The sequence below is a fragment of the Pedobacter paludis genome, assembly GCF_003173575.1.
Classification (GTDB): domain Bacteria; phylum Bacteroidota; class Bacteroidia; order Sphingobacteriales; family Sphingobacteriaceae; genus Pedobacter; species Pedobacter paludis.
This window is the reverse complement of sequence record NZ_QGNY01000003.1, coordinates 115,344-171,265: the sequence shown is the minus strand read 5'-3', so window position 1 is coordinate 171,265 and position 55,922 is coordinate 115,344. Positions and strand designations below refer to the sequence as shown.

Annotated in this window: 70 protein-coding genes (2 of these 70 cut by a window edge); 55 read left to right on the top strand and 15 right to left on the bottom strand. The window is 36.1% G+C overall.

Annotated features, from left to right (window positions below; translation table 11 throughout):
- The 3 genes from DF947_RS08890 to DF947_RS08880 all read right to left on the bottom strand — a co-directional run.
- Window positions 1–94, bottom strand: the 5' portion of a protein-coding gene (locus tag DF947_RS08890; protein WP_109929358.1) for a short-chain dehydrogenase. 1,208 nt of this gene lie to the left of the window's left edge; the window shows 94 of its 1,302 coding nt (coding positions 1–94); its start codon is at window positions 92–94; its stop codon lies beyond the left edge, outside the window.
- Window positions 95–216: 122 nt separating this feature from the next.
- A complete protein-coding gene (locus DF947_RS08885) occupies window positions 217–573 on the bottom strand; it encodes a nuclear transport factor 2 family protein (protein ID WP_109929357.1) in 357 nt (118 codons plus the stop codon).
- Between the two features lie 3 nt (window positions 574–576).
- A complete protein-coding gene (locus DF947_RS08880; protein ID WP_109929356.1) occupies window positions 577–1,005 on the bottom strand; it encodes a GNAT family N-acetyltransferase in 429 nt (142 codons plus the stop codon).
- 299 nt (window positions 1,006–1,304) lie between these two features.
- Between DF947_RS08880 and DF947_RS08875 the strand changes: the two genes are divergently transcribed.
- Window positions 1,305–2,813: a malate:quinone oxidoreductase gene (locus DF947_RS08875; RefSeq protein ID WP_109929355.1), complete on the top strand. Its 1,509-nt coding sequence runs from the start codon at window positions 1,305–1,307 to the stop codon at window positions 2,811–2,813.
- 158 nt (window positions 2,814–2,971) lie between these two features.
- On the opposite strand, the gene ytxJ is transcribed toward DF947_RS08875, so the two are convergent.
- The 3 genes from ytxJ to ribH form a co-directional block, all read right to left on the bottom strand.
- Window positions 2,972–3,304: a bacillithiol system redox-active protein YtxJ gene (gene ytxJ, locus DF947_RS08870; protein WP_109929354.1), complete on the bottom strand. Its 333-nt coding sequence runs from the start codon at window positions 3,302–3,304 to the stop codon at window positions 2,972–2,974.
- 94 nt (window positions 3,305–3,398) lie between these two features.
- Entirely contained in the window at window positions 3,399–3,521 is a 123-nt protein-coding gene (locus DF947_RS22600; RefSeq protein ID WP_262503181.1) for a hypothetical protein, read from the bottom strand.
- A 51-nt stretch (window positions 3,522–3,572) separates the two neighbouring features.
- Window positions 3,573–4,064 (bottom strand): 6,7-dimethyl-8-ribityllumazine synthase, encoded by a 492-nt coding sequence (gene ribH / locus DF947_RS08865; RefSeq protein WP_109929353.1) that lies wholly within the window; start codon window positions 4,062–4,064, stop codon window positions 3,573–3,575.
- A gap of 169 nt (window positions 4,065–4,233) precedes the next feature.
- Between ribH and DF947_RS08860 the strand changes: the two genes are divergently transcribed.
- A complete protein-coding gene (locus DF947_RS08860; RefSeq protein ID WP_109929352.1) occupies window positions 4,234–10,698 on the top strand; it encodes an alpha-2-macroglobulin family protein in 6,465 nt (2,154 codons plus the stop codon).
- Window positions 10,699–10,705: 7 nt separating this feature from the next.
- On the opposite strand, the gene DF947_RS08855 is transcribed toward DF947_RS08860, so the two are convergent.
- Window positions 10,706–11,383: a LytR/AlgR family response regulator transcription factor gene (locus tag DF947_RS08855; RefSeq protein ID WP_109929351.1), complete on the bottom strand. Its 678-nt coding sequence runs from the start codon at window positions 11,381–11,383 to the stop codon at window positions 10,706–10,708.
- A 49-nt stretch (window positions 11,384–11,432) separates the two neighbouring features.
- Entirely contained in the window at window positions 11,433–12,941 is a 1,509-nt protein-coding gene (locus DF947_RS08850) for a sensor histidine kinase (protein WP_205940764.1), read from the bottom strand.
- A gap of 187 nt (window positions 12,942–13,128) precedes the next feature.
- Between DF947_RS08850 and DF947_RS08845 the strand changes: the two genes are divergently transcribed.
- From DF947_RS08845 to DF947_RS08825, 5 genes are all read left to right on the top strand, one after another.
- Entirely contained in the window at window positions 13,129–13,476 is a 348-nt protein-coding gene (locus DF947_RS08845; protein WP_109929350.1) for a Spx/MgsR family RNA polymerase-binding regulatory protein, read from the top strand.
- A 67-nt stretch (window positions 13,477–13,543) separates the two neighbouring features.
- Entirely contained in the window at window positions 13,544–14,284 is a 741-nt protein-coding gene (locus DF947_RS08840; protein ID WP_109929349.1) for a peptidase associated/transthyretin-like domain-containing protein, read from the top strand.
- 85 nt (window positions 14,285–14,369) lie between these two features.
- The gene (locus DF947_RS08835; RefSeq protein ID WP_158526251.1) at window positions 14,370–16,631 is read left to right on the top strand and encodes a M1 family metallopeptidase; all 2,262 of its coding nucleotides are present in this window, start codon (window positions 14,370–14,372) and stop codon (window positions 16,629–16,631) included.
- Between the two features lie 64 nt (window positions 16,632–16,695).
- Window positions 16,696–17,307, top strand: a complete 612-nt coding sequence (locus DF947_RS08830; protein WP_109929348.1) for a class I SAM-dependent methyltransferase — start codon at window positions 16,696–16,698, stop codon at window positions 17,305–17,307.
- Between the two features lie 27 nt (window positions 17,308–17,334).
- Window positions 17,335–17,556, top strand: a complete 222-nt coding sequence (locus DF947_RS08825; RefSeq protein ID WP_109929347.1) for a VF530 family protein — start codon at window positions 17,335–17,337, stop codon at window positions 17,554–17,556.
- Window positions 17,557–17,574: 18 nt separating this feature from the next.
- On the opposite strand, the gene DF947_RS08820 is transcribed toward DF947_RS08825, so the two are convergent.
- Window positions 17,575–18,138 (bottom strand): hypothetical protein, encoded by a 564-nt coding sequence (locus tag DF947_RS08820; RefSeq protein ID WP_109929346.1) that lies wholly within the window; start codon window positions 18,136–18,138, stop codon window positions 17,575–17,577.
- A 172-nt stretch (window positions 18,139–18,310) separates the two neighbouring features.
- Here DF947_RS08820 and DF947_RS08815 point away from each other — a divergent pair, with 172 nt between their 5' ends.
- Together DF947_RS08815 and DF947_RS08810 are read left to right on the top strand one after the other, a co-directional pair.
- Window positions 18,311–21,127, top strand: coding sequence for an outer membrane beta-barrel protein (locus DF947_RS08815; protein ID WP_109929345.1), 2,817 nt, complete (start codon window positions 18,311–18,313; stop codon window positions 21,125–21,127).
- 101 nt (window positions 21,128–21,228) lie between these two features.
- Window positions 21,229–21,687, top strand: coding sequence for a hypothetical protein (locus tag DF947_RS08810; RefSeq protein WP_109929344.1), 459 nt, complete (start codon window positions 21,229–21,231; stop codon window positions 21,685–21,687).
- A gap of 1 nt (window position 21,688) precedes the next feature.
- Here the strand turns inward: DF947_RS08810 and DF947_RS08805 are convergent, their stop codons facing one another.
- Entirely contained in the window at window positions 21,689–22,591 is a 903-nt protein-coding gene (locus tag DF947_RS08805; protein WP_109929343.1) for a prohibitin family protein, read from the bottom strand.
- A gap of 481 nt (window positions 22,592–23,072) precedes the next feature.
- Between DF947_RS08805 and rpsL the strand changes: the two genes are divergently transcribed.
- The 5 genes from rpsL (at window position 23,073) to DF947_RS08775 (ending at window position 27,016) form a co-directional block, all read left to right on the top strand.
- Window positions 23,073–23,486, top strand: coding sequence for a 30S ribosomal protein S12 (gene rpsL / locus DF947_RS08795; RefSeq protein ID WP_008244597.1), 414 nt, complete (start codon window positions 23,073–23,075; stop codon window positions 23,484–23,486).
- 17 nt (window positions 23,487–23,503) lie between these two features.
- Window positions 23,504–23,971 carry a 30S ribosomal protein S7 gene (rpsG, locus tag DF947_RS08790; protein ID WP_109929341.1) on the top strand — a complete coding sequence of 156 codons (468 nt, stop codon included), beginning with the start codon at window positions 23,504–23,506 and terminating at the stop codon, window positions 23,969–23,971.
- A 103-nt stretch (window positions 23,972–24,074) separates the two neighbouring features.
- Entirely contained in the window at window positions 24,075–26,189 is a 2,115-nt protein-coding gene (gene fusA, locus DF947_RS08785; protein ID WP_109929340.1) for an elongation factor G, read from the top strand.
- Between the two features lie 147 nt (window positions 26,190–26,336).
- The gene (gene rpsJ / locus DF947_RS08780) at window positions 26,337–26,642 is read left to right on the top strand and encodes a 30S ribosomal protein S10 (protein ID WP_008244591.1); all 306 of its coding nucleotides are present in this window, start codon (window positions 26,337–26,339) and stop codon (window positions 26,640–26,642) included.
- A 122-nt stretch (window positions 26,643–26,764) separates the two neighbouring features.
- Window positions 26,765–27,016 (top strand): hypothetical protein, encoded by a 252-nt coding sequence (locus DF947_RS08775; protein ID WP_109929339.1) that lies wholly within the window; start codon window positions 26,765–26,767, stop codon window positions 27,014–27,016.
- A 1-nt stretch (window position 27,017) separates the two neighbouring features.
- On the opposite strand, the gene DF947_RS08770 is transcribed toward DF947_RS08775, so the two are convergent.
- The gene (locus tag DF947_RS08770) at window positions 27,018–27,680 is read right to left on the bottom strand and encodes a response regulator (protein ID WP_109929338.1); all 663 of its coding nucleotides are present in this window, start codon (window positions 27,678–27,680) and stop codon (window positions 27,018–27,020) included.
- A 400-nt stretch (window positions 27,681–28,080) separates the two neighbouring features.
- Here DF947_RS08770 and DF947_RS08765 point away from each other — a divergent pair, with 400 nt between their 5' ends.
- Window positions 28,081–28,365 carry a hypothetical protein gene (locus DF947_RS08765; protein ID WP_109929337.1) on the top strand — a complete coding sequence of 95 codons (285 nt, stop codon included), beginning with the start codon at window positions 28,081–28,083 and terminating at the stop codon, window positions 28,363–28,365.
- A 269-nt stretch (window positions 28,366–28,634) separates the two neighbouring features.
- Here DF947_RS08765 and DF947_RS08760 read toward each other — a convergent pair whose 3' ends face one another.
- From DF947_RS08760 to DF947_RS08750, 3 genes are all read right to left on the bottom strand, one after another.
- Window positions 28,635–28,829 (bottom strand): hypothetical protein, encoded by a 195-nt coding sequence (locus DF947_RS08760; protein ID WP_109929336.1) that lies wholly within the window; start codon window positions 28,827–28,829, stop codon window positions 28,635–28,637.
- A 19-nt stretch (window positions 28,830–28,848) separates the two neighbouring features.
- Window positions 28,849–29,232, bottom strand: a complete 384-nt coding sequence (locus DF947_RS08755; RefSeq protein ID WP_109929335.1) for a hypothetical protein — start codon at window positions 29,230–29,232, stop codon at window positions 28,849–28,851.
- 122 nt (window positions 29,233–29,354) lie between these two features.
- Window positions 29,355–30,002: a hypothetical protein gene (locus DF947_RS08750; protein WP_109929334.1), complete on the bottom strand. Its 648-nt coding sequence runs from the start codon at window positions 30,000–30,002 to the stop codon at window positions 29,355–29,357.
- Between the two features lie 128 nt (window positions 30,003–30,130).
- On the opposite strand from DF947_RS08750, the gene DF947_RS08745 reads away from it, so the two are divergent.
- The 4 genes from DF947_RS08745 (at window position 30,131) to DF947_RS08730 (ending at window position 35,570) form a co-directional block, all read left to right on the top strand.
- Window positions 30,131–31,474 carry a deoxyguanosinetriphosphate triphosphohydrolase gene (locus DF947_RS08745; RefSeq protein ID WP_109929333.1) on the top strand — a complete coding sequence of 448 codons (1,344 nt, stop codon included), beginning with the start codon at window positions 30,131–30,133 and terminating at the stop codon, window positions 31,472–31,474.
- A gap of 279 nt (window positions 31,475–31,753) precedes the next feature.
- Entirely contained in the window at window positions 31,754–34,156 is a 2,403-nt protein-coding gene (locus tag DF947_RS22635; RefSeq protein ID WP_109929332.1) for a hypothetical protein, read from the top strand.
- Window positions 34,157–34,163: 7 nt separating this feature from the next.
- Window positions 34,164–34,673 carry a gliding motility-associated C-terminal domain-containing protein gene (locus tag DF947_RS08735; RefSeq protein WP_109929331.1) on the top strand — a complete coding sequence of 170 codons (510 nt, stop codon included), beginning with the start codon at window positions 34,164–34,166 and terminating at the stop codon, window positions 34,671–34,673.
- A gap of 6 nt (window positions 34,674–34,679) precedes the next feature.
- Window positions 34,680–35,570, top strand: coding sequence for a PorP/SprF family type IX secretion system membrane protein (locus tag DF947_RS08730; RefSeq protein WP_240615347.1), 891 nt, complete (start codon window positions 34,680–34,682; stop codon window positions 35,568–35,570).
- 71 nt (window positions 35,571–35,641) lie between these two features.
- On the opposite strand, the gene DF947_RS08725 is transcribed toward DF947_RS08730, so the two are convergent.
- Entirely contained in the window at window positions 35,642–36,253 is a 612-nt protein-coding gene (locus DF947_RS08725; protein WP_109929330.1) for a hypothetical protein, read from the bottom strand.
- Window positions 36,254–36,424: 171 nt separating this feature from the next.
- Between DF947_RS08725 and DF947_RS08720 the strand changes: the two genes are divergently transcribed.
- From DF947_RS08720 to DF947_RS08545, 36 genes are all read left to right on the top strand, one after another.
- A complete protein-coding gene (locus DF947_RS08720; RefSeq protein WP_109929329.1) occupies window positions 36,425–37,681 on the top strand; it encodes a prephenate dehydrogenase in 1,257 nt (418 codons plus the stop codon).
- A gap of 93 nt (window positions 37,682–37,774) precedes the next feature.
- Window positions 37,775–38,026, top strand: a complete 252-nt coding sequence (locus tag DF947_RS08715; RefSeq protein ID WP_109929328.1) for a hypothetical protein — start codon at window positions 37,775–37,777, stop codon at window positions 38,024–38,026.
- Entirely contained in the window at window positions 38,016–38,348 is a 333-nt protein-coding gene (locus tag DF947_RS08710) for a hypothetical protein (RefSeq protein ID WP_109929327.1), read from the top strand. The genes DF947_RS08715 and DF947_RS08710 overlap by 11 nt, the downstream gene beginning before the upstream one ends.
- A 64-nt stretch (window positions 38,349–38,412) precedes the next feature.
- Complete coding sequence (locus DF947_RS08705) at window positions 38,413–39,006, top strand: hypothetical protein (protein WP_109929326.1); 594 nt, start codon at window positions 38,413–38,415, stop codon at window positions 39,004–39,006.
- 95 nt (window positions 39,007–39,101) lie between these two features.
- A complete protein-coding gene (locus tag DF947_RS08700) occupies window positions 39,102–39,935 on the top strand; it encodes a sulfite exporter TauE/SafE family protein (protein ID WP_109929325.1) in 834 nt (277 codons plus the stop codon).
- Window positions 39,935–40,330 (top strand): DUF1634 domain-containing protein, encoded by a 396-nt coding sequence (locus DF947_RS08695; RefSeq protein WP_109929324.1) that lies wholly within the window; start codon window positions 39,935–39,937, stop codon window positions 40,328–40,330. Before DF947_RS08700 ends, DF947_RS08695 begins: the two co-directional genes overlap by 1 nt.
- 172 nt (window positions 40,331–40,502) lie before the next feature.
- Window positions 40,503–41,120, top strand: coding sequence for a 50S ribosomal protein L3 (rplC, locus tag DF947_RS08690; RefSeq protein WP_029278646.1), 618 nt, complete (start codon window positions 40,503–40,505; stop codon window positions 41,118–41,120).
- A 4-nt stretch (window positions 41,121–41,124) separates the two neighbouring features.
- Window positions 41,125–41,754: a 50S ribosomal protein L4 gene (gene rplD / locus DF947_RS08685; RefSeq protein ID WP_109929323.1), complete on the top strand. Its 630-nt coding sequence runs from the start codon at window positions 41,125–41,127 to the stop codon at window positions 41,752–41,754.
- A gap of 1 nt (window position 41,755) precedes the next feature.
- Window positions 41,756–42,046: a 50S ribosomal protein L23 gene (rplW, locus tag DF947_RS08680; RefSeq protein ID WP_109926344.1), complete on the top strand. Its 291-nt coding sequence runs from the start codon at window positions 41,756–41,758 to the stop codon at window positions 42,044–42,046.
- A 21-nt stretch (window positions 42,047–42,067) separates the two neighbouring features.
- Window positions 42,068–42,892, top strand: coding sequence for a 50S ribosomal protein L2 (rplB, locus tag DF947_RS08675; protein WP_109929322.1), 825 nt, complete (start codon window positions 42,068–42,070; stop codon window positions 42,890–42,892).
- Window positions 42,892–43,158 (top strand): 30S ribosomal protein S19, encoded by a 267-nt coding sequence (rpsS, locus tag DF947_RS08670; RefSeq protein ID WP_010599906.1) that lies wholly within the window; start codon window positions 42,892–42,894, stop codon window positions 43,156–43,158. Before rplB ends, rpsS begins: the two co-directional genes overlap by 1 nt.
- Window positions 43,159–43,165: 7 nt before the next feature.
- The gene (rplV, locus tag DF947_RS08665; RefSeq protein ID WP_109929321.1) at window positions 43,166–43,528 is read left to right on the top strand and encodes a 50S ribosomal protein L22; all 363 of its coding nucleotides are present in this window, start codon (window positions 43,166–43,168) and stop codon (window positions 43,526–43,528) included.
- A 7-nt stretch (window positions 43,529–43,535) separates the two neighbouring features.
- A complete protein-coding gene (gene rpsC / locus DF947_RS08660; RefSeq protein WP_109929320.1) occupies window positions 43,536–44,387 on the top strand; it encodes a 30S ribosomal protein S3 in 852 nt (283 codons plus the stop codon).
- Window positions 44,388–44,427: 40 nt separating this feature from the next.
- Window positions 44,428–44,850: a 50S ribosomal protein L16 gene (gene rplP / locus DF947_RS08655; RefSeq protein ID WP_010599903.1), complete on the top strand. Its 423-nt coding sequence runs from the start codon at window positions 44,428–44,430 to the stop codon at window positions 44,848–44,850.
- Window positions 44,851–44,924: 74 nt separating this feature from the next.
- Window positions 44,925–45,137 carry a 50S ribosomal protein L29 gene (gene rpmC / locus DF947_RS08650; protein WP_109926341.1) on the top strand — a complete coding sequence of 71 codons (213 nt, stop codon included), beginning with the start codon at window positions 44,925–44,927 and terminating at the stop codon, window positions 45,135–45,137.
- 13 nt (window positions 45,138–45,150) lie between these two features.
- Window positions 45,151–45,405, top strand: coding sequence for a 30S ribosomal protein S17 (rpsQ, locus tag DF947_RS08645; RefSeq protein ID WP_010599901.1), 255 nt, complete (start codon window positions 45,151–45,153; stop codon window positions 45,403–45,405).
- 1 nt (window position 45,406) lies between these two features.
- Complete coding sequence (gene rplN / locus DF947_RS08640; protein WP_010599900.1) at window positions 45,407–45,775, top strand: 50S ribosomal protein L14; 369 nt, start codon at window positions 45,407–45,409, stop codon at window positions 45,773–45,775.
- 1 nt (window position 45,776) lies between these two features.
- Window positions 45,777–46,118, top strand: a complete 342-nt coding sequence (gene rplX / locus DF947_RS08635) for a 50S ribosomal protein L24 (RefSeq protein ID WP_109929319.1) — start codon at window positions 45,777–45,779, stop codon at window positions 46,116–46,118.
- Entirely contained in the window at window positions 46,115–46,681 is a 567-nt protein-coding gene (gene rplE / locus DF947_RS08630; protein ID WP_109926340.1) for a 50S ribosomal protein L5, read from the top strand. Before rplX ends, rplE begins: the two co-directional genes overlap by 4 nt.
- On the top strand, window positions 46,681–46,950 hold the full coding sequence (gene rpsN, locus DF947_RS08625; protein ID WP_025145214.1) for a 30S ribosomal protein S14: 270 nt from the start codon (window positions 46,681–46,683) through the stop codon (window positions 46,948–46,950). Before rplE ends, rpsN begins: the two co-directional genes overlap by 1 nt.
- 143 nt (window positions 46,951–47,093) lie before the next feature.
- Window positions 47,094–47,492: a 30S ribosomal protein S8 gene (gene rpsH / locus DF947_RS08620; RefSeq protein ID WP_056869756.1), complete on the top strand. Its 399-nt coding sequence runs from the start codon at window positions 47,094–47,096 to the stop codon at window positions 47,490–47,492.
- A gap of 19 nt (window positions 47,493–47,511) precedes the next feature.
- Entirely contained in the window at window positions 47,512–48,069 is a 558-nt protein-coding gene (gene rplF, locus DF947_RS08615; protein WP_109929318.1) for a 50S ribosomal protein L6, read from the top strand.
- A gap of 5 nt (window positions 48,070–48,074) precedes the next feature.
- Window positions 48,075–48,428: a 50S ribosomal protein L18 gene (rplR, locus tag DF947_RS08610; RefSeq protein ID WP_109926338.1), complete on the top strand. Its 354-nt coding sequence runs from the start codon at window positions 48,075–48,077 to the stop codon at window positions 48,426–48,428.
- Window positions 48,429–48,445: 17 nt separating this feature from the next.
- The gene (rpsE, locus tag DF947_RS08605) at window positions 48,446–48,964 is read left to right on the top strand and encodes a 30S ribosomal protein S5 (protein ID WP_010599893.1); all 519 of its coding nucleotides are present in this window, start codon (window positions 48,446–48,448) and stop codon (window positions 48,962–48,964) included.
- A gap of 4 nt (window positions 48,965–48,968) precedes the next feature.
- A complete protein-coding gene (gene rpmD / locus DF947_RS08600; RefSeq protein WP_109929317.1) occupies window positions 48,969–49,148 on the top strand; it encodes a 50S ribosomal protein L30 in 180 nt (59 codons plus the stop codon).
- A gap of 103 nt (window positions 49,149–49,251) precedes the next feature.
- The gene (gene rplO, locus DF947_RS08595; protein ID WP_109929316.1) at window positions 49,252–49,698 is read left to right on the top strand and encodes a 50S ribosomal protein L15; all 447 of its coding nucleotides are present in this window, start codon (window positions 49,252–49,254) and stop codon (window positions 49,696–49,698) included.
- 8 nt (window positions 49,699–49,706) lie between these two features.
- Window positions 49,707–51,047: a preprotein translocase subunit SecY gene (gene secY / locus DF947_RS08590; protein ID WP_029278656.1), complete on the top strand. Its 1,341-nt coding sequence runs from the start codon at window positions 49,707–49,709 to the stop codon at window positions 51,045–51,047.
- A 93-nt stretch (window positions 51,048–51,140) separates the two neighbouring features.
- On the top strand, window positions 51,141–51,926 hold the full coding sequence (map, locus tag DF947_RS08585) for a type I methionyl aminopeptidase (protein ID WP_109929315.1): 786 nt from the start codon (window positions 51,141–51,143) through the stop codon (window positions 51,924–51,926).
- A 71-nt stretch (window positions 51,927–51,997) separates the two neighbouring features.
- Window positions 51,998–52,216 (top strand): translation initiation factor IF-1, encoded by a 219-nt coding sequence (gene infA, locus DF947_RS08580; RefSeq protein WP_010599888.1) that lies wholly within the window; start codon window positions 51,998–52,000, stop codon window positions 52,214–52,216.
- A gap of 1 nt (window position 52,217) precedes the next feature.
- Complete coding sequence (gene rpmJ / locus DF947_RS08575) at window positions 52,218–52,334, top strand: 50S ribosomal protein L36 (RefSeq protein ID WP_010599887.1); 117 nt, start codon at window positions 52,218–52,220, stop codon at window positions 52,332–52,334.
- A gap of 69 nt (window positions 52,335–52,403) precedes the next feature.
- The gene (rpsM, locus tag DF947_RS08570) at window positions 52,404–52,781 is read left to right on the top strand and encodes a 30S ribosomal protein S13 (RefSeq protein WP_109929314.1); all 378 of its coding nucleotides are present in this window, start codon (window positions 52,404–52,406) and stop codon (window positions 52,779–52,781) included.
- Between the two features lie 150 nt (window positions 52,782–52,931).
- A complete protein-coding gene (gene rpsK / locus DF947_RS08565) occupies window positions 52,932–53,321 on the top strand; it encodes a 30S ribosomal protein S11 (RefSeq protein WP_109929313.1) in 390 nt (129 codons plus the stop codon).
- Window positions 53,322–53,382: 61 nt separating this feature from the next.
- Window positions 53,383–53,991, top strand: a complete 609-nt coding sequence (rpsD, locus tag DF947_RS08560) for a 30S ribosomal protein S4 (protein WP_109929312.1) — start codon at window positions 53,383–53,385, stop codon at window positions 53,989–53,991.
- Between the two features lie 85 nt (window positions 53,992–54,076).
- Window positions 54,077–55,069, top strand: a complete 993-nt coding sequence (locus DF947_RS08555) for a DNA-directed RNA polymerase subunit alpha (RefSeq protein WP_056097531.1) — start codon at window positions 54,077–54,079, stop codon at window positions 55,067–55,069.
- Between the two features lie 99 nt (window positions 55,070–55,168).
- Entirely contained in the window at window positions 55,169–55,693 is a 525-nt protein-coding gene (rplQ, locus tag DF947_RS08550; protein ID WP_109929311.1) for a 50S ribosomal protein L17, read from the top strand.
- 228 nt (window positions 55,694–55,921) lie between these two features.
- On the top strand, window position 55,922 holds a 1-nt sliver of the coding sequence (locus tag DF947_RS08545; protein ID WP_109929310.1) for a glycoside hydrolase domain-containing protein. Its footprint extends 2,966 nt past the window's final position; a 1-nt sliver of its 2,967-nt coding sequence is all that appears in the window; only part of the start codon is in view: it crosses the right edge, with 1 base visible at window position 55,922; its stop codon lies beyond the right edge, outside the window.

The window sequence follows — 55,922 nt, the reverse complement described above, 5'->3', positions numbered from 1 at the left end:
TTTTTTGATCAAGCTCCAGTAGAACTTTATCGGTTTTTTCTCGCGAACAGCTAGAAAGTAAAATAACACTCAAAAAAACAATTAGGCATCTCATAGCTAATAATTAATTTAAAAAATCAAAAATATATGGGATGTATTTGATAAGGATTTTGTACTAAGAATGCCTTTAAGATAGGGATTTCATTTATTTGTTACAAAAGACATTAATTCTTTGGTCTATAATGAAATTTTATAGAGTTTATGGAAAGAAAGTTTATCCCAATAACCGCGTTGTAATATAATTTTATGATCCACAATGTGAAAAAAGCCACAACCTCTAAATCCTTTCGGATCTTTCCATTCCATAATTGCCCATTCACCATCTTCAAAAATATGCTCAGGCTGGCAAAGCATATCCGCATTTGCAAATTCATTTTCAAACATTTCCCTAATGGTAGGCTTTCCCTCAACAGGATTATTTGCTACTTGATGATTTATAGCATCTTCAGCATATAAATCTATTAAGGTTTCGATATCAGTTTTGTTAAAAGCCTCGATCCAGAGTTTGAGAATTTCTTTAGGTGAAGTTTTCATAAATCAAATATCAATTTCATAAATCATCTGTTGCTTGGTTAATCGAAACCCAATATGCTCATAAAACTTATGACTGTCTTTTCTTATGGTATTACATCGCACACGAATGCTCGTTACCTGATGGCCTTTAGCCCAATCTGTTGCTTTTTCGATAAGTAATTTTCCAATATTTTGATTGCGACATGCAGAATCTACCACCAAACCTGCAATTTCTACAAAAGGCTTTGATTCAATCCTTATCGTATAAAAACTATGAATCCAACCTACAACCAATTCGTTATAGACAGCAACAAAAGCAACATCCACAACTGAAGATTTTATGGCTTTAATTCTATGCAAAGTCTCTGTGGCGTTTACCTCATAGTTTAATTGGCCGGTTAGCTTAGCAACTTCTTCAAAATCTTGCTCATTAATTTCTCTTATTGCGATCATCCCTAATAGTCTTTTAACAAATTTAAAGAAAATTATAAAATGAATCTTTCTTCAATCTTTAGTAAAATTTATCAGTATAAGAATAACAGAATCATCAAAAATAGAATCAGTTTCTAATGTTATTTTAATGTCTTTTTTAAAATCGATAACAAACCTTGGCAAGTTTGGACTAAATTTTGTTCTTGGCTTGCCAAATACTAAACTATTTCTAATTTTTTAGCAATTTTTTTGTGTTTTAATCGATTAAAATTCGTGTCGTATTTAAAATCATTCTAAATTTGTAACTCCTTTAATATAAGATGACAAAAAAGAAAAAGACAGTTGGTAAAACTGACGCAGATGTAATTTTAATTGGGGCCGGCATAATGAGTGCAACCCTTGGGGTTTTATTAAAACAATTAGAACCCAGTTTAAGTATAGAAATTTACGAACGCTTAGATATTGCAGCAGCAGAAAGTTCTGATGCATGGAATAATGCTGGTACAGGCCATTCCGCTTTTTGCGAGTTAAATTATACTCCCGAAAAGAAAGATGGAACAGTCGAAATTAAGAAAGCCGTTCAAATTGCAGAGCATTTTGAAGTTTCTAAGCAGTTTTGGTCTTATCTTGTAGAAAAGGGATTAATCTCTGATCCCGAAAATTTCATTCGAAAGATTCCGCACATGAGTTTTGTTTGGGGAAAAAAGAATGTAGATTATCTTAAAAAACGTTACGATGCCCTGCAGAAATGCGATTTGTTTAGCGATATGCAGTACACTGAAGACACTGAAGTTGTTAAAGGCTGGGCGCCATTAATTATGGATGGACGTAAAAAGGGCGAAAAGGTTGCTGCTACCAAAATGGATCTGGGTACGGATGTTAACTTCGGTTCGCTTACCCGCGATATGTTCAACAACTTGAAAGAACAGGAAAATGTTAGCCTTCACTTCAATCACGAAATTCGTGATTTAAAGAAGAACAAAGATGGCAACTGGAGCATAAAAGTTAAAGATTTAGAAAGTGGAGATAAACGTAAACGTGTAGCCAAATTTGTATTTATTGGAGCTGGTGGAGGTTCTTTACCACTTTTGGAAAAATCTGATATTCCTGAAGGAAAAGGTTTTGGTGGTTTCCCGGTGAGCGGACAATGGCTAAAATGTACCAACGAAGAAATTATTGCCCAGCACCATGCAAAGGTTTACGGTAAAGCTGCGGTTGGTGCACCACCTATGTCAGTTCCGCATTTGGATACGAGAATGATCAATGGAAAGCAAGCGCTTTTGTTCGGCCCTTATGCAGGTTTTTCGACTAAATTCTTAAAAAATGGATCGTTTTTAGATTTACCAAAATCTATTAAATTTAACAATATCCGCCCGATGATTTCGGCAGGTTTACATAATCTCGACTTGACCAAATATCTTATTGAGCAGGTTAGGCAATCGCCAGAGGATAGGCTAGAGGCTTTAAAAGAATATTTGCCAAAGGCCGAATTAAAAGATTGGGAATTGGAGTATGCTGGTCAGCGTGTTCAGGTAATTAAGAAAGATGAAAAGCAAGGTGGGATCTTGGAGTTTGGAACCGAGGTTGTAAATGCTGGTGATGGTTCTATCGCCGCTTTATTAGGTGCATCTCCTGGTGCATCAACAGCCGTATCCATTATGCTCGATTTGTTAGATCGTTGTTTTAAGGAAGATTTGAAAACTCCAGAATGGCAGGCCAAGATTAAAGAAATGATTCCAACCTATGGACAGGAACTGGCTAAAAATGAATCGCTTTGCAAAGCAACAAGAGAAAGAACTTCAAAAATTTTGAAGATAGAAAAAGCCTAAAAACTAAATTGTTTGATGGTTCGTGGGGACACGAAACATGGCTTTCGATAGTAAAGGCTTAAGATAAATTTTAATGTCAACATAAAAGGTCATGAAATATTTCATGACCTTTTATGTTTTCGCTATTTGGAATATTGTTCTCCTCGAAATAATATATTTTATGCTGCGATAACTTCTGCAACTTCTTCTGGTGAAATATCACTATGTGATGATTCCAGAACACAGTCTCCATCTTTAATTAATAGGATTTGTGGAGATTGATGCGCTACTTGAAAAATCTCTGCAATTTGATTGGAGATTTCGCGATAACTAATTAAATCTAAAAAGTAAAGCTTTGTATCTTCGGGAATTACTTCCCAATTGTACTCAAAATTCTTTTTCGCCATCATACTGATCGAGCAACGCGTACTGTGTTTGAAGATAAGGCTAAAACCGCTCGAGTTTTTAATCTCATCAAGCTGTTCCATCGAAGTTAAATTAACCCAGGTCATGATTTTATAAATATTGATTTAGGGAATAACGTTTGCAGATAAATTTTGTTCTGCGAAACTCCCTAAGCTAAAGATTGTGAGATTGAAATGAAGATTAGTTTCTTCTGCGTCTGCCTTCTGGATATGAACCATAAGCCGGGCAAAGTTTAGAAGAACAAGATTCTAAAATGGTAATGGTGCAAAACACCGCCAATAATAAGATGGCAACTTTTTTCATCTGATGGAAATTTAAAACTCTAAGGTACAAATACTTTATTAAAAGTCAATTTTAAATATTGGCAGAAAAATCGGCCATTTTAATTGCCGTTATGGCAGCCTCATCGCCTTTGTTACCATGTTTACCTCCTGCCCGATCTTGAGCTTGCTCTAAATTATTAGTGGTTAAAACCCCAAAAATAACGGGCTTGCTATATTTGATGCCAACATTTGTAACACCCTGTGCAACCGCATCGCAAATAAAATCGAAATGTTTGGTGTCGCCCTGAATTACACATCCTAAGCAAATTACGGCATCAATGTCGCTTCGTTTGCTTAGTAAAATTTCTGCACCACCCGTTAACTCAAAGCTTCCCGGCACGGGAAAAGAAAGAATATTTTCTTCTTTTACGCCGTTCTCTAATAATGTTTTTAATGCACCATTATACAAAGCGCCAGTAATTTCTGCATTCCATTCGGCTACAATAATTCCGAATTTAAAGTTTGCACCATTTGGAACTGTTGTATGAGAAAAATCTGATAAATTTTTTAATTGTGTTGACATGGGGCAAAGATAGTGCTAACCGCTTAATGTTAAAAGAGGAGAATGTTTAAATGTTGTAAGTTTATTTTTTGGCAGCTAATGTTTACTTTTAACATCATATCAGATATAAAAAATTTAAAATTATTATGGAATCCGACTGGGTATTCCATCTGTTTTTTAAAGCCCCATTATGAAAAACGCTCTACGCTTATTCCTTTCCATTACCATTTTTTTTGCAACTTTCTTCAAGTCATCTGCTCAGAACATCCCAAATTACTATCAAGGGAGTTTTCAGACTATCGATTCACTTGCAACATTATCCAAACCTAAAGATGCACTTACAATAATCAATAAGGTTAATGCAAAGGCTAGGATTGATGGCAACACAGCAATGCTCATTAAATCTGTAATGTACAGAATGCTTTTTCAAGGCTATTTGGAAGAAGATGTTTTTTCAAAAATTAATAAAGAATTAAAGCAGGATATAGCCCAGGCCAAGCAACCGGCAAAAAGTATTCTCCAATCTTTGCTTGCCGAAAGTTATTGGAAATTTTATCAGGAGAACCAATACAATTTCCTAAACAGAACCAATGTACAATCTAATTTGGGCGATGACATTAAAACTTGGTCTGCCAATAAGTTTGTTGATGAAATTATCAAAAATTACACGGCTTCACTTTCTGATTTGAAACTTTTGCAGGACACAAAAATCGATAGTTTGAGCGAAATTATAGTTGGAAACGATTATAACCGATATTTAAGACCAAAACTTTATGATCTGCTTGCTTACAGGGCACTAGAAGTTTTAGCTAACACACAGACCGAAATTACAAGAACCGAAAACGCAATTAATTTTAACGACCCGAAATGGTTTGGAGATTATAAGTCATTTCTAAAAATCGAAATCCCTCAAAAAGATAGCACATCTTTTTCTCTACAGGCGCTTTCCATCTTTCAAAATTTAATTGGCGTTCATGAAAAATATCAGAATGTCGGTGCAATTGCCGATGCCGATTTAAAGCGGTTAAACTTTGTTTACCAGCGAAGCAGCGATGAAAATAAATTGAAACTTTATGAAGATGCAATTCTGAAACTCGCAGATTATTCCAAACGATCTGAAATTTATTCGGATGTGCTTTTCGATCTCGCTTCCAAAAAATACGAAGCCCGATATAATTTCGATAAAAAAAGGCAGATGAATTTGGCAGAATTGGTTGATTTAGCTAACCAGGCAATTAAAGCTTATCCGAATAGTATCGGGGCTAAAAATTCAGAGAAGTTATTGGCCGATATTAAAAATCAAATGTTGCAGATTAGGCTAAACGAATTTATTGAGCCCAATAAATCCACCCAGTTATTCTTTCAATATAAAAACGTTGATACGGTTTATGTAAAACTGTACAAACCGAATGCAGAGATTGATCGCAACTACTTTAACAATAAAGAATTGTACTCGAAATTTATTGCCGATAACAAGGTTTTAAAACAATGGTCAATCGCTTTGCCCAAAAACGAAGACTATCAAGAACATACTTTAATTGATAAATTGGATGGTTTGGAAAAAGGGAACTACATTATAATAGTACAAAGCAAATTAGACGGCAGCGATAAAAATGTGGCTTACAATTATGCATATTTAAAAGTAACCAATCTGGCAGTTATCAATAGAATTACAGGATTGTTAAACCATCAGTATTTTGTTGCCAATAGTTCTACTGGAGAACCCATCGAAAATGCTGTGATAAAAGAAAAAATAAACCAGTATTCAGATGGTAAATATGAATCTAAAGATCGGGGTATTTTAGTTACAGACAAAAACGGTTTTGCAGAAAGTGCTTTAAATTTAACTGTAAATAGGATAGTTGCAAGTTATAATGGCGATTCTGTCTCAGTGGATGTAAATCAGCAATCATACAGATATCAGGATACAAAAGATAAAGTTGTCCTTTTTACTGATAGACCAATTTATCGGCCAGGGCAAACAGTATTTTATAAAGGCATTTACTTCGGTTTCGATGATGATAAAAACCACATTATAAAAGATAAAAATGTAGATATAACTTTTAAGGATGCAAATCGGAAAGAGATCGAAAAAACTTCGAAAATTACAAATGAGTATGGTACTTTTCAAGGCTCTTTTACCATTCCAATGGGCAAGTTAAATGGTAGAATGAGCATTATTACCGCTTATGGAAGTGTTGAAGTTCAGGTTGAGGAATATAAAAGACCCACTTTCGAAATCGTATTTGATAAGTTGAACCAAAAATACAAGCTTAGCGATAGCATCCGTATTCAAGGTAAGGCGATTACTTTTTCTGGCTATGCAGTTGCCGGGGCCAAAGTTAAATATACAATTACAAGGAGCATTTTATCAGAGAACAACCGCATTTATGGAGGGAACAACTTTAAGCAAATTGCAACTGGAAACACTGAAACGAAAGCTGGAGGAATTTTCAATGTTAATTTCTTGTCTGTTGCAGAAAATGCAAATATCAACGGCTATACCTATCAAATAAATGTAGATATAACAGATTTAAACGGCGAAACCAAAACAAAAATACTTACAGTAAATGCTGGCAAAAGCGATATTTTGTTAAAGGTGTTAATGCCCGACAAAATCTTTTCTTCGGCTAAGTTGGATAGCATATCTTTTGTGGTTACCAATTTAAATACGGAACCGATAAAGGCCAAAATTAGCTCAGAGTGGTTTAAATTGGAATATCCGGGTAGATTGATCAATCAAAGTTTCCTCCAAAGCAAGCCCGAAAAATATAATATAAGCAAGTCCGAATTTCTGCAGTATTTTCCTCGGGATGAATATGAAGGAGACGGGCTTCCTGAAAATTGGAATGCCAAAAAAATAAATTTTGCGCAAAATACCGATGTGGAGCAGGGGCTTGGAGAAATGGCCATTAACAGCAAAAAAATATCTTCTGGCTATTATAAAATTCGGTTTAAAGCCATAAACGATGATCAGGATTCTGTAATTGTTGAAAAAACTGTCCGCATTTATAAAAATGAAGCAGAAAATATTTTAACTGGAAGAGAGTGGCTGGTTACAGAGAAAACCAATATTCAGCCTGGAGAAGTTGCCTCTTTTAGATTGGCGAGTACCATTCCGAATGCCAAAGCCTATTACGAAGTTTACTATAAAGATAAAATTGTAGAAAAAGTTTGGTTAAAAGTGGGCCCAAAACAAACCATCATTAACATTAAGCCTCAGCCTTATTTTGTTGATGGTTTTGCAGTTCAGTTTACTATGGTTCAGCGTGGAAGAATTTACCAATCGTTTAATGAAATTACCATTGTTGATGAAAAAAACCAACTCGATATTAAATTTTTAACGTTTAGGGATAAGCTTCAACCGGGCGAAAAGGAGAACTGGAGACTTAGCATTGTTAATAAAAAAGGCGAAAAGCAGATGGCCGAAATGGTTGCCTCTTTATATGATGCATCGTTAGATGATTTGAAAACCATGAACTGGAATAAAATTGTTGCGCCTAAATACAATTATTACCAATACAACTGGAACTTTAATCTGAATAATGTTATACATGGCAATGATCTTTGGTTTTTAAGAAACTATTACAATTATTATGAAATAGCCAAGAGAAATTATGAGGTGTTAAACTTTTTCGGTGCCAATTACAGCTATGATTTTAAATACAATTACAATGAATACATCAAGAAAATCGATATAGAAAAACGTAAGAAAAATGTAGAAATAGCGGCCAAAAGACTGGAAGAATTAAAAGCCACAGGTAAAATTTATGGAGTAGTAACAGATAAAGATGGTTTCGCAATTCCCGGTGCCTATGTTAAATCTGGAAATAAAAAAACAACTACAGATGCATCTGGGATTTACAGTATTGATGCAAAGTTGGGTGATGAGATTAAGGTTGGTTTTCTTGGTTACAACTCTGCTTCATCTAAAGTTGGATCTGTAAAAAGAATAAATTTTAAATTGGAAGAAGATCTTCATGGTCTTAATCAAGTTGATGTGGTTGGTTATGGATCGCAAAACAAAAAAGATATAACTGGCTCAGCAACTTATTACGATGAGCTGGAAGATCCAACTTTGAGACAAGAAGTAGAGGCTCTTAAAAGAAATGATCCGGCTCGATCGTTAAGAGTTCGAGGCTCTAGTCGCGTTGCTTATGATGCAACAGGAGCACCGGCTCCAGCTGCACTTGCTGAAGTGGTTGCGGTAGATGATAACAAAGTGTACGACTTTGTTTCTATTGAGAAAGCCTATGATCCTAAACTCGGCTTTGCAATTGTAAATGGTAAACTGGTTTATGGTCCAAGAAATATTGCTGCCCGCACTAATTTTAACGAAACCGCTTTCTTTTACCCACAATTACATACCAACGAAACCGGAGAAATAAACATCGAGTTTACAATCCCGCAATCTTTAACAAGGTATAAAATGATGGGTTTTGCCCATACTAAAGATTTTAAAACCGCAACAATAACCAAAGAGCTTATTACACAAAAACAGCTTTCAATCTCTGCCAATGCACCTAGATTTTTCCGCGAAGGCGATACCGTCTTATTTAGTGCAAAACTGAATAATTTATCGGGTAATGAGCAAAAGGGAAATGCAATTTTAGAGTTGAGGGATGCAATATCGGGTAAGCCGATTTCAGTATTTGCAAACAATGTAATGGCTGGCCAAAACTTTCAGCTTTCCAATAATGGCAACCAATCTTTAAAATGGTCGCTTGTTATTCCATCCGGAATCGCTGCCATTACTTACAAGTTGGTAGCGCAGTCTGAAAAATTCTCTGATGGAGAAGAAATGACCATCCCTGTTTTACCGAATGCCATGTTGGTTACAGAAAGCATGTCGCTAAGTGTTCGTGGTGGTTTAAGCAAAACCTTTACCATGGATAAGCTCTTGAATTCAGGAAATTCCAAAACCTTAAAAAATCAATCTTTAACATTGGAGTTTACCTCAAATCCGGTTTGGTATGCTGTTCAGGCTTTGCCTTACTTAATGGAATACCCTTACGAATGTGCCGAGCAAACTTTTAGCAGGTTTTATGCAAACAGTTTTGCAACGGGAATTATCAATTCATCCCCAAAAATTAAAACCGTTTTCGATTCATGGAAACAAACCAATAATGGAGAAGCCCTGCTTTCCAATCTAGAAAAAAATCCGGCTCTGAAATCAGTTTTATTGGAGGAAACACCTTGGGTTAGAAATGCAGATAATGAAACAGAGCGCAAAAAGCGGTTAGTTGTTTTGTTTGATTTAAACAGAATGACTTATGAGTTAAAGGCCAATTTCGATAAACTTGAAAATATGCAGTTTAGCAACGGTGCTTTCCCGTGGTTTTCTGGAATGCAGGAGGATCGTTATATCACACAGCACATTGCTTTGGGCATTGGCCAATTAAAACACTTAAAGGTTGTAAACGAAAAAGAGTTTCCAAAATTAAATTTGATGCTGAGCAAAGCAACCAATTATCTGGATGCGAGATTGGTAGAGGATTACAAACATGACCTCGAAAGAAAAACTGCCTCTGGTTATTTACAAATGCATTATCTGTATGCCAGAAGTTATTCGAACCAGAAAAATACAAATACCGATTTTGCTAAGGCCTATCAGTTTTACATTAAAAGAATTATCCAAAACTGGAAATATATGGAGCCATACCAATTGGCGCAATCTGCACTTATTTTAGAAAGAAATTCAAACCATGCCGAAGCAATAAAAATTATCGGTCTTTTAAAACAGACTGCCCAGCAAAGCGATGAATTGGGCATGTACTGGAAAGCAAATAGAAACGGTTGGTGGTGGTACCAAAACCCGATTGAAACACAGGCTTTACTAATTGAAGCTTTTGATGAAGTGGCAAATGATGCTAAAGCCGTAGAGGAAATGAAAATCTGGTTGTTAAAAAATAAACATACCAACGATTGGAAAACGACCAAAGCAACCGCCTCTGCATGTTACGCATTGTTGATGCGTGGATACAATTTACTCGGCGAATCTACCGAACCAGAAATTTTAATCGGGGGGAAATCGCTTTCACAAATGGGCTTAAATACCCAATCAAAAGAAGCTGGTACAGGATATGAAAAGATAACAATTACCGCTCTGGATGTTAAGCCAGAAATGGCTCGGGTTCAAATCAAAAACAACAATAAGGGCATTGCATGGGGTGCATATTATTGGCAATATTTTGAACAATTGGATAAAATTACGCCAAGTGCCACAGGTGTAAAAATTAACAAACAGTTATTTTTACAAAAGCAAACCGAAAAAGGAAATTTGCTAACGCCTTTAACTAAAGATAATGTACTGGTTCCGGGAGATTTGGTGAAGGTTAGAATTGAAATTTTTTGCGATCGGGATATGGAATATATGCATTTAAAAGATTTGCGTTCATCGGGTTTCGAGCCGGTTAATGTAATTTCCCAGTATAAATATCAAGGTGGTTTAAGCTATTATGAAAGTACAAAAGATGCATCGACCAATTTTTTAATCAGCTATTTGCCAAAGGGAACTTATGTTTTTGAATATCCTTTAAGGGTTACGCATTCTGGCAATTTCTCTAACGGGATTACAACTTTGCAAAGCATGTATGCGCCAGAGTTTACCACGCATTCTGAAGGAATTAGGGTACATGTTAAGCCACAAAATTAAAGCTGGTTTAATCTGTTAGCTTGATATTGGTATAAGTTGCACCAATAGGGATAATTTTATCGCCAATCCAGATCTGATTGCGATCGAACTTGGTAATTTTATTTTTGGCAATGATAAATGCCCGATGGCAACGAACAAACTCTGTTTTGGGAAGCAATTCCGCCAAATCGTTAATGGTAATTCTTGAGCTTAAAAGTTTATCCTTCAATTGGATCTGCGTATAATTTCCCGAGGCTTCAACATAAAGGATTTTGTCCAATTCTACCTTAATTTGTTCATAACCATCTTTTACAAAAATGTACTCATTTTTCTGCTCCAGCTTTTGGTTGCGTAGATTATACAATTCCTGAGCCTTGTTACAGGCTTTTAAAAAACGGGAAAGTGAAAAAGGTTTTAACAAATAATCAACAGCGTCAAGTTCAAAACTTTGTACAGCATGTTCTGTATAGGCAGTGGTAAAAATTACCATCGGTGGATTGCTCAAGCTTTTCAGAAAATCAATTCCGCTGATGTCTGGCATCTTAATATCCAGAAAAATTAATTCAACTTTGTTTTGTTGCAAATAGGTAATCGCTTCAAAAGCATTGGTAAACTGAGATTTTAATTCGATAAAAGGTACTTTTGATGCATGCGATTTAATAATCTCAAGCGCAATGGGTTCGTCATCTATCGCAATAGCTATCATAATCCAAAACTAACATAAATCCATAATTTGCTTATTGTTTAATGGAAAATTAATCTAGCTCCAAGGTTAGGTGTACAAAAAACTCCTGCGCACTTTCTCTAATTATCAACTCATGTCTTCCAAAATAAAGCAAAGCCAGTCGCTGTTTTACATTTTCCAATCCGATACCGCTTTTAAGTTTTTCCGGGTCGTTATCTGCCTTGATGTAAATGCTATTGCTGATGTCGAAATACAGTGTTTTCTCTTTAGTTTGTAGGGTAATTTTTATGTAAGATGGCTGTTGAAGGCTAATACCATGTTTAAATGCATTTTCGATAAATGGAATCAACAACATGGGAGTAATCTGTAAATTATTTAATTGTTCCTCAATGTGTGTATCGATTTTTATATCCGCAGAGCGGGATGTTCGTAATTTTTGCAAATCGATATAATTGTTTAGGTACTCAACTTCTCTGGTAAGCGAAATTTTATCGAGTGTATTTTCATGTAACATAAAACGCATCATGTCGCCAAGTTTTTGGATGCCTTCTCCGGTTCTTTCCGCATTTTCCTGTAAAGCTGTTCCGAATAAAGTATTTAATGCATTGAAGAGAAAATGAGGATTAATCTGTGATTTTAAGAAATTTAAGTTTGCATCCGATTTGCCAAGTTCGGTTTTAAGCATTTGAATTTCCGTAAGTTTCTCAAATTTATGTTTGTAAATGTACCAAGCAAGCGGTGTAGAGATGCATATTAGCGTTATTGAAGTTAAAATCAAGGTAATTGGTATGGCATTTCCACCTCGCATAAATGGCGCAAGAAAGAGCAACAGCACTAACGAAATGGCGATGGTTATGCCTACGTTGCCCCAAAAATATCTTCCGAAACCTTTAAAGTTTTTTCTAAGCTTTGGAATCGTAAAATATATTGAATAAAACGTTAGCAGAATGTTGACCGGTGGAGCTACTAACCAAATAATTAAAACATCAAAATCGAATCTTACGGATAAAACCGCTCCAAAAAGCATTAGGGTGATTAACCAGATTCGTGTTGTGGTAAAAATTTCAGGAATGATGTTTTTGTATTCATGCTTTAAAAATGGAATTTTATGAAGTAGTTCTAGTCCAGTTTCGTTAAAAAAAGCATATAAATTAAATAATAGGTGTAGAAAAAAGATATATGTAAAAGCCTCGCCAAAAAACACATCATAAGCATGGTCTAAATCGTCATATTGAACCAAGCGATATGCTTCTGAATAGGTGTTTGCAACCATCCACGCAATAATGGAGAAAGCAGTGGTCGAAACCGTAAAAATTATACTTAGGGTTACATCCCGCTGTTTGGCCAGTTGTGGCATAAAAACGAAATTGAACAATAAGAAACTAATGTATAAAATGCTGATTTTGAAAATCTCTGGAATAAAATAATTCTGTAAAACGCTGTAATCGATCTGGTTTTCTGTGAAACCATAAGAATTTGGAGAGCCGTAAGTTGTTTGCGAGCAGATCCCGATCAGAGCCAAAATATATATGGTGGTCGAAATCCAGAATTCCAGCTGATTGATGCTTTTTGTTTTCATTTTATAATTATTGGTCTTTTATAGAGATGCAGAATGTTTTTGTTTATGGGTGCAATTTTACAAACGAAATGGATGTTAAATTTTAAAATGTGATGGAAGCCCGAAAAAATGTGATGAATAAACCATGAGGTTAAGAAAGATATTAATTTTTAACTTTGACCATTCACGCTTTAAAAATTTATTATTTATGACGGTTTACGGAATTCCAAATTGCAATACAGTTAAAAAATCTTTCGATTGGTTGAAAGCAAATCACATCGACTTTGAATTTCACGATTTTAAGAAAAAAGGCATTACCGCAGAAAAATTAAATACCTGGTGCAATATTTTTGGATGGGAAACTGTTTTAAATCGCAAGGGTTTAACCTGGAAAAAGTTAACTAAAGAGGAACAGGCTAAAATAGACAATCAAAATTCGGCTATAGCGTATTTGATTAAGAATACAAGCGCAATTAAACGTCCAATTTTAGAGAAAAATGGCAGTGCCATATTAATTGGATTTGATGATGACAAATATCAGCAAACACTCGCCTAATTCGTTTGTTTAATGTTAAAGTTTGTTAAAAGCGAATTTTAACTGTTCAACTAAATTACTTTTGAGTATGTATAGGCTAATCATAATTCTTTTCCTCGCGCTTCCATTCAGTGGATTTTCACAAACAGTTGCAACCGGTTCTGTTTTCGATTATAATAAAAAAACAGTTTCGTTGCCTGGTGTTACGGTAAGAAACTTAACCACCAAGAAAACTTCAAGTACCAATAATGCAGGTAAGTATACCATTGGCGCTAACATTGGTGATTTAATTGAATTTACATTGGTTGGCTACCATACAGATACTTTGTACTTAACCAATCTTTTAAATAGAACAATTTATCTTCCTGTTAAAAGCAACAGCTTAAGCGATGTAGACATTACGGCTGTAAAAATCAATAAGGAAATTATGAATGCCAAAGATCCCTTGGCAGAAAAATATACACTGTTAAATACTGGTGGAAATTTGGATCGCAAGAAAATGCACGATAAAGTTGGTGGTTTAAACCTGAATTTAGGTTACGGTAAATACAAAAGGCAACAGCGCAAGGAAGCCGATTTAGAAGAGCGTGAAGGATATCTACAGGAAATAGACTATAATTTTACGGAAAAAGCGGTAACCGAATTAACCAAGCTTCAGGGAGAAGATTTAAAGAACTTTATGATAATTTACCGCCCCTCTGTTGAGCAAGTTAAAGCAGAACGGCCGTATCGGTACGCATTCTATATTTCTAGAGCATTTTACGCTTGGCAAAAATTGACCCCTCAAGAAAGAAAACTTCAGGATTTGCCAAAGCTTAAAGCGAACTAATATCCCCCTATATTGGTAACATTATTTGCACAAAGTAGTCATAACGTGCATATTTTTTATATTTACCAACTCTAACAACCTTATTATGAATTTAAAAATAAACAAACTAATCACTCTATGTTTAGTTTGTTGTTTAGTGGCGTTTAAAGTCTCTGCTCAACAAGCTACAACACCTGCAACCCCACCAGTTAGCAACTATGTTCCTTCTGATGCTTTTGGCCCATTATTTTACACCCAAAACGGAAACGAATTTAGATCTGCAATTGGTGCTCCTGGACCAAAATATTGGCAAAACCGTGTGGATTACAACATTACCGCCAGTTTAGATGAAACTAAAAATACCATTACAGGCAGTGTTACAATTACTTATAAAAATAACAGCCCCGATAAATTACCTTATCTATGGTTACAGTTAGATCAAAATACTTTCAAAGAAACCTCACGTGGTTATGCAATCACTCCAAATCGGAGCCGTTACGGTGCACAAGGTGAGAAATTTGATGGTGGTTACAAAATTCAAAATATCTCGGTTTCACAAAAGGCTGCGCCAGTAAAATTTACGTCTTTAGTAGAAGATACAAGAATGCAGATTCGTTTAGATCAGCCATTGGCGGCAAACGGCGATTTAGTGACCATTAAAATAGATTATTCTTATGTTTTACCTAAAGAAGGATCTGATAGAACCGGTCATTTAACCACCAAAAACGGTGAAATTTTTGCAGTTGCACAATGGTTTCCTCGTATGTGTGTATATGATGATGTAATTGGATGGAACACTTTGCCGTATTGGGGCGGTGGCGAGTTTTACTGTGAATATGGAGATATAAATTTTGCAATAACAGCACCTGCAAATCATATTGTAATGGGTTCTGGTGAGTTGTTAAATCCTCAGGAAGTTTTTACTGCAGAACAACTGCAAAGATGGAACGCAGCTAAAAATAGCGATGCAACAGTTCACATCCGTACAGAAGCGGAAGTTATTGATCCAAAATCTCGCCCTGCTAAAGACAAATTAACCTGGAAATTTAAAATTACAAATGCTCGCGATGCTGCTTGGGCTTCATCAAAAGCCTTCGTTTTAGATGCTGCTCGCATAAACTTGCCTAGTGGAAAAAAATCGTTAGCGGTTTCTGCTCAACCGGTAGAAAGTAATGGTGTCGATTCATATGGTCGCGGAGTAGAGTATGTAAAGTCTACTATCGAACATTATTCTACCAAATGGTTTGAATATCCTTATCCAATGGCTGTTAATGTGGCAACAAATATAGGGGGTATGGAATATCCTGGAATTGTTTTCTGTGGATGGACCGCCAAAAAAGGAAGTGCTTGGGGTGTTATCGATCATGAATTTGGCCATACCTGGTTCCCGATGATTGTTGGTTCTAATGAGCGTAAATATGGATGGATGGACGAAGGTTTCAATACTTTTATCAATGGAATCTCCTCTAAAAACTTTAACAACGGCGAATACAAACAACGTGATGCCAACATGAATGCAATTGGTAAAAGCGTAATTGGAAATCCGAGATATGAAAATATTATGCAAATGCCTGACGGAATGGCTGAAGCCAATATTGGTGTTAACCTGTATAGCAAACCAGGTTGGGGATTGGATATTCTAAGAGAGCAAGTTTTAGGCGAAGATCGTTTTGATTTTGCTTTCCGCCAATACATTAAAAATTGGGCGTTCAAACATCCAACACCATTTGATTTTTTCCGTTCTATGGAGAATGGAGCGGGCGAAGATTTGGCTTGGTTCTGGAGAAGCTGGTGGTTAAACAACTGGAAAATGGATCAAGGCATTACAGATGTTTTGGCTGTTAAAAAAGATGGACAGATTACGGGCTACACCATAAAAGTTGTTAATCTGGAGAAAATGCCAATGCCAATTATTCTTCAAATTAAAACAAAGAGCGGAAAAACAGAAATCGTAAAAGTTCCCGTTGATGTATGGATGAAAAACTCAACTTGGACCGTTCGTTATCCAACAACAGAAGAAGTTGTTTCTGTAGTTTTAGATCCGAACAAGGTATTGCCTGATGGAAATGCAGACAATAATACATGGACTGCTACGGGTGGCAGCGCTGCATCAGCTCCAACAGTAAATTTAGATCAGTATTTAGGTGTGTATGGCAGCACTAAATTGCCAGTTAAAATTACGGTAACTAAAGCTGATGGAAATTTAATGGTTCAGGCAACCGGACAGCAACCTTTTCCATTAACCTATGTTAGCGGTAATAAATTTTCTTTTGAAGAAGGTGGCATCGATATGGATTTCGATTTAACCAAAAAAGAAGTAACCCTTAGTCAAGGTGGAGAAAGTTATGTCTTCACAAAAGATAAATAGATTATAAACAAATTAAAGCCCGGTAAAATTAGTTTTACCGGGCTTTTTTATATAATTTTTATCCATGGAAAACGCTATTCGGAAAAATGTTTTTAAGGTTTATGATAAAATTGCAGATTGGTTTGCCGAAAATCGGTGTGCTGGTTTAATGGAAAAATCCTATTTGGATAAAATAATCTCCCTTTTGAATACAAAGTCAACAGTTTTAGATTTAGGCTGTGGAACTGGAAAGCCAATTTTAGGATATTTACACAACCATAAGCTTAACGTAACCGGAGTTGATGCAAGCCATAAAATGATCGCAATTGCTAGAAAGAATTTTCCTGATGTAGAATTTTTATTGGCAGACATGCGTAAAATATCTCTTAATAAAAAGTTTGATGCTATTATTGCATGGCATAGCTTTTTCCATTTGCCAGCAGAAGATCAGCCGTCAATGTTCGATACTTTTAAAACACATTTAAAAACAGGTGGAATATTGCTGTTTACATCTGGCACGGAAAGGGGAGAAGCCTGGGGGATAAATGGTGGCGAAAACTTATTTCATGCCTCATTAGATACAGGTGAATACCAATCACTTTTAACAATGAATCAGTTTGATGTTTTAGAACATAAAATTAATGATGAGAACTGTAGTGGTGCAACAGTTTGGATGGCACAATATAATCCTCAATAATTTTGCTAAATAATATAACTTTGCCAAATGGCCGAAGCGCAGAAAAATAATCCCCTACATGGCATTACGCTAGAAAAAATAGTTACCGATCTTCAAACACATTATGGCTGGGAGAAGCTCGGCTCGTTAATACGAATAGATTGTTTTAATAATAATCAGACTATAAAATCGAGTTTAAAGTTTCTACGAAGAATGCCTTGGGCACGTAAAAAAGTTGAAGAATTGTATCTGGATACTTTTCATAAATAGCCTGGCCATTGTTCGGGATTATTTGCTTACATCCTTATAAGTTAAAATATCGGTTCCTTTACAATCAGACACCAACTTTTTTACTTCGAATATGGCAATCGGACTGTTCTCATTAAAATACCTCGAATAAGCTATATAATCTCCATTACTGGTTTTGGCATCGATTACGTACATGTGCCAAAAATTATTTCCGGATGGTAAGGAGATTACAATTTTTCTTCCTGCAGTTAATTCTTCATCAATGGTTTTAAATAGTTTAGTTATTGGGAAATTATTCCCTCTTGGGATATTAAATTGATGTTCAAACTTTAATCCTGCAATGGTTTTTCCATTAAAGTTTGCAAAAGTTCCATCTGCCTTATCCTTCCAACTATTCTGAAGCACATAATAATCAGCACTAACCTTGTTATTGTATTTCAGTATCATTTCGATAGACATTGGAATACAAGACATGCTATAAAGCTGTTTGTGTTTAGCGGCCACATTTTTGAGTGTGGTTACCGATTGATAATTTTTATGGGTATTACCAAAATTGGATATAGCCAGAAAAACACTTATTGCAATAATTTTTTTTAAAAGCATGGCATATGTTCGAAAAGCTAAGTTAATGTTCCTGCAATAAATTGTACTTTTTTGATGATTTTTTTAAAAAAAAATACAACTCACCTGTCACATTTTGAAATTCTTTGTGTCTTATGGTTATTAGTAATTCAATTGCTATCCATCAAACAAACAAAAAATTAAAATTTCAGATATGAAAACCTATTTATTAGCTGTTCTATGCATTATATCTACGAAAGTCTTCGCACAACAGGGAGGTAGCATTACTGGTAAAATTGTAGAATCGAAAACAAGTCTCCCTATAGAATATGCCGGAATAATATTATCCAACAAAACAGATTCGGCTAAAAAAGTTGGTGTAGTAACCAATAAACAAGGCGAATTTGTATTTGCTTCGGTTGCCAATGGAGATTATAAAATCAAAATTTCGGTAATTGGTTATAATGCGATCATCAAAAACATAACCATAAAAGATAAGCCTTATAATTTAGGAACTTTAAAGATGGAAGAAGATGCCATATCGCTTAAAGATGTTGCCGTAAACGGACGTTTTGCCACAGCTACGGTAAAAAAAGATACTGTAGAATTTAACGCTGATGCATATAAAACAAAACCTAATGCTGCGGTAGAGGATTTATTGAAAAAACTGCCTGGCGTTACCGTTGATAAAGACGGAAGTATTTTGGTACAGGGCCAAAAAGTTACCCGTTTAACGGTAGACGGTAAAGACTTCTTTGGAACAGATCCTAAAACAGCAACTAAAAATCTTCCAGCTGATGCCATTGCCAAAGTTCAGTTGATTGATAGTAAAACCCAAGAAGCCAAAGCAACCGGTATAGATGATGGTCAAAGGGAAAAAGTATTAAATTTAACTATTAAAGAGGATAAGAAAAAGGGCTGGTTCGGAAACGTCAATGCATCTGGCGGTACAACAGATAAATATAATGGGTACTTAAGTGCCAATCACTTTAACAAAAATCTTCAGTTTGCAGTATTGGGGATGAGCAACAATACCAACGATGCAAGTTTCGGTTATGATGATTTAAGCAGTTTTAGTGGTGGAAATATTGGTAATATTTTTGCCCCACCGGCCGGAGGAAGCTTCTCTATAAACAACAATAATGGCAAAGTAACCGTTGGAGGAAGTGGCGTTTTTGACAACAATGCAATCGGGTTATACACAACACATAGCGGTGGGGTAAATTTTAGCAACTCTTGGGGCAAGAATAATAAGCTTGCCGTAAGCGCAAGTTATTTTACGTATTTCTCATCTGGTTTGGGCGATAAATTGTCAAACATCCAGGATTTAAATTCTACAGATATCCTACGTACCTTGGATAATACCAATAGAAATAGCGATAATCAGGCGCATCGTTTTAATTTTAAGGCAGAATACCACCCAGATTCTTTAACCGATATTGTTTTGCGTCCGAATGTAATTTTAAACAATATAACCAATATCAATAATAGATTTTTTAATGCTTCATTCGATGCTACGGGTAAAGCAAATGATGGAACACAGTATTACAATCAGCATAATTTTACGCCCGCATTGTTTGGGGAATTTTCTGTATTGCGAAGATTAGGGAATAAGAAGGGTTCAATTTCCATTCGGTTAAATGCGACAAGCAATACATACAACTCTGATTGGTTAAATCAATCGGTTTTAAACGAATATGCAAATGGAGGAACAACCGTTACCAACATTAATCAACAAGCCAATCAGGAAAACGATTCGAAAAACTATACGGCTAACGCGAACTATGCAAGGCAGTTTAATACAAAATGGAGCGGAAACATCACTTATGGATATACTAAAAGCATAATCAACGCACAGCAGGCCACTTTTGATTACAATGCAACCACAGATCGCTATGAAACCGTTGTTCCATCTTTAACCAATACTTTTGATAATGATAACAGCTTGCAGATTGCGGGACTGGGATTTATTTACGCGGGAAAAGATTGGACTTATAATTTTGGTGTAAATGCTCAGGAAAGTAAATTAAATGCAAATATTTTCAGCAATACAGGTTCTAATATGGGTAATATCGAAAAATCATATTATAATTTGTTACCAAGATTAACCATCAATTTTAAAAATAAGACAAACCAAACCATTGCCATTAATTACAGGGCAAGCGTAAATTTACCATCGGTAACCGATTTGCAACCTGTACAAAATAATACAAACCCACTTTATCAGCGCTTGGGAAATCCAGATTTGGAAGCTAGAAAAAGTCATCGTCTATCGGTAAACTTCAACACCTTTAGTCCAGATAACAATCATTACTGGAATGGCTATTTCCTTTATAACCTGGCTTTCGATGATACAGGAAACAACATCACTTATAACAATGGAATTCAGACTGTAAAACCCATAAATGTTGATGGAAATTATTATTTAAGAGCAGGAACATTCTTTGGAATGCCTTCAAAATTGAAGGGTTTACGTATGAATTATGGACTAAATTTATTTACAGAACACAGAACAAATTTTATTAGCGATGTTAAAAATATAACCAACAGATATGAAGCCGGCCCAAATATTAATTGGAGTTACGATGTTGATGATAAATTTAACGCCAGCATTTATGCCTATGTAGCTTATACTAAGGTAAATAATTCGGCGGAAACTGCAATTGATAACAAATACTTTACCCTTAACAACGATTTAAGTTTGAGTTATGAGTTTATTAAGGATTTGAGAATAGAAGCCGATTTAAATCATGTAGGTTCTGCAGGAAGAGCCGATGGTTTTAACAATAACTATTTCTTGCTTAATGCTGGCATAAACAAATATGTTATGCAACGCAGAATTACCATAAGCTTTAAGGGCTTTGATATATTAAAACAAAACACCAGTATAGACAGAATTGTAAACAGCAGTAGGATAGAAGATGTTCGGTATAATAACATAACCCGTTATTTTTATCTATCTCTAAACTATAAATTAACCAAAGTTGGTCCTAAAAGCGAGAGAGGAAACCCACGAAATACGGTGAATTAAAAATTACTGTTTAAACAATCTAAATCCGTAACCCTAAAAAGTTTCGGATTTTTATTTAACGCCTTAAATTTTATCTTTGAGGAATCCGATAAACAAAACCTATGAAAAAAGCGCTTCCTATTATTTGCCTGCTATATTTAATTTGCACTTTTTCTGCCTGTAAAAAAGGCCAGATCAAAAATCTAAATAGCATTGGCTATGGAACATCTTTTGGAATGTGTATCGGCTATTGCTCAAACAACTTAACCATTAGCGATTTGAAGGTTGTGTTTTCAAAATCTAAAAACGGGCAGGCTCCCGATACAAAAACATGTAGCAAAAGCATTTCTGAAGATGAGGTTAACGCAATAAAGGATTTATTGAATTCGGATAAAATTTCGGCTTTGCCAGAAGTAATCGGTTGCCCGGATTGTGCCGATGGTGGCGCGGAGTATGTAGCCATTAACGCTGATGGAAAACAGTATAAAATCACTTTCGAATATGGCAAGGCACCAAAAGAACTTGAAGCTGCGGTTGCAAAACTAAAAGCACTAAAAGAAAGTTTTAATGATTGTAATTAAATCAATTCCCTAATATAATGGGTGCGCTTTTGCCATTTCCCATGATAATTACTTTTGCATTTGGTGATTTCGCAATTTCCTTTTGTGCCAGAATAGATTCGTACTGTAACTGTTTATCGCTTAAGCCAGTGGAGAGAATTTTTTGGTAATCGGCTATTCCCTGAGCTTCTACACGTTTCCGCTCTGCTTCTTGGCGTTCTTTCTGAAGTACGAAAGTCATTTTCTGAGCATCCTGTTCTGCGTTTATTTTAGATTCTATACTTGCCTTGACAGATGCGGGTAAGGTAATGTTTCTAACCAATAATTGCTCTAACTCTAAACCCCTTTTGGAAAAGCTTTTATTTATTGTGGCAAATATTTTAGATTGAAATTCATCGCGTTTGCTTGAATATAAAGCAACCGCATCGTAAGAAACCGCATTATCTCTTATTGCCGTTCTAGAAACCGGGCGCACAATTTTTTCCAGATAATCTGTTCCTATTTCTTTTAAAATATCTGGTGCAGAACTCGCTTTTACCCGAAATAACACAGAAAGGTCAATTACAACTTCCAAACCATCGGCAGATAAAACACGCAGTGCATCATCGCCTTCCTTGTTTCCTTCATCGTGAACACCAGACATGGTATAGTTTTGGGTTTTAACATCAAAAGGTGTAACCTCGGCAATTGGATTAATTACGTTCAGTCCACTATATAAAACTTGATTATCTACTTTTCCAAATACAGTTTTAACACCAACTTCGCCTGCGTCAATTACTTTAAACATGGAAAGTGATAAGCCAATAAGCACTACTACAATCCCAACAATTTTTATAATATTTCCATAGCGGCTTGCTGGGTTGTTTGGTAATGATAATATAAAGCCTACAATTAGAATAATAATACCTACAATACTTAAGAACATATAATTTTATTTACGTAAATAAAGATATGTTATTTAACATGATGTAGAAAAAAATAAATTTGTCTTTTTCTAATCGTTTTGGCCTTAGTAATTATTAACTGCTTAGCCGGTAAAATCTCGAATTTCATCTGCCATCTAAACCCGATATTCGCGGAAAGCCAACAATTCTTCATTGTTGCTTGCAGCATTAGCGGGACCAAAGGCAGCCGAAGAATTACTGTAACTGCTTTCCAAAAGCGAGTCTTTAAACTGTTGGGATATGAAACATGTTCAGCATGACGAGTGTAGGACTTGGGTTTGCTGAAAATTCGCAACTGCTTAACCGTCAATTCAAAACTGGAATCTTCCCATTCCAAATTTTTTCTCCTAACCCCTTGATTTTTAAAAAGAATTGTTCTACTTTTGCAGTCCGTTTTATGGGCTATCTGTAAGGATGCCGGGGGAGCGGTAAAATAATTAAATAAAAAATTAAAAAAGCACAATGCCAACCATTCAACAATTAGTTAGAAAAGGTAGAGTAGCACTGGAGTTCAAGAGTAAGTCTCCAGCGTTGGACAGCTGTCCACAGCGAAGAGGTGTATGTACACGTGTGTACACCACTACCCCTAAAAAACCAAACTCAGCAATGCGTAAAGTAGCCCGTGTTCGTTTAACAAACGGTAAAGAGGTGAATGCATACATTCCTGGAGAAGGTCACAACTTACAAGAACACTCAATCGTTTTGATCCGTGGTGGTCGTGTTAAAGATTTACCAGGTGTACGTTACCACATCATTCGTGGTGCATTAGATACATCAGGTGTAGCTGGTCGTAACCAACGTCGTTCTAAATATGGTACTAAACGTCCTAAACCAGGACAAGTAGCTGCGGCGCCAACAAAAGGTAAAAAGAAATAATCGGGAGGAAATAAGAAATGAGAAAGTCAAAACCAAAAAAGAGAATTATTCTTCCTGATCCAAAATTTAATGATGTTCAGGTAACTCGTTTTGTAAACAATATGATGTACGATGGAAAAAAATCTATCGCTTATGATATTTTTTACGATGCTGTTGAAATTGCTGAAAAGAAAGCAGGTGAAAACGGTTTAGAGATATTTAAACGTGCTTTAACTAACATTATGCCAGCTGTAGAGGTTAAATCTCGTCGTGTTGGTGGTGCTAACTTCCAGGTTCCAACTGAGGTTAGACCAGAGCGTAAAACAGCTTTAGGCATGAAATGGTTAATTTTATATGCTCGTCGTCGTGGTGAAAAAACCATGAAAGAGAAGTTAGCTGGTGAAATTGTAGCCGCTGCTAAAGGTGAAGGTGCTGCTGTTAAGAAGAAAGAAGATACGCACAAAATGGCTGAAGCGAACAAAGCGTTCTCACACTTCAGATTCTAAAATTAAATGATTGAATTTTGAATGATTGAATGATTGAGTTTTGAATGGCATTTTGCACATTCACTCATTCACTCATTTTCTCATTCATTCATTAAACAAAACAATGGCAAGAGATTTAAAATTTACAAGAAATATTGGAATCGCGGCTCACATTGATGCAGGTAAAACTACAACAACAGAGCGTATTCTTTATTATGCTGGTGTTAGTCATAAAATTGGTGAAGTGCACGAAGGTGCTGCAACAATGGACTGGATGGCGCAAGAGCAAGAGCGTGGTATCACGATCACTTCTGCTGCAACTACGGTTGAGTGGAAATACAGAGGTCAGGCTTACCACATGAACATTATCGATACACCAGGACACGTAGATTTTACCGTTGAGGTAAACCGTTCGTTACGTGTATTAGATGGTTTAGTATTCTTGTTTTCTGCAGTTGATGGTGTTGAGCCTCAATCAGAAACCAACTGGCGTTTAGCTAACAACTATAATGTTGCCCGTATCGGTTTCGTTAACAAAATGGACCGTTCTGGAGCTGACTTCTTAAAAGTTGTTAAACAGGTTAAAGATATGTTAGGTAGTAATGCAGTTCCATTGCAGTTACCTATCGGTTCTGAAGATAACTTTAAAGGTGTGGTTGATTTGATCAACAACCGTGGTATTGTTTGGAATGAGCATGATAAAGGGATGACCTTTACTGAAGTGCCTATCCCAGAAGATATGCTTGATGAAGTTGCTGAGTGGAGAGAAAAATTATTAGAATCAGTTGCTGATTATGATGAGTCTTTAATGGAGAAATTCTTTGAAGATCCAAATTCTATTACTGAGCGTGAGATTTTAGATGCTTTACGTGCAGCTGTTTTAGATGCTAAAATTGTACCTATGGTTTGTGGCTCATCTTTCAAAAACAAAGGTGTTCAAACCATGTTGGATTACGTGATGGAGTTATTGCCTTCGCCACTTGATTCTGAAGGTGTTGTTGGTACTAATCCTGATACTGGCGCTGAAGTTTTATTAAAACCAAGCATTAATGAGCCATTTGCAGCTTTAGCTTTTAAAATTGCAACTGACCCATTCGTAGGTCGCTTATGTTTCATTCGTGTTTACTCAGGTAACCTAGAAGCTGGTTCTTACGTTTATAACACCCGTTCAGAAAGTAAAGAACGTATTTCTCGTATCTTCCAAATGCACGCTAACAAGCAAAACCCTGTGCCTAATGTGGCTGCTGGAGATATTGCTGCAGTAGTTGGATTTAAGGATATTAAAACAGGTGATACACTATGTGAAGAGAAAAATCCAATCATTCTTGAATCAATGAACTTCCCTGAGCCAGTTATCGGTTTAGCAATTGAGCCTAAAACTCAAGCTGATGTTGATAAATTGGGTATGGGCTTAGCTAAATTGGCTGAAGAGGATCCTACATTTAGAGTTCAAACGGATCAAGAAACTGGTCAAACGGTTATCTCTGGTATGGGTGAGTTACACTTAGATATTTTAATTGACCGTTTAAAACGCGAATTTAAAGTAGAGGTTAACCAAGGTGCACCACAAGTAGCTTACAAAGAAGCTATTTTCGGTACAACTCAACACCGTGAAACATATAAAAAACAATCTGGTGGTCGTGGTAAATTTGCTGATATTCAAATTATCATTTCTCCAATTGATGCTGATTTCGAAAAAGGTGGTTTACAATTCGTGAACGAAATTACAGGTGGTTCAATTCCACGTGAATTTATCCCTTCTGTAGAAAAAGGATTCGCGGCTGCAATGGCTAATGGTGTTTTAGCTGGTTATCCACTTCCTGATATGAAAGTACGTTTGATTGATGGTTCGTTCCACGCAGTCGATTCAGATGCTTTATCATTTGAGCTTGCAGCTAAAATGGCATATCGTGAGGCTTTACCTAAATGTAAACCAACTTTGATGGAGCCAATCATGAAAATCGAAATCTTAACCCCTGAAGAAAACATGGGTGATGTTATCGGTGATATGAACCGTCGTCGTGGTCAATTATTAGGTATGGATACTCGTAATGGATCTCAGGTAATTAAAGCAACTGTGCCTCTTTCTGAAATGTTTGGTTATGTAACTCAGTTACGTACTATCACTTCAGGACGTGCAACTTCTACAATGGAATTTGACCATTATGAAGCAGCGCCTAAAAACGTACAGGATGAAGTAATTGCTAAATCAAAAGGCAGAATTAAGTCTGAAGACTAATTAAAAGATAAAGGAACAGAGAGCAAGGATAAAAGATAGGGTGTTTACATCAGTGGTCTTTATTCCTTGTTTTTTTATTCTTAATCACAAAAATAAATCCGGTCTTTGTTATTAATAGCTCTAACAAGGATCATAATTAAAATAGAAATGAGCCAAAGAATCAGAATTAAATTAAAATCTTACGATTACAACTTAGTAGATAAATCTGCTGAGAAAATCGTAAAAACTGTTAAACCTACGGGTGCAGTTGTAAGTGGACCAATTCCACTTCCTACAGAGAAAAAAATCTTTACTGTTTTACGTTCTCCACACGTAAACAAAAAAGCTAGAGAGCAATTTCAATTGTGCGCTTACAAACGCTTATTAGATATTTATAGCTCTAACTCTAAAACAGTTGATGCTTTAATGAAACTTGAATTACCTAGCGGTGTTGAAGTTGAAATCAAAGTTTAATTGATTTAAAAGAACTGAAAAGTCTCGATGTAAATCGAGACTTTTTTTTTGCTCTTTAATTTACCGGTTGTATGGAAACAAATAGGAGCTGCAAACCGTTTGTTATTATTTAGACCCATATCATGAAAAAGCAAAACATAACAAATTCAGAAGAAATCGTAGAAGGTCAGGATTTTGCTGATCCAATGGAAGAAATAAATAAACAGCCATCATCTCATGGTGAGGTGGCTAACCAAAAAGGGAGCGATTTTTCTGAGCTGGAAGAAAGTAGAATGGAGCATCCGCCAAAGCACCGTGACGAAAATGGTTCTGATAAAAATGATACCGATAATACGAAAGGTGTTGATCAATCTACTGGGATTGACAAGGAATAAACTAATCTATAATACCGTTTCTTACAACAAAATTAATTAAGGAAGCTGTATTTTTTTTACCTGTTTTATCTAATAAGCTCTGCCTGTTTCCCTCAATCGTTCTTTTGCTGGTAAATAGTTTTTCGGCAATTTCGCTGTTGGTAAATCCTTCTGCAATTAAATTAAGAATCTCTAATTCTCTTTTAGAAAGTTCAATATCAGATTTTAAAACGCTTGATGATCCAATTGCAAATCGTCCTCGCAATTGGGCTAAAAGTTTAATTGTAATGGCTGTACAAATATATTTGTAGCCCATAGAAACATTCTTTATTGCAAAAATTACTTCCTCAATATTTACACTTTTTAGCAAATATCCACTTGCTCCTGCATCCAAAGACTGTGAAACGTAATTTTCATGATCTAAAGTAGTGAGGATAATAACCTTAATTTTCGGATAGCGTGCTTTAATGATTGTTGTAAGCTCTATGCCGTTCATATCAGCCAATGTGATATCTGTAATGATGATATCTGGCATTGGCGCAGTTTTTAGAAGATTTAATACCTTGCTTCCACTCGAACTTTCAGCAATAATATTTATTGTTGGTTCATTACTCAATAAAGATATAATGCCATTTCTCATAATTGTATGATCATCAGCGAGTAATACTTTGATTGGGATTTTCAATTTTTACAAAGGTTCTAAACTAGTCTTAGATTCAAATATCGAAATAATAAAAAAGCTTAATATTTGAGTAAGTACGCAAAATATGCGTATTAATACGCATTTAGGGGCTTTATTATATTAAGTGTAATAAACAGGATCGTCTCTAGCGCTAAGATGTTTTTAACATTGCATTAACTGCACAAAAGGAAGTAATGTTAATTTAGGTATAAAAGATCAGTAATCTGCACTTATACGGAATTATAATTTTTTGATTCCTGAATTTGGTAATTGCAATTTTCTGAATAAATACGTACCTGGTGATTGTACCGATGTTATTATGCTGTTTTATAAAGGTCTAATGATTTTATTATTAAACTTTTTATGACCATTATATGTTATTGATAAAAACTATAATATCACTATGAACACTGGAGAAGAAAATAATAATTTGATTAATCCCGAAAAGGATAAGAATGAAAATCAAAATATTGAATGGGATAATGGAGATCCAACTTATGGTCATGCGGTAAACCCTTCATCGTTTAAAAAGAAAGATGCACCAGAAGAAGAACATCTAAAAACTTCCGAAAAGGATGTAGACAAGCAAATTAATACCGATTTAAAAAATTTGAATTTGGCAAATGATTCTGATGTGGGTAACAGAAATAGTGAAAATGAAAAGGGAATTGGTGGCAAAAGTTTATAAAAAGAGGGATCATCCAAATGATCCCTCTTTAACAGGAATGACTTTTCCGGTAGATGGAAAAATAATTTAGAACTCAACAACTTTAAATTTTAATCAAGAACCTGATTGTCAGCCCTTAAATTGTTTAGTCAAAGTGATTTTGGTTTAATCTTGTCGCGAGTCCTAATAATATAACAAAATTGAACATCTTAACCCGATTTTACAATGGGTGTTGAAACAAAATTATTGACATATGTCATGATTTTTAACCTGATTAGATGATCTTATATTCAGTATAAATCGCTCGTTTGAGTATAATCTTTTTTCACTCTGTTTCCATATTCTTTGGCCTTATTAATAAAATCCGGCGCATTATCTCTAATATCATCAATTATAGATTTTCCATCTGTCTCTCTTTTTTTGGTGGCGTATTTAAAACCATAAACAGCCGCGGCGCCTAATATTGCATATTTTAGTAAACTCATAATTTTATATTTTAATTGTTTAAATTCCTGTATTTAGTACTTCATCTTCATCTCTCTGATTAAGATTTGGGTTGGGCTGATCTTTAAAATCCCTAGATGAACTTCCTGTATGGCTTTCAGCGCTTTCTATTGTCGGATCTTTATCAGGGCTATTGTAAGCATCATCACTTAAAGAATCCTTGCCTTGCGTTCCGGTATTGTCTAAACCATCCCTCGCAGTAATGGGTTGCTGTAACCGATCCGCATTCGCCTTTTCAATAGTTTCTTTTCCAAAACTCGTTACTTTATTCCCATCATTTCCTGCCTCATATTGCTTCTGAACTTCAGATTTCTGTTCATTATTTTCACCTGAACCTACATAACCTTCAATATGCTCTTCTTTATTATATATGCTGGTTTTCATAATTCCTTTTATTTAAAAACAGCTTAGAACAAAAATGGTTTCAACTTTCTAAAATATAGCAAGTTTTAAATCCAGTTTCTTATTAAACAAAGAAGGCAGGAATAAATCCTGCCTTCTTTGTTTTAGCTCTTGTATGGAAAATTTCTGGATATTTTCCGCATCATGCGCTCAACCATATCGTCGGTAGAACTCATGATGTTATCATCCATAGTTTTAAAAAACCTCCAAAGCAGTTCGCCATCACCACCATTATTCAGTGTTAGAAACATGGTGCCTGTTCCAGACTTGCCTCCAAAGCCACCAAAAATTACTGCCGATGCAATCGCTCCAGCTTCAGTTTTTGTTTGTTCAGTTTCGAATTTTCCGCCAATAACCGCATCTACACCAAGTACTTTTGCCACTTCATCTCTTGTATATTCATCTAGTTTACCCAACATACCTGCTTTTTTTAAAAGAATGTTGGTTTTGTCTACGTCCTGAAAATCTACAGTGTAGTCAGACCTTTTTCTTAGAAGAAAGGTGTACATGCTGGACTGGATAGATTTCGACATAGATTGTTCTTGGTCGCGATTGGCTTCTGCGCTAAAATTTTTGGGTTGTTTGCGATAAGAGATCTTCACTTCAAAAGGTAAAATGGCTACCAGTTTGTGAATTTTAATCGCATCTTTTAATTTGGGACTTTCGAAGACTTGTTTAGATCCTTCAAATTGTGCGTTTACCGCAGTTGTAAAACTGAGGAAAGTGATGAGCATTAATAAAGTTTTTTTCATTGTTATGGTTTATTTTTTTGTCGAAGATAATTCTTTGTTGATAAATAGATAAATCAAATTAGAAATAATATTAGCCCAGCATTTTTACCTTTTGCTTAACTTGGCGCCAGATTTAAGCATGTACATTAATGGAGTGGAAATATTTACTTTCGAATAAAAGGTTTGGGCAAGAAAGCTGGACGGGTGATACTGATAAAGCCCGATCCGATTTTCAACGAGATTACGATCGTTTAATTTTTTCATCACCATTTAGGAGATTACAAAACAAAACCCAGGTTTTCCCCCTTCCGGGAAGTGTATTTGTTCATAATCGCCTAACCCATAGTTTAGAGGTTGCAAGTGTTGCAAGATCTATGGCAAATATTTTTCTGAATACTTTAGAAGAAAATAAATCTCCCCTATTAAAAGAAGTTCCACTAATAAACGAAGTGGGAAATATTGTTGCGGCGGCAGCGCTCGCACATGATCTTGGAAACCCTGCTTTCGGCCATTCTGGCGAAGCGGCAATCTCGCGGTATTTTACCGATGGAGACGGTAGAGTCTATCAAAAAGAAATGACAGAATCGCAATGGCACGATTTAATTAATTTCGAAGGTAATGCAAATGCGATTAGAATTCTTACCCATCCTTTAAAGGGAAAAGGTAATGATGCTTATGCGCTCACCTATTCAACGCTGGCCTCAATCGCCAAATATCCATGTGCATCAATAGCTGGTAAACAAAAAGGATTTTTGCATCGAAAAAAGTATGGCTTTTTTCAATCGGAAGAAGAAACTTTTATAAGAATTGCAAACGAACTTCATTTAGAAAAGGAAGATAATGAATATCTAATTTACAAACGCCATCCATTGGTTTATTTGGTAGAGGCTGCGGACGATATTTGTTATAGCATTATTGATTTGGAAGATGCACATCGATTGAAGATTCTTTCTTATGAAGAGGTAAAAAATTACTTATTGCCCTTTGCGAACTCTAAAACGATTGAAGATCGCTTAAAGAATGATTATGAAGATGATGATGCTAAAATTGGATTATTAAGAGCAAAAGCAATTAATACGCTAACCAGAACCTGTGCAGATATTTTTTATCGCGAGCAGGAAAGTTTACTTAACGGCACCTTAAATAAAAGCTTAACCGATTTAATTCCTGAACCCTATTTTTCGGCATGGAAGGCGGTAGAAAAAATATCGGTAGAAAGAATTTATAATTTCTCCTCTGTAATTCAAAAGGAAGTTGCAGGTTATAAAATTATGGCTGGCTTATTAGAAGAATTTGTTCCTGCACTAATTCATAACAACACACATTATTACAAAAAATTGGTTAAGTTAATTCCTAAACAGTATCATACAGATCGAACAGATATTTATTCTAGAACTCAAAGTGTTTTGGATTTCGTATCGGGAATGACAGATTTATATGCTGTAGATTTATATAGAAATATAAAGGGAATCTCTTTTCCTTCTGAAACTTAATATCCATTATAGCTTTTGGCTCTATAATAAGTTGCTTTGTTTAGCATTTATTGGGGTTTTTGGTCCATAAAATCATTTAATTTTCAGCTTACGTGTAAAAATTTAGTTTCAAAACAGGTTATTTATTGTTGATTTATAGCTTTTTAGGCGGTTTTAGTTGGCTTTAGCAACTCTTTTGTGTAAAGTTTATATAGTGGGATATACTAATTATTAGATTTGAGAGTTAAGGCATGTCCATCATCCGGCATCCTTTTAAACTTAATAGATCATATCCCTTTTATGAAAAAAACGTTTCTCGTTGCCATGCTATGTCTAGGTTTGGCATTTGCAGTGCAGGCACAAACACCTCAGCAATTTAATTATCAAGGTGCTGCCCGAAACACAAACGGAACTCCATTAGCAAATAAAAGTATTTCGCTAAGAATAAGTATTCTCGATGCTTCTGCATCTGGAGCCGCTCAATACACTGAAGTTAGAAGTGTTACCACAAATGCTTATGGATTATACAGCTTAATTATAGGTGGTACCGGAGCAACATCAACAACAGGTACAATGGCTAATGTAACCTGGGGAACAGGACTTAAATTTGTTAAGGTAGAAGTAGATCCAGATAATGGCTCGAATTTCAGCGTTGCTGGAACTGCACAATTATTAAGTGTACCTTATGCATTATATTCTGCGAATGGCCCACAAGGTCCTATTGGCTTAACCGGTGCTACAGGTGCTGTTGGCCCCGCAGGTCCTCAAGGCGTTGCTGGCCCTACTGGTCCGGCAGGTGTTGCTGGTGCAGTTGGTCCTCAAGGTCCAATAGGTTTAACAGGTGCGGTTGGCCCTACAGGCCCTCAGGGCGTTGCTGGCCCAGCTGGAGCTGTGGGTGCCCAAGGACCAATAGGTTTAACAGGAGCAACGGGTGCACAAGGTATACCGGGTGCAACGGGTCCTCAAGGTCCAATTGGATTAACTGGTTCTGCTGGCGCAACTGGAGCAAACGGCCCGCAAGGTCCTATAGGCTTAACGGGTGCTACAGGTGCACAGGGACCAATTGGTTTAACTGGAGCAACAGGTGCAACTGGAGCTAAGGGAGATAAAGGCGACAAAGGTGATACGGGAATTCAAGGTCCAGTTGGTCCATCGACCGGTGTTGCGGGCGGCGACTTAACAGGAAACTATCCCAACCCGACAATTGCTAATTTACAAGGTAAAACATTATCTGCCGGTGCACCAACAACTAATCAAGTTTTATTATTTGACGGTACAATATGGAAGCCTGTTACCTTAGATGTTTCTACCCTTCCCGGAGGAAAAGCTTTAACATCAACAGATTTAAGTGTAAGTGCGAATGGTGCAACTGCATTATTAAAAGATGTAGTAATTGATATTAATACTGGTGCAGTAACTACTGTTAAACTTGCCGATGCTGCTGTAACCTCAATTAAAATAGGTGCAAAAGAAGTTAAAACTGCAAACATTGCAGACTTAGCTGTTGGAACTTTGCAATTAGCAGATGGATCGGTAACGACACCAAAATTAGCAGACGCTTCTGTAACCGTAGCTAAACTAACTACAGCAGGGCTAACGGATGCAAATAAGGTTTATATCACAAATGCAACCACCGGAGTTCCAGAATTAATTAGCCGTAATTTATTTGCGAATGCAAACTCATGGGGCTTAAGAGGGAATTCTGGAAATACCGATCTTAACAATAACTTCTTGGGCAATACAGATGATGTAGCTATTAACTTTTTGATAAATAATCAAAAAGCAGGGAGATTAGGAACATCTGCTGAAAGCAGCACTTCTTTTGGATACCAATCTTTAAGTAGCAATATGACTGGCTATAACAATAGCGCTTTCGGAAAAGAAGTTTTAAAGCTAAGTTTAACAGGTTACGGCAATAGTGGTTTTGGTGCATTTGCATTAGCGAAATCCATCAGTGGTTATAGCAATACAGCTTTCGGTTCCGAAGCCCTTTCAACATTAAGTACAGGAGCGAGCAATACTGCAACGGGTTATAGAGCACTTGCGCTTAATACAGGTGATAATAATGTTGCTTCTGGTTCTCAAGCTTTAGAAATAAATTCTACTGGCTCTAATAACATCGCTATTGGTAATCAGGCAGAAGGTAAAAATACTTCAGGCTCAAATAATACCGCAATTGGCGATATGGCGGGAACTAATAATAACGGAAGTGGAAATATATTTATTGGTAGTAAAGCAGGCAGTCAATTAACATCGGCAGCAAATACACTAATCGTAGCCAATACCAACACCAATTTGCCATTAATTTCTGGAACACTTGCTACCGATGGCGGATCATTAACAATTAATAATGCAGTTGCTGCAACTACAACGGCAACTGCGCCAGCCAACAACAGTACATTGAACATCAACGGATCGGTTTCAACAAATATATTAAAGTATATTGGTACAGCGCCCTTAGCTTTAGATGCAAGTCATCATACCGTACGTGTTGTAAATTCTGGTGTAGCAACCAATATAACCTTGCCTACAGCTACGAGTTGCAAAGGAAGGATCTATGTGCTAATTAAGCCTGTATCTTCTGGCAATATTACCTTAAGCCAGGCAGTTTTATTAAATACAGATGTTGCTTTAACAACGATGACTGGCGCCCAGACTTTGGTTATTCAAAGTGATGGTACAGATTGGATCTCTATAAATTAATCGAGCTATGGAAAAAAGATACTATTGGTTTCTTTTCTTTCCTCTTTTGTTCTCAATAGGGGAAGCTAAGGCTCAAAACACCACCTTGCCAAGTACCATTAATACGGCAAGTAATTACGGTAAAATTAATAATCAACTATACGATTTTAGTATTGGAGAAATGGTTTTGGTGCAAACTTTTAATGCAAATAGTTTGGTTTTAACCCAGGGGTTTCTTCAGCCCTTTCTAATTTCATCCAATCCTACAGATTTGGTTATTGTAAATAATATTCTCACACCTAATGGTGATGGGAAAAATGATTTTTTTGTGGTTAAGGGACTTGAGAAATACACAAATAACAAAGTAAGTATTTTTGATAGGGGAGGAAGATTACTCTTTAAAACCGATAATTATCAAAACAATTGGGATGGTTATTATAACGGTAAACCACTTGCCGAAGACACATATTATTACATCATATATTTAGAAGGTGCAGGCGTTGCAAAAGGTTTTATATCTATACTATTTAAAAAATAACAACAGGTGAAAAAGATAAAAATATATATAATCGGATTGCTGTTATTTTTCATTACACCGGCTGCCTATAGTCAGCTTAATCCAATGGGAAGTATTTATTATCAAAACCAGTTCTTGGCTAACCCAGCTTTGGCAGGATTAGATACCATGGTTAATTTAAACGCGGCGTTTAAAACACAATGGGTAAACATAAATGGCGCTCCAAAAATTCAATATTTAACAGCAGATTTTGCCTTAAAAAACAAGAAGGTAGGTTTAGGTCTACTATTTTACAATGAAAGCGCAGGTGTAATCAATAGAACCCGTGCAACGGTAACCTATGCTTATCACTTAAAACTGAATAGCGATTCCAGTTCTTTAGATTTTGGTTTATCGGCAGGAATAATGAACGAGTGGATTGATTTTGGTAAAGCCCAAGGCGATTTAAGTGATGATGTAGTGAATAGTTTTAACGATAGAAGATTGTATTTTGATGGAGATTTCGGAATGGCCTATCGAAATGAAAAACTAACATTACAAGCCTCATTGCCTAATCTTAAAAGATTTTTTAAGAGAGATGCCGTTAGAAACATTGTTGATCGTTCTATTTATTTTGTGGCCGCGAGTTATAAAATCAAAACGGACCAGGTTCTAAATAGTGTCGAACCGAAAGTGGTTTATCGTGGAGTAGAAAATTACGACGGAATTTTAGACATCGGATCGAATTTCCAGTTTATGCAGGATAAATTTACTGTTAGTGGCATTTACCACAGCACCAACAGTTTCACAATCGGTGCCGGAGCCAATTATAAAAACAAACTTGGAATTTTATTCCAGTACACAACAAATACATCAAAAATGCAAAGTTACAGCAATGGTGAGTTTGAGCTTGGTTTAAGATTTAACTTCAAAAAATAAAATTATAAAAACTAAAAAAGCCATTTCGGTTTTTGGCTGAAATGGCTTTTTGATACAAAATGGTTTTTTAACTATCTGCCTCTGGCATCATCCCATTTATTTCTTTCATCTTGCAATTCTCTGGCAAGTTTCATCTCTTTATCCTTTGCCTTTACTTTGTGCGCCTGAAATTCATCCGCAACTTCTTGATATAACTGCGTTCTATAGGTTGCTTCGTGCCTATATTTTCCAGATTGGAAAACAATAAAAGCCAACGCAGCTGCCAAAACTATTATGATGGCCCATACAATGGTATTATAGGTTCCTTTATTAAAAGATATACCCAGAAACTTAATTTCGTTAACCGAAGCATTTGCGTTTGCCAGAGAACTTTCTTTTCCGGTTACCTCACCTTTCAAGCTCACAATATTATCAGCTTGAGTTTTAATTTCCTGTTTTGCTTCCTGTAATTGTTTGCGCTCTTTTCTCAATGTATCGTTTACACTTTTCCATAGCCCCGATAATCTAGATGGATTAATCAGCCTTGCACCATACAAGCTTTTTGATTTTGATAACATAAAGTTGTACTGGCCATTTAACGATGGATCAGTATTTTTAGTTGTGTCTTGTTGAGCTTGGGCGAATGCAACGTTTAAAAATAGCATAGCCCCAAAAATGTAAAGGGTGTGTTTTAGTTTCTGCATAGTTTAAATATAGGTGTTATGATGTAAAACTACATTTTTATATATTTCTCTTTCAATAAATTTTCATTTAAGATTTAACAGGGATTGATAAATTGGTTTCGTTTATCATTTTAAATAACAATTTTATCTAAGTTTTATTATAAATTATTCGCGATAGATTACATTTGTTTCATGCAAATAGGAATTATTGGTCTGGGCGACATGGGCAAATTGTATGCTTTATCGTTTGTAAACGCAGGCTATAAGGTTTGTGGAGCAGACATGCCTTCACGTTTTGAAGATTTAAAAAAGGAATTGTCACCAAAAGAAATTGAGGTTTTAATTGATGGCCATGAAGTTGCCCGAAAATCCAATTTTATAATATACTGCGTAGAGGCAGAGAAAATTGATGAGGTGGTTGCCACCTTTGCAAGGTCTACAAAATTTGGTGCCATCGTATCCGGGCAAACCTCTGTTAAACATCCTGAGATTGCCGCTTTTGAAAAACATCTTCCAGCAGATACCCAGATTGTAACGTGTCATTCTTTACACGGCCCGGCGTTTAGTCCAGAAGGGCAAACCCTTGTTGTTGTTCGCCATCGCGCTACAGATGAGGTATATGCAAAGGCGTTGGAGATTTATAAGTCGCTAAAATCAAACATCATCGAGATGGATGATTACAAAGAACATGATCGAATTGTGGCCGATACGCAGGCTGTAACCCATATGGGTTTCGAAAGTATGGGTTCTGCTTGGAAAAATGCCGGTTTTTTCCCTTGGGATAATCCAGCTTATGCCGGCGGAATTGATAATGTAAAAATTTTAACCACGCTAAGAATATTCAGTTACAAATCTCACATTTACGCAGGTTTGGCCATTCTAAATCCATACGCACAAAAACAGGTTAAATATTATGCTCAGGCCGAATCTGAGTTGTATAAACTGATGATCTGTGAAAATGAAAAAGAGTTCAGAGAAAAAATTTATGCAGCCCGCGATTTTGTTTTTCATGAAAGTAGAAAACTGCTTTTGCTTGATGATAACATAATGAAAGAGTTTAGTCTTTCGGATGCCAATCACAAACAGAAACCAAACTCGCATTTAAGCTTGCTGAGCATGGTTTATGCCTGGTATAAAATGGGGGTAAATCCATATGATAATCTGATTTGCCAAACGCCTCCCTTTAAGCTGCGTTTAGGAATTGCAGAATATTTATTTAAGAATGAAGCCATGTTAGAAGAATCAATTCATACTGCACTGTACGATAAATCGATCCGTGGTGATGATTTAGAGTTTCATACTGCGGTACATGAGTGGGCCTCGATTATTGGTTATGGAGATTTAAAAGGTTACAAAGAACATTTTGAAGCGGCTAAGACTTTCTTTGCCAACCGATTAAATTACGGTAGAGATTTAAGTGCAGAGATGATTAAAAGATTGGGGAAGTAGGTTTTTTAGTTGATAGAACATAGTTAATCGTCCTTAGCCATCTAACTATGCCAAAGTTCATTTCATTCAGAATTAATTTTTAACTTTGTTATTATGACTACTTTAACTGTAAACATCAACGATAAGAAAACTGAAAAAGCTGTTAAGGCTGTTTTAGAGGCTTTGGGTTTGAGTTATGCTGAAAATAAAAAAAACAAATCGACTCAAGAACCTTTAAATAAGTCCGAACAGGCTATGTATAATCGCCTTAAAAATTCCTTTGAACAAATTAAGTTGCATCAGGAAGGAAAAATCAAATTAAGATCTATCGAAGAACTTTTGTCTGAATTGGAAGATGAAGTTTGAAGTTATACCAACTGAAGATTTTGCTAGAGAATTAAGACAAATTGCAAAAAAGCACAGAAGTATCCTTTCGGATATTGCAAAATTATCACAGGACATTAAAGCCGATCCAACCCAAGGCATTCATCTCGGACAAAATGTTTACAAAATTCGTTTGGCCATCTCAGGTACAAATAAAGGAAAATCTAGCGGAGCAAGAGTAATTACTTATGTTCTGGTTGATCATAAAACCGTTTTTCTTGCCGAAATTTATCTCAAAAGCGAACATGACAGCATTAGCGCAGATAGAATCATCCAAAGATTAAAGGAGGCTGGATTAATCTAAATAATCGTTGGTTTTAATATACCTGTAGTTACTGTTATTACCAATAATTTCGAAAACATTCTCCATGAAAGCCATTTTAAATAAGCCGGAATTGGTTTTGCAATTTCAGAAAACGCTAACTGAAATTGAGGAACTTTGTACGGTGTATGATTTGGGCGATGAAACCGTTGTCCAATTAATTGCCGAAAAAATCATACTGATCTTTCACAATACCGATCAGGCAAAATCATTGCTTAATCAATTAAAGCTAACTCATGTTTTAATGTATTGTAGCGCTGAAACTTATAATTCAAAAAGCCCTATTAATTTTATAGGTCTGTTAAAATTAGAACATCGACCGGGAACGGGATGGGTTTATGTAGCGAGATTGGATGGCGCATCATTATTGAAAGTGTCTCAGGAGAATTGGTGGCAAAACAAAAAGGTTATTGTAGATTCGGATGGTGTATCCTTTACAAGAGCCAAAATTATTAAATCCATTGCTGATTCGGGTCCCATTAATTTTAATACTTCAGGATGGAAATTGAAAAACGGCACAGACAATAAAAGCATTATAAACCCCGCACCCGAAGCGGTAAGGCAAATCGCTTTTGAAATGTTACAATCCCTTAAAAATGTAGATTTTGATAAAGAAAGCAAACTTTATTATAAATCTTGATCCTTTCCATCTTACATCATCCATATAATATATAGACTTTATTTTATTGAATTTATCCTTCGTTTAGCCTAAAACAATCGCTTATATTTGCCCGCATGTCGGTATTGTTATTTACCATTATCGTTTTATTAGGTGCTTTATTAGCAGGATTATTAGGCTCGTTGACAGGCTTGGGCGGTGGTGTAATTATCATCCCACTTTTAACCCTGGCTTTAGGGGTAGATATCCATTATGCCATTGGCGCATCAATTGTTTCTGTTATTGCAACATCTTCGGGTTCTGCAGCTGCTTATGTAAAAGAAGGCATAACCAATATTCGAATTGGAATGTTTTTAGAAATTGCAACCACTATTGGTGCAATCTGCGGGGCAATTGTGGCCGTTTATCTAAATGCAAACTATATTGCAATTATATTTGGCTGTATCTTAATCTTTTCTGCAATTATGACATTAAAGAAAAAGGTTGATCATTCTACTTTGGATGATAGCGATAAATGGGCTAAATTTTTCAAACTGAACGGTTCATATCCTGATAAAGGTGTTGACCATAAATATGCAGTTAAGCACGTTCCCGGGGGGTTCTTAATGATGTTATTTGCAGGAACACTATCAGGCTTATTGGGAATAGGAAGCGGAGCCTTAAAAGTAATTGCAATGGATAACATTATGCGTTTGCCGTTTAAGGTTTCTACAACTACTAGTAATTTTATGATGGGCGTTACGGCCGCGGCCAGTGCCGTAGTTTATCTACACCGCGGTCAGATAGATCCAGGAATAGCAATGCCTGTTTGTATTGGCGTTTTAACGGGCGCAACTATAGGCTCTAAAATTTTGCTCCGAACCAAAACCGACAAGCTAAAGATTGTATTTGCGGTTGTGGTTACTTTTTTGGCTTTACAGATGATTTATAAAGGAATTACAGGATTATAATGAGCATAACAAAGAAAGAAAACATCAACGATAAAGATATCCAGGTAATTTTGGGTACACTTTTGCGTGCCGGTGTAATTGTTTCTATGAGTATTGTTTTAATTGGTGGGATAATATTTCTCATTCATAATAACGGCGTAATTACCGATTATAAAGTTTTTAAACCCGAGTTATCTAAATTCTCTTCCATAGCTTCAATTTTTAGTGGTGTATTAACTTTACAGGGTGATGCCATTGTGCAGTTTGGCGTGCTTATGCTTATCTTTACGCCAATTGCCCGCATTGTTTTCGCCATTTTTAGCTTTTTAATCGAAAAAGATTATCTATACGTATTAATTGGCTTAATCATATTGGCCATCATAACCATCAGTTTAAATGGCGGTTTGGCACATTAGCCAAGCATTTCAAGCTAAATCCCATCGTATCAGCAAATTATTTGAAAAAATATTTCGCTAACTATTTGAATATTAAGAATTCTTTCCTATTTTTGCCCTCCCTTAAAAGGGACGAACAACCACCTTGAACGAAGCCCTACTGCTTCGATGGGTGTTAAAAAGAAAAGATAAAATGTCAGGAATTATTGGAAAAAAAGTAGGAATGACCAGTATCTTTGATGCCGAAGGAAGAAACATTCCTTGTACGGTAATCGAGGCTGGACCTTGTGTAGTTACACAGGTAAAAACCGAAGAAGTAGATGGTTATTCATCAATCCAGTTGGGTTACGATGAGAAAAAAGAGAAAAACACAACTCAACCATTGAAAGGCCATTTCGCGAAAGCAAACACAACTCCGAAACGCAAGCTGGTAGAATTCGATTCGTTTACAACTTCACTTAACTTAGGTGATGTAGTAACGGTTGATTCTTTCGCAGAAGGCGATTTTGTTGATGTTGTAGGTACCTCAAAAGGTAAAGGTTTTCAAGGTGTTGTAAAACGCCACGGATTTGCCGGTGTTGGTATGCAGACTCACGGTCAGCATAACCGTTTACGTGCCCCAGGTTCATTGGGAGCATCGTCATTCCCTTCACGTGTATTCAAAGGAATGCGCATGGCTGGAAGAACAGGTGGAGACAGAGTAAAAGTTCAAAACTTACAAGTTTTGAAAGTTTATGCTGAGCAAAACTTATTAGTAGTTAGTGGTTCCATTCCAGGAGCTAAAGGTTCTTACGTAATCTTAGACAAGTAATCAGATGGAAGTTAAAGTATTAAACATTTCAGGTAAAGAAACAGGTGCCAAGGTGCAACTTCCTGAATCGGTATTTGGTATCGAGCCTAACGACCACGCGATTTATTTAGATGTTAAACAGTATTTGGCTAACCAACGTCAAGGTACTCACAAATCTAAACAACGTAATGAGATTGCTGGTTCAACTCGTAAACTATACAAACAAAAAGGTACAGGTGGTGCCCGTGCTGGTAGCATTAAATCTCCGTTATTTAACGGTGGTGGTCGTGTTTTCGGTCCTCAGCCACGTGATTACAGTTTTAAATTGAACAAGAAATTAAAATCATTAGCACGTAAATCTGCTTTAGCTTATAAAGCAAAAGATAACAATGTGGTGGTTTTAGAAGATTTCAACTTCGATACTATTAAAACTAAAAGCTTTATAAGTTTAATCACTGCGTTAAACGTAGGAAACGAAAAAACTTTATTGGTTTTACCTGCACAAAATAATAATATCTATTTATCAAGCAGAAACGTACAGAAAACTAAAGTAATTACTGCAGCAGATTTAAATACTTATGATGTATTAAACGCTGGCGTACTTGTGTTAACTGCAGATTCTGTTAAAACTTTGGAGGAGGCATTTGCCAAATAATATGGACATTTTAAAAAAACCAATATTAACCGAAAAAGCTTCAGCTTTAACTGAGAAATCTAACCGTTTCACATTTAGCGTTAACCACAAGGCTAACAAAATCCAGATCAAACAAGCAATTGAAAAATTGTACGGTGTAACCATCGTTTCAGTTAATACAATGGTTGTTGATGGAAAAGCTAAATCTCGTTACACTAAAGCAGGTTTTGTATCAGGCCGTAGCCCTAAATACAAAAAAGCAATCGTAACGCTAAAAGACGGCGAAACAATAGATTATTACGCAACTCTTTAATTCAATTATTATATTATAACTATGGGCTTAAGAAAATTTAAACCAGTTACTCCGGGAACCCGCTTTAGAGTTGGTGCCAGCTTTACGGAGATTACAGCAACCAAGCCCGAAAAATCATTGGTTGTATCATCAAAAAAGTCTGGTGGACGTAACAACACAGGAAAGATGACTATGCGCTACATGGGTGGTGGTCACAAAAAATCATATCGTTTAATCGACTTCAAACGCGATAAATTCGATGTTCCTGCTACAGTAGCTACTGTAGAATACGATCCAAACCGTACTGCCCGCATCGCATTATTACATTATGCAGATGGCGAGAAGCGTTATATCATTGCTCCAGAAGGTTTGCAAGTAGGTTCGGTATTATTATCGGGCGATACAGCAACTCCAGAAGTAGGTAACACTTTAAAATTATCGAACATTCCATTAGGTTCTATCATCCACAACGTGGAGATCCACCCTGGAAAAGGAGCACAATTGGCTCGTAGTGCAGGTGCTTATGCACAATTAGCTGCCCGCGATGGTAAATATGCTACTTTAAAAATGCCTTCAGGCGAAACCCGTTTAATCTTGACTACTTGTCTTGCTACTATCGGTGCTGTATCTAACTCAGATCACGCAAACGAAGTATTAGGTAAAGCAGGTCGTAAACGTTGGTTGGGCCGTCGTCCGAGAACTAGACCGGTAGCGATGAACCCTGTCGATCACCCAATGGGTGGTGGTGAAGGTAGATCATCAGGTGGTCACCCTCGTTCAAGAAATGGTGTTTTAGCTAAAGGCTTTAAAACCAGAGAACTTAAAAAATATTCTAATCGTTACATCATAGAGAGAAGGAAGAAATAATGGCTCGTTCGATAAAAAAAGGACCTTATATTGACCATAACGTAGAGAAAAAAGTAAACTCTATGAATGATTCAGGCAAAAAGTCTGTAATCAAAACTTGGTCTCGCAGATCAATGATTTCACCAGATTTCGTGAATCATACATTTGCTGTACACAACGGAAATAAATTTATCCCTGTGTACGTTACAGAAAACATGGTTGGTCACAAGTTGGGAGAATTTGCTCCAACCAGAACATTCAGAGGACACGCTGAAAAGAAAAAATAATTAGACAATGGAAGCAGTAGCAAAATTAAACAATTGTCCAACCTCACCGCGTAAGATGCGTTTGGTTGTAGATCTTATCAGAGGTGAACGTGTAGAGAAAGCATTAAGCATTTTAAAGTTTACCAATAAAGAAGCAGCAATAAGAGTTGAGAAATTATTATTATCTGCTATCAAAAACTGGGAATCTAAAAATGAAGGTGCTCGCCCTGAAGAAAACCAACTGTTTGTAAAAACAATTATGGTTGATGGTGGCCGTCAGTTAAAACGCTTACGTCCAGCTCCTCAAGGCCGTGGATATAGAATTCGTAAACGTTCTAACCACGTAACGCTGATTGTAGATAGTAAAAACACAGAAACAACTCAAAACTAATTAGGAAATGGGACAAAAAGCAAATCCAATAGGTGCCAGGTTAGGAATTATCAAAGGATGGGATTCTAACTGGTTCGGTGGCAACAACTACTCCGATAAATTAGTTGAAGATGAGAAAATAAGAAAATACCTTTCTGCTCGTATTGCTAAAGGTGGTGTTGCAAAAGTAGTTATCGAGCGTACGTTAAAACGTATCACTGTAACTATCCACACAGCTCGCCCAGGTATCGTAATCGGTAAAGCAGGTGCTGAGGTTGATAAAATTAAAGAAGAGTTAAAGAAATTAACTAAAAAGGAAATTCAAATTAACATCTTCGAAATTAAACGCCCAGAGCTTGATGCACAATTAGTTGCAGAAGGTGTTGCTAAACAATTAGAAGCAAGGATCTCATTCCGTAGAGCAATGAAATCTTCTATCGCATCAACCATGCGTATGGGTGCTGAAGGTATTAAAATCATGACTTCTGGTCGTTTAGGTGGTGCTGAGATGGCACGTTCTGAGCAGTACAAAGAAGGAAGAGTGCCTTTGCATACATTCCGTGCTGATATTGATTACGCTTTAGCAGAAGCATTAACTACCTATGGTAAAATAGGTGTTAAAGTTTGGATCTGTAAAGGTGAGGTTTATGGAAAACGTGATTTGTCTCCAAACATTGGTGCGGCAAACAACGGTCCAAAAGGCCAGTCAGAAAAACCAGCATTCGGTGGAAGAGATAACAGAGGTGGTGGAAGAGATAGCCGTGGCGGCGGTAACGACAGACGTGGTGGAAACCAAGGTGGTGGTCGTGGCCCAGGTCAAGGTGGTCCCGGAGCAAATAGAGGTGGTGGCGCAGGCGCTAACAGAGGTCCTCGTAAATAATTGATTTATTAACATCGTTTAACGATTAGAACAAAATAAAATGTTACAGCCAAAAAGAACGAAGTTCAGGAAGATGCAAAAAGGCAGAATGAAGGGTTTAGCTTCTCGTGGAGCTGAGTTAGCATTCGGATCTTTCGGTATCAAATCTTTAGAAGCAACTTGGATCACAAGTCGCCAGATAGAGGCTGCCCGTATTGCCGTAACTCGTTTCATGAAACGTGAAGGCCAAGTATGGATCAGGATTTTCCCGGATAAACCGGTAACTAAAAAACCTGCTGAAGTACGTATGGGTAAAGGTAAAGGTGCTCCTGAATACTGGGTTGCAGTAGTAAGACCTGGACGTGTAATTTTCGAAGCTGAAGGTGTGCCTTTAGAAGTTGCTAAAGAAGCATTACGCTTAGCTGCTCAGAAATTACCAATCCAAACAAAATTTGTAGTACGTAGAGATTACGTAGAAGCATAGTAAAGAGTTGAGATGAATGTTGTAAATACTTGTTTATTATAACCGCTACACTCAATCGTAAAAGAAAAATAAAAATGAAAAATTCAGAAATCACAGGGCTTTCAAAAGAAGAATTAGTAGCTAAGATTGCGGAAGAAAAAGAGACATTATCAAAATTAAAGTTCTCTCATACCATTTCAGCTATCGAGAATCCTTCACGCATTTCAAAAGTAAGGAAAGACATAGCCCGTTTAAATACTGAACTGACTAAAGTAAAACTTGCTGAGTCAGCTACTGAAACTAATTAATTTGAAAGTCGAAATGGAAAGACAATTAAGAAAAACAAGAACCGGGTTGGTGGTGAGCAACAAGATGGATAAATCTGTTGTAGTGAGCGTTGAGCGTAAAGTAAAGCACCCGATTTATGGTAAGTTCGTTAAGAAAACTACCAAATTTATGGCTCACGACGAGAAAAACGAATGCGGTATCGGTGATACAGTATTGATTATGGAAACTCGTCCTTTGAGTAAAAATAAGAACTGGAGATTGGTACAAATTTTAGAAAGAGCTAAATAAGATGGTACAACAGGAATCGAGATTAAACGTTGCTGATAACAGCGGCGCAAAAGAAGTATTGGTAATTCGTGTGCTAGGTGGAACCGGCAAACGTTATGCTTCAATTGGTGATAAAGTAGTTGTTACCGTAAAAAGCGCATTACCGTCAGGTAATATTAAAAAAGGTACAGTTTCTAAGGCAGTAGTAGTGAGAACTAAAAAAGAAATCCGTCGTAAAGATGGTTCTTATATTCGTTTTGACGATAACGCTGCTGTATTATTGAACGCACAGGATGAGCCAAGAGGTACACGTATCTTTGGCCCGGTTGCGAGAGAACTACGTGAAAAACAATTCATGAAAATTGTATCATTAGCACCGGAGGTATTATAAAATGGGAAACAAAGTAAATACACCATCAAAACTTAAAATCCGTACAGGAGATTTAGTTAAAGTAATTGCTGGCGATTCAAAAGGTCAACAAGGAAAAGTACTTTCAGTACAAATAGATAAAAACAGAGCCATTGTAGAAGGTGTTAACTTAGTATCTAAACATACTAAGCCAAATGCTGCAAATCCTAACGGTGGTATTATTAAAAAAGAAGCTGCTCTTCACATTTCTAACTTGATGTTGGTTGATCCAAAATCTGGTAAAACTACCCGCGTAGGTCGTAAACTTAACGCAGATGGTAAATTAGTTAGAGTTGCTAAAATTTCAGGAGAGGAGATTAAATAATGGCTACACCAAGATTAAAAAGCAAATACAAAGAAGAAGTTGTAAATGCATTAAAAGAAAAATTTCAGTACAAAACTGTAATGCAGGTTCCTAAATTGGAAAAAATCTGTATCAATCAAGGTGTAGGTCGTTTTTCGGTTACGGATAAAAAGATTATGGATACTACAATCGTTGAGTTGTCAACCATCACTGGTCAACAAGCGGTTCCGGCACAGTCTAAAAAAGATATCTCTAACTTTAAATTGCGTAAAGGTATGCCAGTAGGTGTACGCGTTACTTTACGTGATAACAATATGTACGAGTTCTTAGATCGTTTGATCTCTGTAGCTTTACCACGTATTCGTGATTTCAAAGGTATTAACGATAAAGGATTTGATGGAAAAGGTAATTATACATTAGGTGTTACTGAACAAATCATCTTTCCAGAGATTAATATCGATAAAATCAATAAAATTTTAGGTATGGATATAACTTTCGTAACTTCGGCAAAATCTGACGTTGAAGCTTTAGAGTTATTGAAGCAATTCGGATTACCATTTAAAAATCAAAAAACAGCAGAATAATGGCAAAAGAAGGTGTAAAAGCACGCGAAGTTAAGCGCCAAAAATTGGTAGCTAGATACGCTGAAAAACGTGCAGTTTTAAAAGCTGCAGGAGATTTCGAGGGTTTAGATAAATTACCTAAAAACTCATCTCCAGTACGTTTACACAACCGTTGTAAATTAACTGGTCGTCCACGTGGTTATATGCGTACCTTTGGTATTTCAAGGGTAACGTTTCGCCAAATGGCACTAGACGGTAAAATACCAGGTGTTAAAAAAGCATCTTGGTAATATAGTTTAAGGTTTTAAGTTATAGGTTGTAAGTAATACTTACGACTTATAACTTATTACCTATAACTCAAAAATTAATTTTAACCGATAGCAGGTCCCATCGCCGGGTGGTGACAGGAAACCACTATCAAAAACAATAAAAAATGAATACAGATCCAATAGCAGATTATTTAACAAGAGTAAGGAATGCCATTAAGGCCAACCACCGTGTTGTAGAAATTCCTGCATCAAACCTTAAAAAAGAAATTACTAAAGTTCTTTTCGATAAAGGTTACATTGCGAACTACAAGTTTGAAGATACTACAGTTCAAGGCACAATCAAAATTGCTTTGAAATACAATCCAATTACTAAAGTTCCTGCTATTCGTACTTTGATGCGAATTAGTAAACCAGGTTTGAGAAACTATGCTGGTGTTGAAAATATGCCAAGAGTATTAAACGGTTTAGGTATCGCAATCTTATCTACTTCTAAAGGTGTAATGACTGATAAAGAAGCAGCCAAATTAAATATTGGTGGTGAGGTATTGTGTCACGTTTATTAATTATTAGGAGAACAGCACAATGTCAAGAATAGGAAAAGCCCCAATTACAATCCCTGCAGGTGTTACAATTACCGTTTCAGATGATAACGTAGTAAGTGTAAAAGGCCCTAAAGGTGAATTAACACAAGCAGTTGATGCAGACATCACTGTAAGTCAAGAAGACGGAATTTTAACAGTTCAACGTCCTTCAGAACAAAAGAAACACAAAGCATTACACGGTTTATATCGCTCATTGCTTAACAATATGGTTGTTGGTGTTACAGAAGGTTATAAATTAACTCAAGAATTAGTTGGTGTTGGTTACCGTGCTACAAACACAGGTAATACATTAGACTTAGTTTTAGGTTATTCTCACCACTATGTATTTCAATTACCAGAAGAGATTAAAGTAACCACTTCATCAGAAAAAGGTCAAACGCCTAAAATCATTTTAGAAAGTATTGACAAACAATTGATCGGTCAGGTAGCTGCGAAAATTCGTTCGTTACGTGCTCCAGAGCCTTACAAAGGTAAAGGTATCAAGTTTGTAGGTGAAGTGTTAAGAAGAAAAGCAGGTAAATCAGCATCTAAGAAATAATAATCATGGCAGGTAAAAAATTATCAAGAAGAGATCGTATTAAAAAAGGGATCAGAAAAAGACTTACTGGTTCGGAAGAACGCCCAAGGTTATCTGTTTATAGAAGCAATAAAGGGATTTATGCTCAGGTAATTAACGATGTAACCGGTACAACAATAGCTTCAGCGTCTTCATTATCGAAAGATTTTGCAGGAACTGGAAACAAAAGTGACCAATCAGTTGCGGTTGGCAAATTAGTTGCTGAAAAAGCAATTGCAGCTGGTGTTAAAGAAGTTGTTTTCGATAGAAACGGCTATTTATATCACGGTCGTGTTAAATCGTTAGCAGAAGGTGCTCGCGAAGCTGGTTTAGTATTTTAATCTGAAGAAAAAGTAAGATGTCAACTATCAATATAAAAAGAGTAAAAACCACCGATATCGAATTAAAGGATCGTTTGGTTAGTATACAACGTGTTGCCAAAGTAACCAAAGGTGGTCGTACTTTCAGCTTCTCAGCAATTGTTGTTGTTGGAGATGAAAACGGTGTTGTTGGTTTCGGTTTAGGTAAAGCGAAAGAGGTAACTGAAGCAATCGCTAAAGGTGTGGATGATGCTAAAAAGAACTTGGTTAAAGTTCCAATTTTAAACGGTACTGTTCCTCACGAGCAAATCGGTAAATTCTCTGGTGGTTTTGTTTTAATCAAACCAGCAGCAGTAGGTACAGGTGTAATTGCAGGTGGTGCAATGCGTGCAGTTTTAGAAAGTGCTGGCGTTCATAACGTATTAGCAAAATCTAAAGGTTCATCTAACCCGCACAACGTGGTAAAAGCAACTGTTGATGCATTAACGAAAATGCGTGATGCTTATACAGTAGCTCAAACTCGTGGTATAGATTTAAACAAAGTATTTAACGGATAATATCATGGCTAAGATCAAAATAACACAGGTAAAAAGTATTATCGATAGAAGCGAACGCCAAAAAAGAACTGTTCAAGCTTTGGGGTTATCAAAAATGAACCAAAGTGTAGAAGTTGAGGCTACTCCACAAATCATTGGAATGATTCGCAAAGTGAATCATTTAATCGCAATCGAAAGTATCTAGTAATTATTTGAAGGTAGTAGGGGAAACATTCCATACTACCTTTATATATGTTTAATCGTTGTACCTGTTTAGTGAAAGCGAAGGGCAACACAAATTCAAAAAAATGAATTTAAGTAATTTAAAACCTGCAGAAGGTTCAGTTAAAAACAGTAAAAGAATTGGTCGTGGTACTGGTTCAGGTCGTGGTGGAACTTCAACTCGTGGTCACAAAGGTGCGGGTTCTCGTTCAGGTCACAAAACCAAAATCGGTTTTGAAGGTGGTCAAATGCCTTTACAACGTCGTGTGCCTAAAGTTGGTTTCAAACCAATTAACCGTACAGAATATGTAGGTGTAAACTTAGATGTTTTACAAAACTTAGCTGATAAATTTAGCTTAACAACAATCGATTTTGCTGCTTTGCAACAGCATGGTTTAGCTTCTAAAAACGACTTAGTAAAAATCTTAGGTCGTGGTGAAGTAAAAGCAAAATTAGATATTACAGCACATGCGTTTTCTGCAACCGCACAAAAAGCTATTGAAGCTGCAGGTGGTTCAATTGTAAAATTGTAAAATATTAAATGAAGAAGCTATTTACTACTTTAAGTAATATCTGGAAAATTCAGGAATTAAAAGAGCGTATCTTGTTTACGCTCTTAATTCTTTTGGTATACCGTTTCGTATCTCACGTGGTTTTACCAGGTGTAGATCCAACAGCTTTAGGCAATAACGAAAAATCAGGAATCTTAGGCTTACTAGATATGTTTGCTGGGGGTTCTTTCTCTCGTGTGTCTATCTTGGCTTTGGGGGTAATGCCTTATATCTCTGCATCAATTGTGGTGCAACTATTGGGTATTGCTGTTCCTTCTTTCCAAAAAATGCAAAAAGAAGGCGAAAGTGGTAGAAAAAAAATGAACCAGATTACGCGTTACCTAACGGTAGCGATCACAATCGTTCAATCTGTAGGTTACGTTAAAACTCAAGTTCCGGCAGAAGCTATTTTATTGCCAAATACTTTATTCTTGGTGTTATCTACGTTTGTATTAACGGCAGGTACATTATTTGTAATGTGGTTAGGCGAAAAAATTACCGATAAAGGTATTGGCAACGGTACATCACTAATCATCATGGTTGGTATTATTGCTCGTTTACCAGTTGCAATTAGTCAAGAATTTAGTGCCCGTGTAGGTTCATCTAGTGAAGGTGGTGGCCCGGTTGCATTAGTTTTAGAGATTGTTGCTTTGTTTGCAGTTGTAATGTTTACCATTTTAATTGTTCAAGGTGTACGTAAGGTGCCTGTACAATACGCTAAGAAAATAGTTGGTAACCGCCAGTTTGGTGGTGTTCGTCAGTACATTCCTTTAAAGGTTAATGCTGCAGGTGTTATGCCAATCATTTTTGCTCAGGCGTTAATGTTTATACCAGGTGCTTTAATGCAATTTGTTCCTTCGTTGCAAGGTTCATGGTTAATTCAATTTAGCAATACTACATCGTTGGCATATAGCTTAACTTTCGCATTTTTAATTATCGCATTTACTTTCTTCTATACTGCAATTACAGTAAATCCTACTCAAATGAGTGATGATATGAAGAAAAATGGTGGTTTTATTCCAGGTGTTAAACCGGGTTTTGCAACATCAACTTTTATTGATGATGTAATTTCAAAAATCACTTTCCCAGGTGCGGTATTTTTAGCGATCATAGCAATATTGCCTTCTCTTGCTGTTAAATTTGGTATTAAACAAGAGTTTGCTCATTTCTTTGGAGGTACGTCATTATTAATCTTAGTGGGTGTAGTTTTAGATACTTTACAACAAATCGAAAGTTATCTATTAATGCGTCATTACGATGGTTTAATGAAAACGGGCAGAGTTACTGGTAGAACAGGAGTTCCTGCGGCAAGTAGCAACGCGGCGTTGTAATTTAAAATTATTGAATTTTGAATATTAGAATGATTGAAGTTTAGTTAAGACTATTCAATCATTCAAGATTCACTCATTCAAAACCAAAGATGGATGTCTAAAATTTATTACAAATCTCTTGAAGAGGTTGAGTTAATAAGAGAAAGTTCTTTACTTGTTTCTAAAACTTTGGCCGAGGTGGCAAAAGTAATTAAGGCAGGCATAACAACAAATGAGTTGGATAAGTTAGCTTATGAGTTTATTAGTGATCACGGAGCAATTCCAGCATTTTTAAACTATAACGGCTTTCCATACTCTTTATGTATTTCACCGAACGAACAAGTTGTTCATGGTTTTCCAAGCAAATATGTAATCCAGGAGGGTGATTTAATTTCGGTTGATTGTGGGGTAATTAAAAACAATTATTTTGGCGATTCGGCTTATACTTTCTCCATTGGTGAGGTAGATGCAGAAAAACAAAAACTGATTGAAGTTACCAAGCGTTGCCTGGAATTAGGTATAGAAAAAGCAGTTGTAGGCATGCGTACCGGAGATATCGGCTTTGCTGTTCAACAATACGCAGAGGCAAATGGATTTGGTGTAGTAAGAGAACTTGTTGGACACGGTGTTGGAATAAAGCTTCACGAAAAACCTGAGGTTCCGAATTATGGAAAACGTGGTAGCGGGCCAAAACTTGAAGAAGGAATGGTAATCGCAATTGAACCAATGGTTAATGCAGGCGTTGCAGGTATTAATTTTCATAGTGATGGATGGACGGTAACCAGTAAAGACAATAAGCCATCAGCACATTTTGAGCACACAATAGCAATAAAAAAGGGCAAAGCAGACGTTCTATCAACGTTTTCTATAATAGAAGAAGTTTTACAACAAAAAAAATAAAAAATTAAAAATTTTTATTTAATTTTGCAACCCTGTTTAGAAGCAGCTAATTAAGTAACAATCAATAAAATATGGCTAAACAAGCCTCAATTGAACAAGACGGAGTAATAAGAGAAGCATTATCAAATGCGATGTTTAGAGTTGAACTCGAGAACGGACATGAGATTATTGCGCACATTTCAGGTAAGATGAGGATGCACTACATCAAGATTCTTCCTGGGGATAAAGTAAAATTAGAGATGTCGCCGTATGATTTAACAAAAGGTCGCATCACTTATAGATATAAATAAAATGAAAGTTAGATCATCAATTAAAAAACGTAGCGCTGATTGTAAGATTATTCGCCGTAAAGGTAAACTTTACGTAATTAACAAGAAAAATCCTAAATACAAACAACGTCAAGGGTAATTAAAAATATTGTAATGTACCGTACAACGGTGGCCCGCCGTTCGGAGTTACTTCAAAAGATAAATAAATATGGCAAGGATTTCAGGTATTGATTTACCAAGAAACAAAAGAGGAGAGATTGGTTTAACTTATATCTACGGTATAGGTAAAACAACTGCACAACGTATTTTAAATACTGCAGGAATCGATGTAAACAAAAAAGTACAAGACTGGTCTGATGATGAGTTATCAGCAATCCGTACAATGATTAACGATGAAATTAAAGTAGAAGGTGCTTTACGTTCAGAGGTTCAGTTAAACATCAAACGTTTAATGGATATTGGTTGTTACCGCGGTTTACGTCACAGAAAAGGTTTACCTTCTCGTGGTCAACGTACTAAAAACAATTCACGTACTCGTAAGGGTAAGAGAAAAACAGTTGCTAACAAGAAAAAAGCTACTAAATAATTGATAGATATGAGTTGTGAGATTTAGATGTGAGAACCATATCTTATACTTACCTCAAATCTGGATTAAAAAGATAAAAAATAGGATGCTGAGTGCCGTGGTAGAGAAAAGCTCATATCTCAAGTCTCACATCTAAATCTAAAAGCAAAAATGGCTAAGAGTAAAAAAGTAACCAAAAAACGTATCGTTGTAATCGAGTCTGTTGGTCAGGCTCATATCAATGCTACCTTCAACAACATCATCGTTACCTTAACAAACAACAGCGGACAAACCATTTCATGGTCTTCAGCTGGTAAAATGGGCTTTAAAGGTTCTAAAAAGAATACGCCTTATGCAGCTGGTCAAGCAGCTTCAGATTGCGGTAAAGTAGCGTTTGACTTAGGTTTACGTAAAGTTGAAGTATTTGTAAAAGGGCCAGGTTCAGGTCGTGAATCTGCAATCAGAACTTTACAAGTAGCAGGTATTGAAGTTTTATCTATTAAAGATATTACTCCACTTCCACACAACGGATGTCGTCCTCCTAAAAAGAGAAGAGTTTAATTAATTTTAAAGCTAAGAATCTCCGGCTACAGGTTGGATGATACTTTAAAAACAGAAAAAAATGGCAAGATATACAGGCCCAAAAAGTAAAATCGCACGTAAATTCAGAGAACCAATCTTCGGTCCTGATAAAGTGTTAGACAGAAAAAATTATCCTCCTGGGCAACATGGCTCATCAAAAAGAAGAGGAAAACAATCTGAGTATGCAATCCAGTTAATGGAGAAACAAAAAGTAAAATATACTTATGGTGTATTAGAAAAGCAGTTCAGTAACTTGTTTAAAAAAGCATCTTCACGTGCAGGTATCACAGGTGATAACTTACTTCAATTATTAGAAGCACGTTTAGATAACACAGTATACCGTTTAGGTATTGCAACAACCCGTTCTGGTGCACGCCAGTTAGTTAGCCATAAACACGTAACCGTGAATGGTGAAGTTGTAAATATCCCTTCATATCAGTTAAAAGCTGGTGATGTAGTTGCGGTTCGTGAGAAATCAAAATCATTAGAATCAATTAGTAACTCAGTTGCAGGCAGAACAATTAACAAATTTGCTTGGTTGGAGTGGAATGCTAGCGAGTTAACAGGTAAGTTCTTAACTTATCCTCAACGCGACGAGATTCCAGAGAACATTAAGGAAAACTTAATCATCGAGTTATACTCAAAGTAATAAATGATCTAGTTAATTACCTCAAAAGGGTAATTAACTTTTTTCATGTTACTATATATTCAATAACGAATTTAAAAAAATATAAATGGCAATTTTAGCATTTCAGAAACCAGACAAAGTGATCATGCAGAAATCAACTGATTTCGATGGCATATTTGAATTTCGTCCTTTAGAGCCCGGTTTCGGTGTAACAATTGGTAATGCCTTAAGAAGAATTTTACTTTCTTCGTTAGAAGGTTATGCTATTACTACTATTCGTTTTTCAGGCGTTTCTCATGAGTTTTCTACCATGAAAGGTGTTGTAGAAGATTTAACTGATATCATTTTGAACTTGAAACAAGTACGTTTCAAAAAAACTGGTGATTCTGGTGATGCTGAAAAAGTTTTCATCATTGTAAACGGTCAAGATCAGTTCAAAGCTGGTGATATTACTAAATTCTCTAACAACTTTACAGTTTTAAACCCTGAGCATGTTATTTGCAACATGGATAAATCTGTTACTTTAGAAGTGGAATTAACGATCAATAAAGGTCGTGGTTATGTTCCTGCTGAAGAAAATAAAGTTGCTGATGCAGTTGTAGGTGTTATCGCTATCGATTCGATCTACACTCCAATGAAAAACGTAAAATACACAATTGAAAACTTCCGTGTTGAACAAAAAACGGATTATGAGAAATTGGTATTGGATATTTCTACAGATGGTTCAATTCATCCGGAAGAAGCATTAAAAGAAGCGGCTAAGATTCTTATCCAACACTTTATGTTATTCTCTGATGAGAACCTAGTGTTAGAATCTCAAGCAAAAGAAGAAACTAAAGAAGTTGATGAGGAAATTTTACACATGCGTAAAATCCTTAAAACTGAATTAGTTGATATGGATCTTTCAGTTAGAGCATTAAACTGCTTAAAAGCTGCTGATATCCGTACTTTAGCTGATTTGGTTTCTTACGACGTTGCTGATATGTTAAAATTCAGAAACTTTGGTAAAAAATCTTTAACAGAGATACAGGAACTTGTAAAATCAAAAGGTTTATCATTCGGTATGAACCTGTCTAAATTTAAATTAGACGAAGAGTAACCCCTAAATCCCCTAAAGGGGACTTAGAAAAATTAACATAATTTTTCATAGTGTATAATTCCCTCAATACAGAGACGGTATACACTCAATTAAAAAACAATGAGACACGGTAAAAAAGTAAACCACTTAGGTAGAACCGCAAGCCACAGAAAGGCGATGTTAGCTAACATGGCTTCATCACTTATTTTGCACAAAAGAATTACAACAACTTTAGCTAAAGCAAAAGCTTTACGTACTTATGTTGAGCCAATTATCACTAAATCAAAAAATGATACAACTCACTCTCGTCGTACAGTGTTCGCTTATTTACAAGATAAAGAAGTAGTAACAATTTTATTCCGCGAAATTGCTGAGAAAGTTGCAAACCGTCCAGGTGGTTATACTCGTATCATTAAATTAAACAACCGTTTAGGTGATAACGCTGAAATGGCTTTAATTGAATTGGTAGATTACAATACAGTTTACGGTAAAGACGTAGAAGTTAAAGAAGAGAAGAAAACAACTCGTCGTGGTAGAAGTAAAACTACTGCTGCACCTAAAGCTACTGAAGCTAAAGCTGAAGTTGCTGAAGAAGTTGCTCCTGCTGAAGAAGCTCCTGCTACTGAAGAACAAAAAGGCGAATAAGCCTCACTCAAATCCTCCCCAAAGGAGAGGGCTTAGTGAAAATTTAAAAAAGTCCTGTTCGAAAGATCAGGACTTTTTTTGTTTTCTGTCATTCTGAATGCAGTGAAGAATCCCTTAGAAATTGAATACTGAGCCAATCAACTAATTAAACAAACGTTTGTCTCATTTTTTCATTACATAACTGTTTTTAGTAATCCTATGTATAAATTAGCCTAAAACAAATTCGAGA

Bases quoted from the DNA above. Each gene is read 5' to 3' on its own strand.
- DF947_RS08885 (WP_109929357.1), bottom strand. From the start codon at position 573: ATGAAAACTTCACCTAAAGAAATTCTCAAACTCTGGATCGAGGCTTTT.
- DF947_RS08880 (WP_109929356.1), bottom strand. From the start codon at position 1,005: ATGATCGCAATAAGAGAAATTAATGAGCAAGATTTTGAAGAAGTTGCT.
- DF947_RS08875 (WP_109929355.1), top strand. From the start codon at position 1,305: ATGACAAAAAAGAAAAAGACAGTTGGTAAAACTGACGCAGATGTAATT.
- ytxJ (WP_109929354.1), bottom strand. From the start codon at position 3,304: ATGACCTGGGTTAATTTAACTTCGATGGAACAGCTTGATGAGATTAAA.
- DF947_RS22600 (WP_262503181.1), bottom strand. From the start codon at position 3,521: ATGAAAAAAGTTGCCATCTTATTATTGGCGGTGTTTTGCACCATTACC.
- ribH (WP_109929353.1), bottom strand. From the start codon at position 4,064: ATGTCAACACAATTAAAAAATTTATCAGATTTTTCTCATACAACAGTT.
- DF947_RS08860 (WP_109929352.1), top strand. From the start codon at position 4,234: ATGAAAAACGCTCTACGCTTATTCCTTTCCATTACCATTTTTTTTGCA.
- DF947_RS08855 (WP_109929351.1), bottom strand. From the start codon at position 11,383: ATGATAGCTATTGCGATAGATGACGAACCCATTGCGCTTGAGATTATT.
- DF947_RS08850 (WP_205940764.1), bottom strand. From the start codon at position 12,941: ATGAAAACAAAAAGCATCAATCAGCTGGAATTCTGGATTTCGACCACC.
- DF947_RS08845 (WP_109929350.1), top strand. From the start codon at position 13,129: ATGACGGTTTACGGAATTCCAAATTGCAATACAGTTAAAAAATCTTTC.
- DF947_RS08840 (WP_109929349.1), top strand. From the start codon at position 13,544: ATGTATAGGCTAATCATAATTCTTTTCCTCGCGCTTCCATTCAGTGGA.
- DF947_RS08835 (WP_158526251.1), top strand. From the start codon at position 14,370: ATGAATTTAAAAATAAACAAACTAATCACTCTATGTTTAGTTTGTTGT.
- DF947_RS08830 (WP_109929348.1), top strand. From the start codon at position 16,696: ATGGAAAACGCTATTCGGAAAAATGTTTTTAAGGTTTATGATAAAATT.
- DF947_RS08825 (WP_109929347.1), top strand. From the start codon at position 17,335: ATGGCCGAAGCGCAGAAAAATAATCCCCTACATGGCATTACGCTAGAA.
- DF947_RS08820 (WP_109929346.1), bottom strand. From the start codon at position 18,138: ATGCTTTTAAAAAAAATTATTGCAATAAGTGTTTTTCTGGCTATATCC.
- DF947_RS08815 (WP_109929345.1), top strand. From the start codon at position 18,311: ATGAAAACCTATTTATTAGCTGTTCTATGCATTATATCTACGAAAGTC.
- DF947_RS08810 (WP_109929344.1), top strand. From the start codon at position 21,229: ATGAAAAAAGCGCTTCCTATTATTTGCCTGCTATATTTAATTTGCACT.
- DF947_RS08805 (WP_109929343.1), bottom strand. From the start codon at position 22,591: ATGTTCTTAAGTATTGTAGGTATTATTATTCTAATTGTAGGCTTTATA.
- rpsL (WP_008244597.1), top strand. From the start codon at position 23,073: ATGCCAACCATTCAACAATTAGTTAGAAAAGGTAGAGTAGCACTGGAG.
- rpsG (WP_109929341.1), top strand. From the start codon at position 23,504: ATGAGAAAGTCAAAACCAAAAAAGAGAATTATTCTTCCTGATCCAAAA.
- fusA (WP_109929340.1), top strand. From the start codon at position 24,075: ATGGCAAGAGATTTAAAATTTACAAGAAATATTGGAATCGCGGCTCAC.
- rpsJ (WP_008244591.1), top strand. From the start codon at position 26,337: ATGAGCCAAAGAATCAGAATTAAATTAAAATCTTACGATTACAACTTA.
- DF947_RS08775 (WP_109929339.1), top strand. From the start codon at position 26,765: ATGAAAAAGCAAAACATAACAAATTCAGAAGAAATCGTAGAAGGTCAG.
- DF947_RS08765 (WP_109929337.1), top strand. From the start codon at position 28,081: ATGAACACTGGAGAAGAAAATAATAATTTGATTAATCCCGAAAAGGAT.
- DF947_RS08760 (WP_109929336.1), bottom strand. From the start codon at position 28,829: ATGAGTTTACTAAAATATGCAATATTAGGCGCCGCGGCTGTTTATGGT.
- DF947_RS08755 (WP_109929335.1), bottom strand. From the start codon at position 29,232: ATGAAAACCAGCATATATAATAAAGAAGAGCATATTGAAGGTTATGTA.
- DF947_RS08750 (WP_109929334.1), bottom strand. From the start codon at position 30,002: ATGAAAAAAACTTTATTAATGCTCATCACTTTCCTCAGTTTTACAACT.
- DF947_RS08745 (WP_109929333.1), top strand. From the start codon at position 30,131: ATGGAGTGGAAATATTTACTTTCGAATAAAAGGTTTGGGCAAGAAAGC.
- DF947_RS22635 (WP_109929332.1), top strand. From the start codon at position 31,754: ATGAAAAAAACGTTTCTCGTTGCCATGCTATGTCTAGGTTTGGCATTT.
- DF947_RS08735 (WP_109929331.1), top strand. From the start codon at position 34,164: ATGGAAAAAAGATACTATTGGTTTCTTTTCTTTCCTCTTTTGTTCTCA.
- DF947_RS08725 (WP_109929330.1), bottom strand. From the start codon at position 36,253: ATGCAGAAACTAAAACACACCCTTTACATTTTTGGGGCTATGCTATTT.
- DF947_RS08720 (WP_109929329.1), top strand. From the start codon at position 36,425: ATGCAAATAGGAATTATTGGTCTGGGCGACATGGGCAAATTGTATGCT.
- DF947_RS08715 (WP_109929328.1), top strand. From the start codon at position 37,775: ATGACTACTTTAACTGTAAACATCAACGATAAGAAAACTGAAAAAGCT.
- DF947_RS08710 (WP_109929327.1), top strand. From the start codon at position 38,016: ATGAAGTTTGAAGTTATACCAACTGAAGATTTTGCTAGAGAATTAAGA.
- DF947_RS08705 (WP_109929326.1), top strand. From the start codon at position 38,413: ATGAAAGCCATTTTAAATAAGCCGGAATTGGTTTTGCAATTTCAGAAA.
- DF947_RS08700 (WP_109929325.1), top strand. From the start codon at position 39,102: ATGTCGGTATTGTTATTTACCATTATCGTTTTATTAGGTGCTTTATTA.
- DF947_RS08695 (WP_109929324.1), top strand. From the start codon at position 39,935: ATGAGCATAACAAAGAAAGAAAACATCAACGATAAAGATATCCAGGTA.
- rplC (WP_029278646.1), top strand. From the start codon at position 40,503: ATGTCAGGAATTATTGGAAAAAAAGTAGGAATGACCAGTATCTTTGAT.
- rplD (WP_109929323.1), top strand. From the start codon at position 41,125: ATGGAAGTTAAAGTATTAAACATTTCAGGTAAAGAAACAGGTGCCAAG.
- rplW (WP_109926344.1), top strand. From the start codon at position 41,756: ATGGACATTTTAAAAAAACCAATATTAACCGAAAAAGCTTCAGCTTTA.
- rplB (WP_109929322.1), top strand. From the start codon at position 42,068: ATGGGCTTAAGAAAATTTAAACCAGTTACTCCGGGAACCCGCTTTAGA.
- rpsS (WP_010599906.1), top strand. From the start codon at position 42,892: ATGGCTCGTTCGATAAAAAAAGGACCTTATATTGACCATAACGTAGAG.
- rplV (WP_109929321.1), top strand. From the start codon at position 43,166: ATGGAAGCAGTAGCAAAATTAAACAATTGTCCAACCTCACCGCGTAAG.
- rpsC (WP_109929320.1), top strand. From the start codon at position 43,536: ATGGGACAAAAAGCAAATCCAATAGGTGCCAGGTTAGGAATTATCAAA.
- rplP (WP_010599903.1), top strand. From the start codon at position 44,428: ATGTTACAGCCAAAAAGAACGAAGTTCAGGAAGATGCAAAAAGGCAGA.
- rpmC (WP_109926341.1), top strand. From the start codon at position 44,925: ATGAAAAATTCAGAAATCACAGGGCTTTCAAAAGAAGAATTAGTAGCT.
- rpsQ (WP_010599901.1), top strand. From the start codon at position 45,151: ATGGAAAGACAATTAAGAAAAACAAGAACCGGGTTGGTGGTGAGCAAC.
- rplN (WP_010599900.1), top strand. From the start codon at position 45,407: ATGGTACAACAGGAATCGAGATTAAACGTTGCTGATAACAGCGGCGCA.
- rplX (WP_109929319.1), top strand. From the start codon at position 45,777: ATGGGAAACAAAGTAAATACACCATCAAAACTTAAAATCCGTACAGGA.
- rpsN (WP_025145214.1), top strand. From the start codon at position 46,681: ATGGCAAAAGAAGGTGTAAAAGCACGCGAAGTTAAGCGCCAAAAATTG.
- rpsH (WP_056869756.1), top strand. From the start codon at position 47,094: ATGAATACAGATCCAATAGCAGATTATTTAACAAGAGTAAGGAATGCC.
- rplF (WP_109929318.1), top strand. From the start codon at position 47,512: ATGTCAAGAATAGGAAAAGCCCCAATTACAATCCCTGCAGGTGTTACA.
- rplR (WP_109926338.1), top strand. From the start codon at position 48,075: ATGGCAGGTAAAAAATTATCAAGAAGAGATCGTATTAAAAAAGGGATC.
- rpsE (WP_010599893.1), top strand. From the start codon at position 48,446: ATGTCAACTATCAATATAAAAAGAGTAAAAACCACCGATATCGAATTA.
- rpmD (WP_109929317.1), top strand. From the start codon at position 48,969: ATGGCTAAGATCAAAATAACACAGGTAAAAAGTATTATCGATAGAAGC.
- rplO (WP_109929316.1), top strand. From the start codon at position 49,252: ATGAATTTAAGTAATTTAAAACCTGCAGAAGGTTCAGTTAAAAACAGT.
- secY (WP_029278656.1), top strand. From the start codon at position 49,707: ATGAAGAAGCTATTTACTACTTTAAGTAATATCTGGAAAATTCAGGAA.
- map (WP_109929315.1), top strand. From the start codon at position 51,141: ATGTCTAAAATTTATTACAAATCTCTTGAAGAGGTTGAGTTAATAAGA.
- infA (WP_010599888.1), top strand. From the start codon at position 51,998: ATGGCTAAACAAGCCTCAATTGAACAAGACGGAGTAATAAGAGAAGCA.
- rpmJ (WP_010599887.1), top strand. From the start codon at position 52,218: ATGAAAGTTAGATCATCAATTAAAAAACGTAGCGCTGATTGTAAGATT.
- rpsM (WP_109929314.1), top strand. From the start codon at position 52,404: ATGGCAAGGATTTCAGGTATTGATTTACCAAGAAACAAAAGAGGAGAG.
- rpsK (WP_109929313.1), top strand. From the start codon at position 52,932: ATGGCTAAGAGTAAAAAAGTAACCAAAAAACGTATCGTTGTAATCGAG.
- rpsD (WP_109929312.1), top strand. From the start codon at position 53,383: ATGGCAAGATATACAGGCCCAAAAAGTAAAATCGCACGTAAATTCAGA.
- DF947_RS08555 (WP_056097531.1), top strand. From the start codon at position 54,077: ATGGCAATTTTAGCATTTCAGAAACCAGACAAAGTGATCATGCAGAAA.
- rplQ (WP_109929311.1), top strand. From the start codon at position 55,169: ATGAGACACGGTAAAAAAGTAAACCACTTAGGTAGAACCGCAAGCCAC.